The sequence below is a fragment of the Tumebacillus flagellatus genome, from assembly GCF_000714935.1.
In the GTDB taxonomy this organism is placed as follows: domain Bacteria; phylum Bacillota; class Bacilli; order Tumebacillales; family Tumebacillaceae; genus Tumebacillus; species Tumebacillus flagellatus.
Map to the genome: position 1 here is coordinate 227632 of NZ_JMIR01000001.1, position 57671 is coordinate 285302.

Annotated in this window: 53 protein-coding genes, 1 other RNA gene and 1 riboswitch (2 of these 55 only partly in view); of the genes, 12 read left to right on the top strand and 42 right to left on the bottom strand. The window is 58.1% G+C overall.

From position 1 onward, the window contains the following. From ruvX to EL26_RS23250, 5 genes are all read right to left on the bottom strand, one after another. On the bottom strand, window positions 1–337 hold the 5' portion of the coding sequence (gene ruvX / locus EL26_RS01105) for a Holliday junction resolvase RuvX (protein WP_038083469.1). It extends 86 nt beyond the left edge of the window; the window shows 337 of its 423 coding nt (coding positions 1–337); it begins with the start codon at window positions 335–337; its stop codon lies beyond the left edge, outside the window. After that, a complete protein-coding gene (locus tag EL26_RS01110) occupies window positions 334–585 on the bottom strand; it encodes an IreB family regulatory phosphoprotein (protein WP_038083472.1) in 252 nt (83 codons plus the stop codon). Before EL26_RS01110 ends, ruvX begins: the two co-directional genes overlap by 4 nt. A gap of 53 nt (window positions 586–638) precedes the next feature. Beyond that, entirely contained in the window at window positions 639–1703 is a 1065-nt protein-coding gene (locus tag EL26_RS01115; protein WP_038083474.1) for an AI-2E family transporter, read from the bottom strand. A 107-nt stretch (window positions 1704–1810) separates the two neighbouring features. Then, a complete protein-coding gene (locus tag EL26_RS01120; protein WP_038083476.1) occupies window positions 1811–2680 on the bottom strand; it encodes a UbiA-like polyprenyltransferase in 870 nt (289 codons plus the stop codon). Between the two features lie 82 nt (window positions 2681–2762). Further along, window positions 2763–3611, bottom strand: a complete 849-nt coding sequence (locus EL26_RS23250; protein ID WP_052035839.1) for a DUF116 domain-containing protein — start codon at window positions 3609–3611, stop codon at window positions 2763–2765. A gap of 142 nt (window positions 3612–3753) precedes the next feature. Between EL26_RS23250 and EL26_RS01130 the strand changes: the two genes are divergently transcribed. Beyond that, window positions 3754–5028: a LysM peptidoglycan-binding domain-containing protein gene (locus EL26_RS01130; RefSeq protein WP_038083478.1), complete on the top strand. Its 1275-nt coding sequence runs from the start codon at window positions 3754–3756 to the stop codon at window positions 5026–5028. A 72-nt stretch (window positions 5029–5100) separates the two neighbouring features. Here the strand turns inward: EL26_RS01130 and EL26_RS01135 are convergent, their stop codons facing one another. Together EL26_RS01135 and EL26_RS01140 are read right to left on the bottom strand one after the other, a co-directional pair. Further along, window positions 5101–5550 carry a redoxin domain-containing protein gene (locus EL26_RS01135; protein WP_052035840.1) on the bottom strand — a complete coding sequence of 150 codons (450 nt, stop codon included), beginning with the start codon at window positions 5548–5550 and terminating at the stop codon, window positions 5101–5103. Between the two features lie 38 nt (window positions 5551–5588). Then, entirely contained in the window at window positions 5589–6125 is a 537-nt protein-coding gene (locus EL26_RS01140; RefSeq protein ID WP_038083480.1) for a peroxiredoxin, read from the bottom strand. 131 nt (window positions 6126–6256) lie between these two features. Between EL26_RS01140 and EL26_RS01145 the strand changes: the two genes are divergently transcribed. Together EL26_RS01145 and EL26_RS01150 are read left to right on the top strand one after the other, a co-directional pair. Continuing rightward, on the top strand, window positions 6257–6643 hold the full coding sequence (locus EL26_RS01145) for a DUF1540 domain-containing protein (protein ID WP_038083482.1): 387 nt from the start codon (window positions 6257–6259) through the stop codon (window positions 6641–6643). A gap of 3 nt (window positions 6644–6646) precedes the next feature. Beyond that, window positions 6647–6877 (top strand): hypothetical protein, encoded by a 231-nt coding sequence (locus EL26_RS01150; protein ID WP_038083484.1) that lies wholly within the window; start codon window positions 6647–6649, stop codon window positions 6875–6877. 52 nt (window positions 6878–6929) lie between these two features. Here the strand turns inward: EL26_RS01150 and EL26_RS01155 are convergent, their stop codons facing one another. From EL26_RS01155 to EL26_RS25235, 16 genes are all read right to left on the bottom strand, one after another. Then, window positions 6930–7121, bottom strand: coding sequence for a hypothetical protein (locus EL26_RS01155; protein ID WP_038083485.1), 192 nt, complete (start codon window positions 7119–7121; stop codon window positions 6930–6932). A gap of 34 nt (window positions 7122–7155) precedes the next feature. Continuing rightward, window positions 7156–7656 carry a PRC-barrel domain-containing protein gene (locus EL26_RS01160; protein WP_038083487.1) on the bottom strand — a complete coding sequence of 167 codons (501 nt, stop codon included), beginning with the start codon at window positions 7654–7656 and terminating at the stop codon, window positions 7156–7158. A gap of 38 nt (window positions 7657–7694) precedes the next feature. Next, window positions 7695–8837: a cysteine desulfurase family protein gene (locus tag EL26_RS01165; protein ID WP_038083490.1), complete on the bottom strand. Its 1143-nt coding sequence runs from the start codon at window positions 8835–8837 to the stop codon at window positions 7695–7697. Window positions 8838–8907: 70 nt separating this feature from the next. Continuing rightward, a complete protein-coding gene (gene cymR, locus EL26_RS01170) occupies window positions 8908–9315 on the bottom strand; it encodes a cysteine metabolism transcriptional regulator CymR (RefSeq protein WP_038083493.1) in 408 nt (135 codons plus the stop codon). Continuing rightward, window positions 9299–10006 (bottom strand): YczE/YyaS/YitT family protein, encoded by a 708-nt coding sequence (locus EL26_RS01175; protein ID WP_081856889.1) that lies wholly within the window; start codon window positions 10004–10006, stop codon window positions 9299–9301. The genes cymR and EL26_RS01175 overlap by 17 nt, the downstream gene beginning before the upstream one ends. 2 nt (window positions 10007–10008) lie before the next feature. Beyond that, window positions 10009–11340 carry a replication-associated recombination protein A gene (locus EL26_RS01180; protein WP_038083496.1) on the bottom strand — a complete coding sequence of 444 codons (1332 nt, stop codon included), beginning with the start codon at window positions 11338–11340 and terminating at the stop codon, window positions 10009–10011. 1 nt (window position 11341) lies between these two features. Further along, a complete protein-coding gene (gene ltaE / locus EL26_RS01185) occupies window positions 11342–12376 on the bottom strand; it encodes a low-specificity L-threonine aldolase (RefSeq protein ID WP_038083758.1) in 1035 nt (344 codons plus the stop codon). 118 nt (window positions 12377–12494) lie between these two features. After that, on the bottom strand, window positions 12495–13241 hold the full coding sequence (gene map / locus EL26_RS01190) for a type I methionyl aminopeptidase (RefSeq protein WP_038083498.1): 747 nt from the start codon (window positions 13239–13241) through the stop codon (window positions 12495–12497). A 117-nt stretch (window positions 13242–13358) separates the two neighbouring features. Next, complete coding sequence (locus tag EL26_RS23255; RefSeq protein WP_052035841.1) at window positions 13359–20054, bottom strand: 5'-nucleotidase C-terminal domain-containing protein; 6696 nt, start codon at window positions 20052–20054, stop codon at window positions 13359–13361. 204 nt (window positions 20055–20258) lie between these two features. Continuing rightward, window positions 20259–20444: non-coding RNA, 6S RNA (gene ssrS, locus EL26_RS24300), on the bottom strand. A gap of 75 nt (window positions 20445–20519) precedes the next feature. Further along, window positions 20520–22370, bottom strand: coding sequence for an aspartate--tRNA ligase (gene aspS / locus EL26_RS01200; RefSeq protein ID WP_052035842.1), 1851 nt, complete (start codon window positions 22368–22370; stop codon window positions 20520–20522). A 23-nt stretch (window positions 22371–22393) separates the two neighbouring features. After that, window positions 22394–23641 carry a histidine--tRNA ligase gene (hisS, locus tag EL26_RS01205; RefSeq protein WP_038083500.1) on the bottom strand — a complete coding sequence of 416 codons (1248 nt, stop codon included), beginning with the start codon at window positions 23639–23641 and terminating at the stop codon, window positions 22394–22396. 332 nt (window positions 23642–23973) lie between these two features. Next, a complete protein-coding gene (locus tag EL26_RS01210) occupies window positions 23974–25311 on the bottom strand; it encodes an MFS transporter (RefSeq protein WP_038083501.1) in 1338 nt (445 codons plus the stop codon). Between the two features lie 28 nt (window positions 25312–25339). Further along, the gene (locus EL26_RS01215) at window positions 25340–26923 is read right to left on the bottom strand and encodes a putative polysaccharide biosynthesis protein (RefSeq protein ID WP_038083503.1); all 1584 of its coding nucleotides are present in this window, start codon (window positions 26921–26923) and stop codon (window positions 25340–25342) included. 101 nt (window positions 26924–27024) lie between these two features. Next, window positions 27025–28530, bottom strand: a complete 1506-nt coding sequence (gene hemZ, locus EL26_RS01220; protein ID WP_038083506.1) for a coproporphyrinogen dehydrogenase HemZ — start codon at window positions 28528–28530, stop codon at window positions 27025–27027. 49 nt (window positions 28531–28579) lie between these two features. Next, on the bottom strand, window positions 28580–28753 hold the full coding sequence (locus EL26_RS25235; protein ID WP_161780635.1) for a hypothetical protein: 174 nt from the start codon (window positions 28751–28753) through the stop codon (window positions 28580–28582). Between the two features lie 155 nt (window positions 28754–28908). Between EL26_RS25235 and EL26_RS23260 the strand changes: the two genes are divergently transcribed. Next, window positions 28909–30459, top strand: coding sequence for an N-acetylmuramoyl-L-alanine amidase family protein (locus tag EL26_RS23260; protein ID WP_052035843.1), 1551 nt, complete (start codon window positions 28909–28911; stop codon window positions 30457–30459). Between the two features lie 41 nt (window positions 30460–30500). Here the strand turns inward: EL26_RS23260 and codY are convergent, their stop codons facing one another. After that, a complete protein-coding gene (codY, locus tag EL26_RS01230; RefSeq protein WP_038083508.1) occupies window positions 30501–31283 on the bottom strand; it encodes a GTP-sensing pleiotropic transcriptional regulator CodY in 783 nt (260 codons plus the stop codon). Between the two features lie 457 nt (window positions 31284–31740). Here codY and EL26_RS01235 point away from each other — a divergent pair, with 457 nt between their 5' ends. Both EL26_RS01235 and EL26_RS01240 read left to right on the top strand, forming a co-directional pair. Beyond that, window positions 31741–32445: a CPBP family intramembrane glutamic endopeptidase gene (locus EL26_RS01235; RefSeq protein ID WP_038083511.1), complete on the top strand. Its 705-nt coding sequence runs from the start codon at window positions 31741–31743 to the stop codon at window positions 32443–32445. Window positions 32446–32567: 122 nt separating this feature from the next. Beyond that, the gene (locus EL26_RS01240; RefSeq protein ID WP_038083513.1) at window positions 32568–33077 is read left to right on the top strand and encodes a hypothetical protein; all 510 of its coding nucleotides are present in this window, start codon (window positions 32568–32570) and stop codon (window positions 33075–33077) included. 72 nt (window positions 33078–33149) lie between these two features. On the opposite strand, the gene selD is transcribed toward EL26_RS01240, so the two are convergent. The 3 genes from selD to EL26_RS01255 all read right to left on the bottom strand — a co-directional run bounded on the left by selD (window position 33150) and on the right by EL26_RS01255 (window position 36627). Continuing rightward, on the bottom strand, window positions 33150–34202 hold the full coding sequence (selD, locus tag EL26_RS01245; protein WP_420802045.1) for a selenide, water dikinase SelD: 1053 nt from the start codon (window positions 34200–34202) through the stop codon (window positions 33150–33152). 7 nt (window positions 34203–34209) lie between these two features. Beyond that, window positions 34210–35613 carry an L-seryl-tRNA(Sec) selenium transferase gene (selA, locus tag EL26_RS01250; RefSeq protein WP_081856892.1) on the bottom strand — a complete coding sequence of 468 codons (1404 nt, stop codon included), beginning with the start codon at window positions 35611–35613 and terminating at the stop codon, window positions 34210–34212. 192 nt (window positions 35614–35805) lie between these two features. After that, window positions 35806–36627 carry a RodZ family helix-turn-helix domain-containing protein gene (locus EL26_RS01255; RefSeq protein ID WP_038083517.1) on the bottom strand — a complete coding sequence of 274 codons (822 nt, stop codon included), beginning with the start codon at window positions 36625–36627 and terminating at the stop codon, window positions 35806–35808. 130 nt (window positions 36628–36757) lie between these two features. Here EL26_RS01255 and EL26_RS01260 point away from each other — a divergent pair, with 130 nt between their 5' ends. Then, window positions 36758–38044 (top strand): glutamate-1-semialdehyde 2,1-aminomutase, encoded by a 1287-nt coding sequence (locus EL26_RS01260; protein WP_038083519.1) that lies wholly within the window; start codon window positions 36758–36760, stop codon window positions 38042–38044. A gap of 141 nt (window positions 38045–38185) precedes the next feature. Here EL26_RS01260 and trxA read toward each other — a convergent pair whose 3' ends face one another. The 4 genes from trxA to yunB all read right to left on the bottom strand — a co-directional run bounded on the left by trxA (window position 38186) and on the right by yunB (window position 40393). Further along, window positions 38186–38512: a thioredoxin gene (trxA, locus tag EL26_RS01265; RefSeq protein ID WP_038083520.1), complete on the bottom strand. Its 327-nt coding sequence runs from the start codon at window positions 38510–38512 to the stop codon at window positions 38186–38188. A gap of 30 nt (window positions 38513–38542) precedes the next feature. After that, on the bottom strand, window positions 38543–38776 hold the full coding sequence (locus EL26_RS01270) for a NifU family protein (protein WP_038083523.1): 234 nt from the start codon (window positions 38774–38776) through the stop codon (window positions 38543–38545). Between the two features lie 151 nt (window positions 38777–38927). Next, window positions 38928–39575: an HD domain-containing protein gene (locus EL26_RS01275; protein ID WP_038083526.1), complete on the bottom strand. Its 648-nt coding sequence runs from the start codon at window positions 39573–39575 to the stop codon at window positions 38928–38930. A 65-nt stretch (window positions 39576–39640) separates the two neighbouring features. Continuing rightward, complete coding sequence (gene yunB, locus EL26_RS01280) at window positions 39641–40393, bottom strand: sporulation protein YunB (protein WP_038083529.1); 753 nt, start codon at window positions 40391–40393, stop codon at window positions 39641–39643. Between the two features lie 119 nt (window positions 40394–40512). Then, window positions 40513–40616: riboswitch (SAM riboswitch) on the top strand. A gap of 95 nt (window positions 40617–40711) precedes the next feature. Between yunB and metH the strand changes: the two genes are divergently transcribed. Continuing rightward, window positions 40712–44149 (top strand): methionine synthase, encoded by a 3438-nt coding sequence (gene metH / locus EL26_RS01285; protein ID WP_038083531.1) that lies wholly within the window; start codon window positions 40712–40714, stop codon window positions 44147–44149. 74 nt (window positions 44150–44223) lie between these two features. Here the strand turns inward: metH and EL26_RS01290 are convergent, their stop codons facing one another. From EL26_RS01290 to EL26_RS01305, 4 genes are all read right to left on the bottom strand, one after another. Next, window positions 44224–44892 carry a spore coat protein gene (locus tag EL26_RS01290; RefSeq protein ID WP_238546026.1) on the bottom strand — a complete coding sequence of 223 codons (669 nt, stop codon included), beginning with the start codon at window positions 44890–44892 and terminating at the stop codon, window positions 44224–44226. Between the two features lie 151 nt (window positions 44893–45043). Beyond that, window positions 45044–46843 (bottom strand): M3 family oligoendopeptidase, encoded by a 1800-nt coding sequence (locus EL26_RS01295; RefSeq protein WP_038083534.1) that lies wholly within the window; start codon window positions 46841–46843, stop codon window positions 45044–45046. Window positions 46844–47091: 248 nt separating this feature from the next. Then, a complete protein-coding gene (locus tag EL26_RS01300; RefSeq protein ID WP_038083537.1) occupies window positions 47092–47664 on the bottom strand; it encodes a GNAT family N-acetyltransferase in 573 nt (190 codons plus the stop codon). 45 nt (window positions 47665–47709) lie between these two features. After that, window positions 47710–48162, bottom strand: coding sequence for a CBO0543 family protein (locus EL26_RS01305; protein WP_038083539.1), 453 nt, complete (start codon window positions 48160–48162; stop codon window positions 47710–47712). 73 nt (window positions 48163–48235) lie between these two features. Between EL26_RS01305 and EL26_RS01310 the strand changes: the two genes are divergently transcribed. Together EL26_RS01310 and EL26_RS01315 are read left to right on the top strand one after the other, a co-directional pair. After that, on the top strand, window positions 48236–48697 hold the full coding sequence (locus EL26_RS01310; RefSeq protein ID WP_038083541.1) for a hypothetical protein: 462 nt from the start codon (window positions 48236–48238) through the stop codon (window positions 48695–48697). Next, window positions 48694–49257, top strand: coding sequence for a CBO0543 family protein (locus tag EL26_RS01315; protein WP_052035844.1), 564 nt, complete (start codon window positions 48694–48696; stop codon window positions 49255–49257). Before EL26_RS01310 ends, EL26_RS01315 begins: the two co-directional genes overlap by 4 nt. Window positions 49258–49640: 383 nt before the next feature. Here EL26_RS01315 and EL26_RS01320 read toward each other — a convergent pair whose 3' ends face one another. The 3 genes from EL26_RS01320 to EL26_RS01330 all read right to left on the bottom strand — a co-directional run bounded on the left by EL26_RS01320 (window position 49641) and on the right by EL26_RS01330 (window position 52508). Next, window positions 49641–51068 carry an amino acid permease gene (locus EL26_RS01320; RefSeq protein ID WP_038083543.1) on the bottom strand — a complete coding sequence of 476 codons (1428 nt, stop codon included), beginning with the start codon at window positions 51066–51068 and terminating at the stop codon, window positions 49641–49643. Between the two features lie 148 nt (window positions 51069–51216). Then, window positions 51217–51426 carry a hypothetical protein gene (locus tag EL26_RS01325; protein ID WP_038083546.1) on the bottom strand — a complete coding sequence of 70 codons (210 nt, stop codon included), beginning with the start codon at window positions 51424–51426 and terminating at the stop codon, window positions 51217–51219. 98 nt (window positions 51427–51524) lie between these two features. Beyond that, window positions 51525–52508 (bottom strand): Gfo/Idh/MocA family protein, encoded by a 984-nt coding sequence (locus EL26_RS01330; protein ID WP_038083550.1) that lies wholly within the window; start codon window positions 52506–52508, stop codon window positions 51525–51527. 120 nt (window positions 52509–52628) lie between these two features. On the opposite strand from EL26_RS01330, the gene dat reads away from it, so the two are divergent. Beyond that, window positions 52629–53462: a D-amino-acid transaminase gene (gene dat / locus EL26_RS01335; RefSeq protein WP_038083552.1), complete on the top strand. Its 834-nt coding sequence runs from the start codon at window positions 52629–52631 to the stop codon at window positions 53460–53462. A gap of 207 nt (window positions 53463–53669) precedes the next feature. Here dat and EL26_RS01340 read toward each other — a convergent pair whose 3' ends face one another. The 4 genes from EL26_RS01340 to EL26_RS01355 form a co-directional block, all read right to left on the bottom strand. After that, entirely contained in the window at window positions 53670–53993 is a 324-nt protein-coding gene (locus EL26_RS01340; protein WP_038083554.1) for a rhodanese-like domain-containing protein, read from the bottom strand. 95 nt (window positions 53994–54088) lie between these two features. Continuing rightward, entirely contained in the window at window positions 54089–54433 is a 345-nt protein-coding gene (locus EL26_RS01345) for a cupin domain-containing protein (RefSeq protein WP_038083556.1), read from the bottom strand. A gap of 37 nt (window positions 54434–54470) precedes the next feature. After that, window positions 54471–55124: a hypothetical protein gene (locus tag EL26_RS01350; RefSeq protein WP_038083559.1), complete on the bottom strand. Its 654-nt coding sequence runs from the start codon at window positions 55122–55124 to the stop codon at window positions 54471–54473. Further along, window positions 55103–55630 carry an RNA polymerase sigma factor gene (locus tag EL26_RS01355; RefSeq protein WP_052035845.1) on the bottom strand — a complete coding sequence of 176 codons (528 nt, stop codon included), beginning with the start codon at window positions 55628–55630 and terminating at the stop codon, window positions 55103–55105. Before EL26_RS01355 ends, EL26_RS01350 begins: the two co-directional genes overlap by 22 nt. Before the next feature lie 262 nt (window positions 55631–55892). Between EL26_RS01355 and glgB the strand changes: the two genes are divergently transcribed. Beyond that, window positions 55893–57671: the 5' portion of a 1,4-alpha-glucan branching protein GlgB gene (gene glgB, locus EL26_RS01360; RefSeq protein ID WP_038083570.1), read on the top strand. 144 nt of this gene lie beyond the right edge of the window; the window shows 1779 of its 1923 coding nt (coding positions 1–1779); its start codon is at window positions 55893–55895; its stop codon lies beyond the right edge, outside the window.

A 57671-nucleotide genomic window follows, 5' to 3' on the forward strand; every position in this document is an offset into this window, starting at 1 on the left:
CATCTGCTGATACAAGCATACGCTCCGCCGCCATCGTCGATAACCGCTCGTCCCAAAGAAGGACCGGCAAACCGAACTTCTCCTTCAACGTCTCGGCAAACTGTTGACTGAGTTCGCCGCGCGGACCGATGGTGTTGTTCATGTTCTTGGGGAAGCCGAGCACGATCTTATCCACATCGTACTGCGCAATCAGTTCCCCGATGCGGCCGAGGTCGTGCTCAATGCCCTTGCGGTGAATGGTTTCCAAGCCTTGCGCCGTCCAGCCCATCAGGTCGGAAACGGCAATTCCGATGCGCACATCGCCGTAGTCGATGCCCATCACGCGGTGTGTATTCATGGTTGATCCCTCAGATAAAAGCGCACCAGTTCCTGTAAGAGTTCCTCGCGTTCGAGGCTCTTGAGCACATTGCGCGCGGAGTTGTGGTTGGTAATGTAAGCCGGGTCGCCGGTCATCAGGTAGCCGGAAAGCTGGGAGATCGGGTTGTAGCCCTTCTGCCGCATCGCGTCTGCCGCCAGCCGTAGCGCACGGGACGCTTCGTTTTCTTCATGACGCGATCCCCAGTGGATCGTGCGATCGTTGGCCATCGTACACCTCACATGGCAAGTTTTACCGTTACCCAATCAGGAGTAATTATACTTTACCGTTTCATGTAGTGCAAGACCAGATGCTGCAAGATCACTTTGCCGACCGCGACGACCGGGATGCAGAGGATCAACCCCATCATCCCGAACATCTCGCCGCCAAACAAAAGCGCAAAGATGATCAGCATCGGGTGCAACTTCAAGCTTCTCCCGATCAAGAGCGGCGAAATCACGTTGCCTTCGAGCTGCTGGATGACCAGATTGACGACCAGCACTTTCACCGCCATCATAGGCGAAACGGTAAATCCGAGCAAGACGGCGGGCGCGGCCCCGATGAACGGCCCGACATACGGGATGATGTTCGTGACGGCGACGATCAACGCCAGCAAGAACCCGTACGGCATCCGCACGATCAGAAGCCCGATGTACGCCAACACCCCGACGAGAAACGCCACCAGCAACTGCCCGCGGATGTAGTTGCCAAGCGCCTCGTCGATGTTGCGCAGCAAGCGGATGATCTCTTGGCGATTGTCTTTTGGAAAAAACGCAATCACCGTGCGCTCGATGCCTTTGACGTCTTTGAGCATGTAGAACACGAGGAACGGCACCACAAACGCCCCCGCCATCCCTTCGACCGCCACGCCCGCTCGTGTGAGGATGTGCGAGATGTAGGTTGTGGTTTTGACCTCCAAAGCGCCTAAGTTCGAGTCGACGGCGTTGCGCACCGCCAACGGCAAATACCGCTTGTTCTCATGGAAGTCGTTCATCCATCCCTCCACCTGTTTGATCAACGCCGGCAATTTCTCGCCGAGTTCGCGCAGTTGGTCGATGAACAGGGGGATCATGTTGATCAGCGCGGCGGTGGCGAACAGGAAAAACACGATGTAGATCACCAAGATGCTCATCCCGCGCGGCATGCCCCGGCGCTGCAAGAGGTGCACGAGAGGGTTGAGCAGATACGCGATGACCACCGAGATGAGAAACGGCGCCAACACGCTGCCGATGATCGCCCCGATCAGTTTCAAGACCTCGCGCATCTCCCACAGCAACCAGACACAGGCGAGAACAACCAGAGTGACCAGCGCCAGATAGAGCGTGCGTCCGCGCTTGAGATCGAACATGTCGTCAGGGCTCCCTCCTTCCGAAGTACCGCCGAAGTGATGCCGAAGTGAAGTTAGTATGCCCCGGAAATAGCAAAAAGCCCCGCTGTTGGCAGGGCTTTTTGGTGTTACCACAGTTTGATCGCGATGTCGCCGAGCGTAAACACAAACGCCACCGACGCGACGTACGAGTTCACTTTGAAAAACGCGATGTGAATTTTGCTCATGTCTTGCGGCGAGATGATCCGGTGCTCGAAGTACAAAAGCCCCGCGACCGCCCCGACGCCGATCCAATACAAACTTCCCAAGTTCACGTACAACGGCACCAGCGCGAACAGCACGATGGTCGCGATGTGCATGATGCGGGAAATCCACAGCCCGTTGCGAATGCCAAAGCGCGCCGGGATCGAGTGGATCTTGTTGGCGCGGTCAAATTCGACGTCTTGGCACGCATAGATGATGTCAAACGCGGCGATCCACACGGCGACCGCAGCGCCGAGCAGCAGCGCCGGAGCGTCGAAACGGCCCGTGACGGCAATCCAGCCGCCCAACGGTGCCAGCGCGTCGGCGATGCCGAGCACGAGGTGGCACGCCCACGTGAATCGCTTGCAGTACGGGTAGAGCACGAGGAAGAACACGGCGATCGGCATCAATTTCAAGCACAGCGGGTTGAGCATCCACGCCGAGACGCCCAGCAGGACGAACGACAAGAGAATGAACACCCACGCTTCGGTGAGCTTAACCGCTCCGCGCGGAATTTCGCGGTTGGCGGTGCGCGGGTTCTTGGCGTCAATCGCCGCGTCGATGACGCGGTTCAAACCCATCGCGGCGCTGCGCGCGCCGACCATCGCCAGCGTCACCCAGAACACTTTGCCCCAGCCGGGCCACGAGTGCGTGACGTAGTACGACGCCATCACCATTCCGATGTAGGCGTACGGCAAAGCAAAGATCGTATGTTCAAACATGATCAGCTTCATGAACAGACGAATTTTGGACATAAAAAAACCCCCAAACGATCACAATTGCGCACTTCTCTATTACAGCGATGTTCGCAGGGGTTTGTCAACCCGGTGGCAAGAATTAGTTTTGTTCCACCAATTCGCGATCCACCGGAAGCAACTCTTTGCCAAGGTACATGCGGATGGCGTTTTCCATCTCCGTCATGTTGATGTTGGTGTTGCGGCAGGGGCCTTCCGGGCGCTTGTTGGCGATTGCGATCACCGGCACCGCCGCTTTGACGTCTTGGACGCCCGCCATCAAGTCGCGCTCGCACGCGACGGCGATGACACCCTTGGGTTTTTTCTCAGTGAGCAGTTGGCGCGCCATCTGGCCGCCGGCGCAGATATGGAAGTCGACGTCGTACTTGCTGGTCATCAGCTTGATGTCGTCGCGGGTCTGCTTGTCGAGGCAGCGCGGCAGCAAGATCAGCAGTTCGTCGCGCTCGATCGAGCCTTGGTTGGCGACGGTCAAGCGGTTGCCGACTTGCAAGATGGAGTTGGAGATGCGGTCTTTGGAGAGACCGAAAAGCTTGCCGAACTTGACGGAGTACGGGATGATCGTCGACAGCGCGATGTGACGTCCTTTCATAAACGGCACGAAGTTCACACCGGTCGCCACCGTCGCCACGATCAACGCAAACATGAAGTTGACTGCCGCCAACACGCCCCAGACGCTCATCGTGATCGTGCGGGAAAGCCAGACCGGAAGTTCAGCGAGGCGCGGTTCGATCAGGAACAACGCCGTCCAGATGATCGCCGTCAGCGTGAGCAACACGGCGGTTGCGAAGCTCAGGAAGTACCACGGGCTGGTCTCGAGGTCGCCGTTGTTCTCTTCAACTTCCCCCGCCCACCCGTCCCACGTATCCCCGAGTTTGCGTGCGGGAATCGAGACTTCTTGATGAGCTTCAACAGACGTTTCTACGTTCGACATGTGTAGTTCCCTCCTACTTGCGGATCAATCCTATCCCCCGTAGTCTTCCCGTTCCGAATGCCGGATATTACATCCCTTTCCAATTCCGCGATTCACCCGCGGCGGGTCTGGACGCATATCCTGTAGCGAAGGAGGGAGCCTCATGCATGTCTACATCGTCCAGCCGGGCGATACGCTCTCCGAGGTGGCGGCGCGCTTTCACGTGACCCCGGAGGAGCTCGCCTCACGCAACGACCTCCCGCCGGTCTCGGTTTTGCTCCCTGGGTCTTGCTTGAGCATCCCGTCCGAGCTGCCTGTTGCGGACACGGACGGTTTTTGGACAATCGAAGCGCAGCCGGGCGACACGCTGCGCCGTGTAAGCGAACGCGTACAAATTCCGATGACGTGGCTTGCTTGTTGCAACCAACTGTATGACGGTCGTGTCTTGGAGGGCGATCTCCTGCTGATCCCCCGCCTCGCTTCCCGCTCGTCCGCCGATCCGAGCGTCCTCGCCGCGCCCGCCGGTTCGAGTAAAAAACCCCTGTCACTGGCGGCCCGCGAGCCGAGCCCCGGCCTGTCGACGCTCACGTACTCCCTGCGCGACGGACTGCGTGTGGACGCCGCCGGGCATCTGCTGTTTCCCCCGCCTGTCGCAGCGAGCGGACGCGTGCTGTTTGTCTGCACGCTGGACGGCGCGCCGGCGATTTTGCAAGATGTGGCGAAAGCGATCTTGCGCAGCGAGTTGGCGCAAGGGCAGATGGTCGAGGAGATGGCGACGCGGCTGCGGCAGCACGGCGGCGACGGCGTGGTGTTTCAGTGGCCGCACGTGCACACGGATCTGGAGCGCGCGTATCTGCGTCTGGCAGGCGAAGCGGGACGCCGTCTGCGCCCGATGGGACTGGTCGTCGGGTTGAGCTTGACGAGCGACTCCCCGCTCTTGCGCCGAACGCATCCACTGACGGAGGCGCTGGCCCATTTGGATCATCTGTTTTTGGAACCGGTGCGAGGAAAAACCCGCGACACAGAGGATTTTTTTCAAAAAGCGCCCGCACCTCTGCTCGGGGTGGACGACATTCGAGCGGCGTTGGAGCGCGTGGACGGGAAGGTGCCGTTTGCCAAGACCTGGTTGGCGCTGCGCCCCGCCGCCGCTGTCGTCACGCGGCGGCGCGTGCTGCAAACTCTCTCTCCTCATCAAGCCTTGCGTTTGGCGTACCAACACAGTCTGCCGATTTCACACGTGCGCGGCAGTGAACTGGCTTGGTATGTCCTGCGCGGAGAGGAGGGAACGGCTGTGTGGCACGAAGACCTCTGGAGCATGCTCCGCAAACTGGAGTTGGTGGAAGCGCTCAAGATGCAAGGTCTCGCCCTCTGGGAGTCCGGCGCGTACCTGCCCGAACTCTGGGAATACATTCGCGGCGAGTATGAGACGGAATGCTGATTGTCCCCCCGCAAGCAAGAAAGGCTCCGCCCTGCGTGTGCAGGACGGAGCCTTTCTTGGTGATCGAGGCTTCTAGGCGAGGCCCAGAGCTTGCTCGATTTTCGGCTGGAGCTTCTCGAAGCCCTTGTCGCCGGCGGTGCGGAAGAACAGCTTGCCGTCCTTGCCGAACAAGTAAAACGCCGGAACGTACTCGTTTTGGTACGCTTCTGCGACTTTCTGCTCGTTGTCCACCGCCAGCGGGTGGTCGATGCCGTACTTCGTCACGTCTTCCTGGATCTTGTTCAGATCGGAATCCGCTTCGTAGCGCGGCTGGTGTACCCCGATCAGCTGCAGCCCGTGTTCCTTGTATTGGTCGCGGTACTTGATCAAGTCCGGCATCGTTTCGTGACAGATGTGGCACGAAACCGCCCAGAAGTGAACCAGCACGACTTTGCCCGTCAAATCAGCCGGCAGTTTGTCTTCGGCAAACCAGTCGGTCGCGCCGACAATTTCCGGCCGCTCGGTACCTAAACGCATCGGCATGAGCGTTCCTCCTTAGGGGGAGATGGCGAAAACTCGACTTACAGAGTGGATTCGCCCTTTTTCCAGTTCGCCGGGCAGAGGCCGCCGGTTTGGATCGCTTCCAGAACGCGCAGAACTTCGTCCACGTTGCGGCCGACGTTCAGGGAGTTGATGGTTGCGTGTTGCACGATGCCTTCCGGGTCGATAATGAACAGGCCGCGCAGTGCGATGCCTTCTTCTTCGATCAGGACGCCGAAGTCGCGGGAAACTTGTTGGGTGTTGTCAGCCGCGAGCGGGTAGTTGAGTTGGCCGAGGCCGTTTTGGTCGCGCGGGGTGTTGATCCATGCTTTGTGGGAATGAACGGAGTCGGTGGAAACGCCGAGGATTTCCGCGCCGAGTTGTTCGAATTCAGCCGCAGCATCGGAGAGCGCGATGATTTCGGTCGGGCAAACGAAAGTGAAGTCGAGCGGGTAGAAGAAGAGCACGAGGTACTTGCCTTTGTAAGAGTCCAGGGTGACACGCTCAGCGAGGGTGTCGAGGTTTTTGGTGGTGAGCATGTTGAAATCGGGAGCTTTTTTGCCAACGAGACGAGACATGGTATTACCTCCTCAGATATGTATCTTACATTGTAATTGTAGCCACCCCTGCCAAATTACGCAAGTTTCTCCTTGGTGAAAGTTTCCTGTCGTCTGGGAATACTAGTCGAAGAGAGAGGAGCTGAGATCTGATGCCGAAAGTGATTTGTTATGTGAACACGTGCACGCACTTCGTCGCCGGCAACCTCTGCGGAGCCCGCAACATCGACATCATGCACGAAGACGAAACCCGCATGTCGGAGCTCGTGGAGCAGACGATGTGCAAATCGTTTCACGAAGCAAGCGGGGTCACGTCGTACCTCGGGTCGATGGACAACACAAACTGGGTGGGCGCGGCGCTGGAGATGACGCTGCCGGGGCATCACCTCGACCCGTCGGTCTCCTGCACCGTCGCGTCGTGCGAGTATTGGAAAGAAGGCCGTCTGTGCACCGCGAACGCCATCGAAGTGACCGGCGTGAGCGCCGACGAATGCCAAGACACGAATTGCAAAACGTTTGAGCTGCGCAAGGGGGTGTAAGCGGTGGAGTTCGATTTCAAACATCTGGGGTATGAGTTGACGGTGAAGGAAATTGACCGCGAAACCCGCTACGGCAAGTTGGAACTGGCGGGCCTGTCCGGGCTTGGCATCGAGAAAGTCGAGCACCTGATGAACGCCGGCGACCTGCCGACCGACGGCGACCAGCGCGTCAAGGGCGAAGACTTTCTGAACTGGGTGAGCCGCAGCGGTGCCCCCGTCGCCAAGCAATCTTAAAGCTCCTCAGAAAAAAACGCCGTCCCCGCGGGCTTGCGGGAAACGGCGTTTTTTACATTCCGATCGACAGGTCGCCGGCGTCGGCCAAACGGTCGAGCGAGATCAGCGAACCGTCCTCTTCGACTTGGAACATTTTAACACTCTCTCCGGTCACAGAAAATTCGACGAAACACCCCCAGCAGTAAAATTGCTGGGTACCGATCTTGCCGATGTCGCGGCAGTTGCAATGGGGACAACGCGTCATGTCGTGGGCTTCCTCCTTCGTCTGGGCGGCAGGGTCACAAGGCCTCGGTGAGCTCGGTGTCGTCGGGGACGATCAGGTTGTCTGCCCCCATCATGATGCCGGGAGAAGCGTGCAACACTTTCCGTCCTTGTCTCAGGTCCATGAGAAATCCTTCCGAGATCTCGTACCCTACAATTCTGTGCAAATTATCGTCTACGTAAACGTCTTCCACCGATCCCAGCAACGTTCCGCTTTGTGTGAGAACGTCCTTGCCCACGAAATGAATATCCCCTTCGATCAGGCTGCGAATCAAGCCTACTTCGTCACGATACTCCTCCATCGAGGATCGGCTCGGCGCGATGACGGCGTTCTCGCCGACGGCATGAACCGCCGTCCGGCCGAGGATGCGGGGAGCTGAGAGCAACCCGCCGCGTTCAATCAGGAAACTGTGAAAGGTGCCTTCCGGGGTGAACAGGACGTCGCGAACTTCGCCGATGTTCTCCCCGAATTCCAACTCCACCACCGGCAATCCCACCAAGTCTCTGGCTTTTCTCATCGCGTTCGTCCCTCCCCTGTCTGTGCGCCTCTCTCCGCCTAGCGGTGCTGCAGGCGCTTGACCACGTCTGCCGTCTTCTGTGCGGCTTCGCGCACTTCATCGACGGTATTGTGCCCCGAAAAACTGAACCGTATCGCCGAGAGCACGCGGTCTTCCGATAGGCCCATCGCCGTCAGCACATGCGAAGGCTGCAAGGCGCCTGCCGTGCAAGCCGACCCGCTGGACGCGGCGATGCCCTGTATGTCCAAATTCATCAACAGCCGCTCCGCTTTCACGCCGGGGAACGAGACGTTCAAGATGGAGGGCAAGCTGTGCGCGGGGGAGTTGACCGCGTACTGCGCCTCGTCCAACTCTTGCGCGAAGATGTCGAGCATGAGTTGACGCAGCTCGCGGATGTGTGCCAACTTGGTTTCGCGCTGTGCTTGAGCGATCCGCACCGCTTCCCCGAACCCCGCGATGCCGGGGAGGTTCTCAGTGCCGCCGCGGCGTTTGCGCTCTTGGTTGCCGCCGTGCAAAAACGGCGTCCACTTCAAGTTGTGGTGCACATAGAGTGCGCCGATGCCCTTGGGCGCGTGGATTTTATGCCCGGAGACCGAGAGCAAGTCCACGTGAAGCTGCTCCACGTCCAAGTCCATCAACCCAAACGCTTGCACGGCGTCGGTGTGCATGACGATGCCTCTCTCCCGCGCCAACGCCCCGATGGCTTCCACCGGCTGAATCGCGCCGGTTTCGTTGTTGACCGTCATGATCGAGATCACCGTCGTGTCGGGACGCAGGACTTTTTCCACCGCTTCCCGTGTGACGATGCCGTCAGACTCCGGGTTCACATAGGTCACTTCAAATCCCAATTGTTCCAAGAACTCGCACGTGTTCAACACCGCATGGTGCTCGATGCTCGTCGTGACGATGTGCTTGCCCTGTTCTTGGCGGGACAGGGCCGCTCCGATGATCGCAGCGTTGTCCGCTTCCGTGCCGCCGCTGGTGAACACCAGCTCGTACGGCGTCGCGTGCAGAGCTTTGGCGACCTGCTCCCGCGCCCCTTCGACGGCCGCTTTCGCAACGCGTCCCGCTTCATGCACGCTCGACGGGTTGCCGTAAATCTCACCGAGGAACGGCTCCATCGCGGCGCGCACTTCGGGAGCCACTGCGGTGGTCGCCGCGTTGTCGAGGTAGATTCTCATGTCGTGACCACTCCTTTTATGTACAAAAAGGTATGTGGAACACACCACATACCCAGCTTGTTGTTGGTTCTTAGATGTAGAACATGTAGTTTTCGCCGCTGTTGCGTTTTTTCTCGATCAGGTCTTGCAACGTCGTGCCGTCCAGCACGGAGTTGATCGAGTCGCGAACTTTCTCCCAGAGTTCCGCCAACTCTTCTTCCGGGTCGTCCACGATGGTGATCGGGCCTTCCAACACGCGGATGATGTCGCCGACGGTGATCTCTTGCGGCGCTTTGGCGAGCACATACCCGCCGTACGCGCCGCGAATGCTGCGCACCAAACCGGCGTTGCGAAGCGGCGCAATCAATTGCTCCAAATAGTGTTCCGAGAGCGATTGGCGCTCGGCTACCGATTTCAAGGACACAGGGCCCTCTCCGAAGAACATGCCCAGGTCGATCATCAGCGTGACCCCGTAGCGTCCTTTAGTGGATAATTTCATGTTCCCATTCTCTCCTCTGTACATACGGTTGAAAAACGCGGGTTGCCCATTTCAATCCCCACTCCGTCGGATGCCCGATGGTCAGGGAGAACAGGATCGTGCCGATCGAGAACGGTCCGCTCAACAGAATCCCGACGATGACCGCCGAGACTTCGATCAGGGTCCGCACCCAGCGGATGCTCCACCCCGTTTTCTGGTGAATCGACAGCATGAGCCAATCTCGCGGACCTGCGCCCAATTGCGACGCGATGTAGATGCCCACGCCAAGACCCATGACCACGACTCCCACTGCAAATTGCGGCACCATCCCGTACCAATGCGTCTGAAGGGGGATCAACGGTTTGATCCAGTCGCAGTACGGTCCCAGCATCAGGATGTTGATCAAGGTGCCGATCTTCGGCCAGCTTTTCGCCATCCAGCAGGCGACCGCCAGCATCGGCAACCCGACGAGCTGGTTGGCCTCTCCAAACGTCAGCGGCGTGTGCAACGTCAAACCGATGTGCAACACGTCCCACGGAGAAGCTCCCATGTTCGCCCCGATGACGGCGCGGATGCCGATTGCCATGACGAGCAAGCCGACATTCATTATGATCAGTCTGCGCAGAAACATCTGCCAGTACGGTTCTTGCTTTTTTTTGACGGTGCTTGCGTTCAAGACTTGCTGTTCCCTAGTATGGGCCTCGGTTTGCACGACTATCCTCCGTTCCGCTCTGTGCGCCAATGTCGCAGGCGCTCTCCTAATACTTGCTCATACCCGTTACGGGTTGGATGATAGAACGTGGTGTCTCGCAATTCGTCGGGCAAGTACTGTTGTTCGACATAATTCCCCGGGAAATCGTGCGGGTAGAGATACCCTTGACCGTGACCGAGCTTCGCCGCTCCCTTGTAGTGCGCGTCTCTGAGGTGCGGCGGTACGTCGACGGAACTGCCCTCGCGAATCATCTGCAGAGCGCGGTTGATGCCCATGTACGACGCGTTCGATTTCGGCGCGGTGGCGAGGTAGGTCGCCGCTTGGGCGAGGATGATCCGCCCCTCCGGCATTCCGATCACCTCCACCGCTTGAAACGCGGAGAGCGCGATTTGCAGCGCGCGCGGGTCGGCGTTGCCGATGTCCTCCGACGCGGAGATGATCAAGCGTCGTCCGATAAACTTCGGGTCTTCGCCGGCGTCGATCATCTTCGCCAGCCAGTAGAGGGCGGCGTCGGGGTCGGAGCCGCGAATCGACTTGATCAAGGCAGACGTCGTGTCGTAGTGTTGATCGGAGCTCTTGTCATAGCGCACGACGCGGCGTTGAATCGATTCGGCTGCGACGTCGAGCGTGACATGGATGACGCCGTCCGTATCCGGCGGCGTGGACAACACCGCCAGTTCCAGCGCGTTGTAGAGGCGGCGGGCGTCGCCGTCCGCGTAGCGCGCCAGATGTTGCAGCGCCTCATCGTCCGCGGAGACGTTATAATCGCCAAGGCCGCGTCCGGGCAGGGACAGGGCTTTTTTCGCCATGACGATCAGGTCTTGTTCGGTGTGTTTTTGCAGTTGGAAGATCTGCGAGCGCGAGAGCAGCGCGGCGTTGACTTCGAAGAAAGGATTCTCCGTCGTCGCGCCGATCAGCACGATCAAACCTTCCTCGACGTGCGGCAAGAGCGCGTCCTGTTGGGACTTGTTGAAGCGGTGAATTTCGTCGACGAACAGGACGGTGCGCTGTTGGTACATCGCCAGCGCGTCTTTGGCGTCGTCGACCACTTTGCGGATGTCGGCCACACCGGCCGTGACGGCGTTGAGCGTGCGAAACGTCCGTTTGGTGGAGCGGGCGATAACGCGGGCGATCGTGGTCTTGCCCGTGCCGGGCGGCCCGTACAGAATCAGCGACGTGAGCGAGTCGGTCTCGATGGCGCGGCGGAGCAGCTTGCCCCGGCCGACGATGCTCTCTTGCCCGATCAGTTCGTCCAGCGACTGCGGGCGCATCCGGGCGGCCAGCGGGGCGTTGTTCTGTTGCTCGGCTTCCGCTTGGAATCCAAACAAATCCATGTTACGCGAGCCCTCGAACGACGCGTTGGATCGTCTCAAGAGCGGAGACGATGTCCGCTTTCGAGATATTCAAATGAGTGACGAAGCGAACCAGCTGCGGGCCGAAACCGCCGCAGAGGATGCCGGATTTTTTTAATTCGTCGATCAGTACCGTTTCGCTCACGCCAAGGCCCGCGATGTTCACGATGACGATGTTGGTGTCCACCGTCGCCGGATCGATGGCAAGGCCCGGAATTTGGGCGAGACCCTCGGCGAGGAACTTCGCGTTGGCGTGGTCTTCGGCGAGGCGTTCGACGTTTTGAGTGAGGGCGAGCAGAGCGGGTGCCGCCAAGACGCCGACTTGACGCAGGCCGCCGCCGAAGCGCTTGCGCCAGACGCGGGCTTGCTCGATGGTGGCGCGGTCGCCGACGAGCATCGAGCCGACCGGGGCGCCGAGGCCCTTGGAAAAGCAGAATTGGACGGTGTCCACGTATTGGGCAAAGTCGGACGGTTTCTGACCGCTGGCGACGACGGCGTTGAACAAACGGGCGCCGTCGAGGTGGACGCGGATGTTGTTCTCGCGGGCGATCTCGTGGATGGCGCGCATGTTCTCCGTCGGGACGACGGCACCGCCGGCTTTGTTATGGGTGTTTTCCAAGCAGATCAGCGTGGTGACCGGCTGGTGGATGTCGGACGGACGGATCGCGCCGCGCACGTCCTCCGGGTTCATCGCGCCGCGCACGCCCTTGATCGTGCGGGTCTGCACGCCGCCGAACGCCGAGGCGGTCGCGCCTTCATAGAGGAAGATGTGAGAGGTTTCTTCGAGGATGATCTCTTCCCCGCTGCGGGCTTGGGTGAGCACGGCGATCTGGTTGCCCATCGTGCCGGAGGTGACAAACAACCCCGCTTCTTTGCCGAGCATCCGGGCAGCGGTGTCTTCCAATTTCTGCACAGTCGGATCTTCGCCGTAGACATCGTCGCCTACTTCGGCGTTGTACATGGCTTTGCGCATCTCTTCCGAGGGTTTGGTGACAGTATCGCTTCGCAGGTCGATGATCATAGCTGAGTTCCTCATTTCCGATAAATTCACTCGTCATTACGAATAAGTATAGTCGAATGCAAGCAAAAAGGCGATGAAAAAGTTCATCGCCTTCATGTTTTGCTTCTATACTGTGTTACAGAACAGTCAGCAGTTGCGGGCCGTCCGCCGTGATGGCGAGGGTGTGTTCGTATTGGCAAGACAGCGAGCCGTCCACCGTGCGGGCGGTCCACCCGTCTTCGTCCACTTTGCAGTGGTACTTGCCGATGTTGATCATCGGCTCGATGGTGAAGACCATGCCTTCGCGAATGCGCGGGCCGCGGCCGGCCGGGCCGTAGTGCGGCACTTCCGGGCCTTCGTGCATCGAGCGGCCGATGCCGTGCCCGATGAAGTCGCGCACGACGGAAAAGCCTTCGCCCTCGGCGTAGACTTGGATGGCGTTGGAGACATCGCCGATGCGGTTGCCGACGACTGCTTTCTCGATGCCTTTGAACATGGATTCGTGGGTGACTTCCATCAGGCGTTTTGCTTCCGGCGAGATTTCGCCGACCGCATAGCTCCACGCGGAGTCGGCGTTCATGCCGTCAAGGGTTACGACCATGTCGATGGTGACAATATCGCCTTCCTTGAGCGCGTACTTACTCGGCATGCCGTGGCAGACCACGTCGTTGACAGACGCGCACGTCGCGTACGGGTAGCCGTGGTAGCCGATCTGCGCCGGGATGGCGTTGCGCTCGCGCATATAGGTCTCAGCGAATTCGTTGATCTCCATCGTGGTCAAGCCCGGTCGCATCATCTTGGCAATTTCGCGGTGAATCTCCGCGATGATGCGCCCCGCTTCCCGCATGACGGCGATTTCGGAGGGAGTTTTGATTTCGATCAATGCAGTACACTTCCTTCTAGGGTCAGATGTCTATTATGTACTATACCATAGTGCGCAAAAGAGTGACAAAAAATGAAGCCGTCCGGGGTTGTTCCGGACAGCTTCAAATGTTGTTCCTTACGGGGTAACGGTCGGAGTCGGAGTTGCAGTAACGAAATCCACTGCGTTATCGTTCGTATCCACACCCTCGTTGCGTTGAATGCTGTGGGTGTAATCCGAAGCCGTTTGGTTAGCCGGTCCGGACCCGTCAAAGAGGTTCGCGGTGGAACCAAACCCGACGAAGTCTACGAGCGCCAGATCGTTCATGGACGCCAAGTACGCGCTATTGTGGCTCAGCAAGGCTAACTTGCCCGCCGTTCCGCTCAGATTGGTCGTCGAGGAAGCGAGGAAACCTGCCGGAAGATCGGCCAGCCCGGTGTTCGAACCGCTGTTGTACTTGATCAACGCATAGCCGTGCGCTTTGATCACGCCGTTCAACGTCACGGAGCCGGAGGATGCCCACGGCCACGTCGAAGTGGTCGCCGCTTGGTATTGCAACATCCAGTTGCTCAGAGTAATGTCCACATCAGACGGGTTATACAGCTCAACGAAGTCGTACTTGTACGTCGAAGCTGCGTTGCCGCCGTTGCCGTAAATTTCGCTGATCAAGATGTGGTTGTCCTTTGCGATGACAGAAGCAACGTCCGAGGTGGTGTCTTGGTTGCCGTTGACCGCTTTGACGAAGTAATAGTACGTCGTGTTGACAGTGCCGGCATCGCGGACGGTGTCCGTGTACGTTTGCTCGCCTTCATTCGCCGTGCCCACAACCGTCGCCGTCGAGACGTCGTTGGTTTTGGAACGGAGGATTTGGTAAGTCGTGCCGACCGGGCCGGTTGCATCGGTCCACGTCACGACGTTGTTCACACCCACCGTTGCGTTGTCGAGGTCGGTGGAAGTGACCGCGACGTTGGTCGCCTGCGTCAACGGAACGACGTTCTCGTAGTCTTGGGAAGCCGTGACTTGAACACTGACCGGGTCAGCGCTGCCCGTGGAGTTTTGCGCCACGATGAAGTAGGTGTACGTCGTCCCCGCTTCCACATCGCTGTCCGTGAACGTTTGACGGCCGGACGGGACGAAGCCGAGCGAGACGGCATCCCCGATCACACCGGTGGTGCTGCGGAGCACTTCTACCTGGGTCGTATTCTTGGAATCCACCCAGGTGATTTTGTTTTCAACGCCGCCCGTCGTTTGCAGGTCGGTGTCTTGAGAAACACCTTTCACGCTGGTGACGACCGTCGGAGCCGGAATGGCATCGGTGGTCACAGTGTACGTTTTCTTCGTCACGCCGTCCGCGGCGGTGACGACGATCAAATTGCCGGTCGCAAGCGTGCCCGAAGTGATCTCGGTTTGCCCGTCCGCTTGGTAATACTTCACCGTTGCTCCGACGAGCGGTTTGACGACCGCATTGACGGTGTCGAGCGTGACGCCGTACGGGAAACCGCTGACGGTGCTGTTCGCGGTGTCCACTTGGTAGACGTCGGAGAACAGCTCGGTGTTGTCGGCAGTAAACGAAACTTTCGAGTAGCCGGCGGTTGCCGCGTCCGTGTCGTTCCAGAAGAACACGCGGTTCTCAGCCGGAATCGTGTACCACAGGTTCGGGTCGACCAATTTCTTCGTGTAGTAGTCGCCGACCGGCTTGGAGAGCGGGGTGTTGTTGTCCATGCGCGCACGGAAGACAAACGGCTGTTCCAAGAGCGGGTCCGCCGGGTTCCAGATGCCTTTCTTCTCCGCTTTCGCTGCTTTCAGCGCGTCTGCGTAAGTTTCGAAGCCCTCGAGGTTCGGGTAGATCTGATAGGTCGTTGCCATGCCTTCACGAACTTGCTTGAGATTGATGTCTTCGCCGTTCTTGAAGACGTGAGCCAGCAGGCGGCCGTACTTGTCCAACGGCTCGGAGCCGAAGTGCAGTTCGACCGGCGTGTTCGCCGGAAGCAGCGCGTCCAGCGCGTTGTGCGCCGCATCGCCGTGCGCGCCTTGCGACAGGCCGTTGTAGACGGTCTCCGGCGTGTCGATCGAGAGGAAGCGAACGTTGGTAGCGCCGAAGATCGGAGTGGACAACTTCACCGTGTCTCCGTCAACACCGCGCGCGACCGTCGCTTGCTTCACGACGCCGTCGGTGCTCGGAGCCGGAGCTTGCGTCGCTTGCTCGACCACGTCGCCCGCTTTGCGCGGCAACAGTTGGTAATCGGTGTTGTATTGGCTCATGATCCCGGTCAAGTCATACCATTTGCCAACTTGCAAAGAGTTGATGGCACCGGTGGTTGCGTAGACGCGCACCAACAACGAGTTGAAGTTTGCGTCGATCAGCGACAGGTTGTAACCGCCTGCGGAGTCCGGGGTGTCCGGTTTGCTGGAGAGGTAGCCGGACACTTGGACAAGCTTGCCTTCCGCGGCTTCCGCAACAGAGGTGTTGGAAAGCTCTTCGAGCGTCATCGCTTGCGGAGTCGGCAGGGTGCGGCCCTTGCCGATCAGGGTGATGGCGTTCGCATCCGGCACAAACTCGGTCAAGTTGTTGTACGTCGAGATCGTACCGGTCATGCGCAGTTCGTCGCCCTCTTGGAAGTCGAAGCCCGCCGGAGCGGTGTAGCCGAACAAATTGATACCGCCCGAACTGTCTTGGATGTACGTGGACAGTTTCGCAGACGAGTTAAATGCCGAGTTGTTCGCAGTCACGATGCCTTGGATGGTGACTTTTTGCGTCTTATTGGTCACGCTGCGGGCATTGGCGATCGACATCGTCTGTGCAGCCGGGTCCAAGAAGGTGATCGCAAACGGGCTCGAAGTGACGTTTGCGTTCGCACCGATGATTTTCGCCTGCGGGATCGTCACCGTCACGTTGGCGTTGTTCGCCGACGTGTGCGCGGTCGCTTGTCCGGAAAGCGTGATCGTCAACTGTGTGTCGCTGTTACGGGTGACGGTGTAGTCAAGACCTGCGGGCAAGTTGTTCAGGGTGACATCTGCCTTGGTCAAGTCTTGTGCGAATGTGCCGTTGGCAAGCGTCAGCACTTCGCTGCCTGTGACGGTGCCGTCATTGGCAGCAGCTTCTTGGAACGAAGACGTTGCCGGGGTCAGCGTGACAGTGCCCGGCTCCGGAGCCGGTTCAGCCGTATAGGAAACCGGGAAGCGAACGCCTTCGGTGTAGCCCGGTGCGGTTTTGTGGAACAAGTCCCACGCGGTGATCGAGACGTACACAGTGCCGCCGTTTGCAGCCAGTGCGTTCACCGGAATGGAGACCGAAGTTTGACCGGACGCTACGGTTGCCGAACCGAGCAACGTGCCCGCTGATGCTTGGGAGTACACTTTCACGGTGTCGCCCGCCGTCAGATTGTTGACGGTGACGGTGTCGGCAGCGCCGGAGTTGTTGGTTACGGTCATCTGGTTGGAAATCTTGATGCGGCCGAGTTCCGGTGCGGTGACAACGCCGTTCGGGAAGGACTTCACGTAGTCGATCAGCGCCGGGAGGTCTTCCGGGCCGGTTTCCGAAGCGAGGGTCGCTGCCGGAATCGGCGCGTACTTGCCGGTGCCGGTCGCCATGAAGTTGTTCACGACGATGGTGTACGTTGCGTTCGGGTCGATCAGCGTGCCGTCCATCTTCGTGATGCTGTCCACTTTTTGCGTCGAGTAGTTGTATGTGTACTTCATGCCCGCGATGCTGTAGTCGGAACCGAAGGAAACGGACAACTGCGCTTCCAGAATCTTCGGAATGTCCGAGCCCTTGACGGTAACCTTGGTCAACACGTTGTTGAACGGTTGGATGTTGAACAGGTCTTCCCACTTGATCGGGCCGGCGTTCAAGTTCGTGCGGATGCCGCCGCCGTTCATCATCGCGAAGTCTGCGTCCATCTTGACGCGCATGCCGTCGGCGATCAAGTTGCCAAGCGGGTTGTCGCCGGTGCCGGTGTAGCCGCCCGGCATATCGACGGACGACGTGCCGACGACCGACTTGAGGGTCGGGCCTGCTTTTTCCGTGTACTTGTCGATGATTGCGGTGATCGCCGGGTCCGGAGCTACTTTGGACTGGTCGTTGATGACGACTTCGGCTTTTTTGGAGACGATGTCGTGCGTGGTCGTATCGATCTCCAAATCGACGTCCGCGAACGCTTTGCCGTACTCGTACGCTTGAACGAGCAGTTTGTTGTTCACATAGCCTTTGGCAATTTCATGGTTGTGCGCTGCGAAAATCACGTCGACGTCCGGGTCGACGTTCGCCGCCAAGTTTGCAGCCGGACCGGTCACGTTCTCGCCGTTTTGCGTCAAGTCCATATGAGCCAGCACGACGATCGAGTGCACGCCTTGCGCTTTCAACTCCGCCGCCGCTTTGTTGACCGCTGCCGTTTCGTCGGTGAACTGGATGTCTTGGATCATCGACTGCATGATCATCGAAGCCGCGCCCTTGGTGACGACGCCGATGAAGCCGATCTTCTCGCCTGCCACTTCCTTGATTTCATACGGCTTGAGGACGAGGTCGCCGGTGTTTTTGTACACGACGTTTGCGGCGATCAGCGGGAAGTTCATGCCTTTGTAGTCCGGGTTGGACGGGCGCGCCGGACCGTTCATCAACCGCTTAAGCTCGGCGGTACCGCGGTCAAACTCATGGTTGCCGACGGTGCCGATCGAGAAGTTCATCGCGTTGAGCGCTTCAACGGTCGGTTCGTCGTTCTCCAGTGCCGAAACCGGAGAGGAACCGCCGGTTGCGTCGCCGGTGTGCACGACGAGCGTGTTCGGGTTCTCTGCTTCGCGCTGTTTCAGGTAGGTCGAGAGGTAGTCGAGACGGCCTGCCGCGTTGACGGTGTCCGGCGTGCCGTCAAAATTCAAGTCTTTGCCGGTCAGTTTGTAGGTTTGGTCGAGTTTGCCGTGCAAGTCGTTCAACGCCAACAACTGAACTTTCACGATCTTGTAGCCGACCGTCACTTCAAACGACTTGGTGGATACCGCGTTGCCTTTGCGAATCGTCGCGGTCAGCGTGACTTTGTTCGGAGCCGGTTCGCGTTCCGGACGAGTGACGACGCCGGTGTTGGAGACCAGGTCGGTGTTGCTCGAAGACCAAGTGATGTCCGAGCCGTACTTCTCGCCTTTCTGCGGAAGCACGAGGTCGGTCGTCACTTCCGAGAGCGATTTGTTTTGGCTCAGCAAGTCTGCGTCTGTCAGCAGATTCTTGTCAACCGTTACCTTCCCCGCGTTGGTCATCACATGATCCGGAATCGCGTTGCCTCCGGAATTCGGGTTGGAGTTGTCGTTCGGGGTTTGCCCGTTGACGGTGCCGACTTGGTCGCTGTGCGCGTCGTAGTTCTTGACCACGTCCTTCGCATCCTTGCCCTCCGGCAAGACGAGGTCGCCTACCTGCACGTTGTCGCCGAGCGACAACTGCGCGTTGGTGTTGGTGACTTGGACTTTGTCGATCTTGCCCTTGGTCGACAGGGTGAGCACGCCGGAACCTGCTGCCGTGACCGTCGAGATGTTCGCGCTGCCGGTGATCGTGGTGTCCTGCGATCCGTTGACTTCCACCGTGCCGATATTGCCTGCGAGATCGACTTGCTGGGCGCCTTCTTGCAGGGTCAATTTCGGAATCGTCACCGAGGAGTCGGACTGAATCGACGCGTTGGTGTTGACGGTGACTTCTCCGACTTGCGTTTGGCCCTTCGGCTCCACGCGCACGTCTTTCTTGTTCACGTCGACGCCCTTCAACGTCGCATCTTCAAACACGACGGTGTTGCTGTCACCGCCGTTGACGAGGGTTTTCCCGGAAACTTGCAGATTCTGGCTGTAGAAGTCGTTTTGCAGCTCGCGTCCGACTTCAAAGTTGCCTGCGACCTTGAGGTTTTTCACCGAGATGAAGTTGGCAGACACTTTCACGTCGCCGTCTACAGTGGTGTTTTGACCGTCGAGAACGAGGTTGTTGCTGAACTCTGCCGCACCGGTTTGCGCTGCAAAGCCGGATTGAGTCAGTTCAAGATAAGTCAACTTGTCAATCGTGCCGTTCGTCGCTTGGAAACGCACGGTTGCGCCTTGGAGGACAGTTGCGTTCACTGCGTTGAAGAGCCCCTTCAAGTTGTTCGCAACCGCGTAGTTCTTGCCGTTGATCGTGACGTTCGCATCGGTGACAGCCGCCACTACTTGAGGTTTGTTCACGGTGTTGGCAAAGTTGACGGCAACGGCCGCCACTTCTTGGCGCTGTGCGTGTTGCAACGGGTTGAAGTTCACACCGTCGCCTTGCATCAGACCTGCGTCGATCGCCGCTTGCACGTAGTCTTTCGCCCACTCGCTCACTTGACCGTGATCGGCGACGGAAAGCTTGGCACCTTTGCCCGCAACATCGAGCTTCGCGGCGCGCGCCAACACGACCGCGAGCTCTTCGCGGGTGATCTGATCATCCGGACGGAAGGTTTGGTCGCCGTCTCCCGTCATCAGACCGGCTTTGGCAACCGTTTCGATATATTTGACACCCCATTGTGCAGAGGGTACGTCTTTATAAGAAGAAACAGACCCAGTATCGAGTGTGAGGTTCATGAGACGGGTCAGAATGACCGCCAACTCTTGGCGAGTAATCGTGTCCAGCGGACGGAAGTTGCCCGACGGGTCACCGCTGATCAAGCCCAGAGTTTTCGCTTGCAGGATCGCATCTTGTGCCCACGCATCAGCCAATGCCAGGTCCAGATACCCATTGACAGATTCAGTTGCAGTGGCGGTGGTTCCCGCAGCATAGGTGGCAGTCACCGGACTGAGTGCCGTCGTCAGCACCAACGCCGATACCAGTAGTTTTTTCGTGCTGTTCTTCACTGAATTTCCCCCGTTTTCGATGAGATGAACAATCCCAGTTCCCCTGTAAATCATCGTGTTGTAAATGCTTTTCTCACAACACAGAATCTATCTTATCACAAAAATCTTGCTAGTTTGTAATTATTTTGTCAATATTGATCGAAAAAGACACGAAAAAGCCCGACGCTCGTTACCGAGAGTCGGGCTTGTGGATGTCAGCAGTTCAAGAACCCCGCACCGCCGTGTTACCAAAGTTTTGAACCTGCTCGCGCAGGTGGGTGGTCTGCTTTGGCCTCTGTGGTTCCGCCACGAGCGCTGCTCAGCGGCCTCCACTCTTCCGTTCGACTGGGACCTCCCAAAGTCTAACTGTTGGATCAAAACATAAGACAATCACCAACATAGAAGGGTTCTTTGAAGTTGCTTACGAAGATTTGCCTTGACCTAATCGTACTTGAATTGAAGGAAAATTCAAATAGTGCAAGAGCCCTATTTTGCGACTGGGTCGTTAGTCTCCCCCTCGGCGGTTGTGTCGGCTTCCAGCACCGCTTTGCCGTGGCGGGCGATGTGCAGAACCTCCATCTGTTGCGTCGTGACCGGAGACGGAGCGTCGGTCATCAAGTCGGACGCCGAGGATGTTTTCGGGAACGCGATGGTGTCGCGCAAGGACGGGCGTTGCGCCATGATCATGATGATCCGGTCGAGACCGAACGCGATGCCGCCGTGCGGCGGGGTGCCGTACTCGAACGCTTCCAGCAGGAAGCCGAATTGCTCCCACGCTTCTTCGAGCGTGAAGCCCAGCGCCTTGAACATGCGCTCTTGGATTTCACGACGGAAGATCCGCATCGAGCCGCCGCCGATTTCAAAGCCGTTCAGCGCGAGGTCGTACGCTTGGGCACGAACGTTCGCCGGGTCGGTTTCCAAGAGGTGCAGGTCTTCCACCATCGGCATCGTGAACGGATGGTGAGCTGCCACGTAGCGGCCGGATTCCTCGTCATGCTCCAAGAGCGGGAATTCCGTGATCCAGATGAACTTGAACTGCGATTCGTCGATCAGCTGCAGGTCGCGCGCCAACTTCTGGCGGAGGTTGCCCAGCGCGTCGGCGACGACTTTTTTGCTGTCGGCGGCAAACAGGATCAGGTCGCCGACGGAAGCGCCTGCGGTCTTGATCAGCGCTTGCATTTCTTCCTCAGAGAAGAACTTCGCAATCGGGGACTTCACGCCTTCTTCTTGCACCGCGATCCACGCCATGCCTTTGGCGCCGTAGCGCTTGACGAACGCTTCAAGCTCGTCGATTTGCTTGCGGGAGTAGCCCGCGCAGCCCGGTGCGACGACCGCTTTCACTTGGCCGCCCGCTTCCACCGCCGCGTTGAACACTTTGAAGCCGCAACCGCGCACTTGCTCGGTCAGGTCTTGCAGCTCTACGCCGTAGCGGATGTCCGGTTTGTCGGAGCCGTAGCGCGCCATCGCTTCCGCATAGGTCATGCGCGGGAACGGACGCGGAATTTCGATGCCGAGGGTGGTTTGGAACAGACCGACCATCATCTCTTCGACCATCTCGTGGAACTTTTCCAGCGGAATGAACGATTGCTCGATGTCGAGCTGGGTGAATTCCGGTTGGCGGTCAGCGCGCAGGTCTTCGTCGCGGAAGCAGCGGGCGACTTGATAGTAGCGCTCAAAGCCGGACACCATCAGCAACTGCTTGAACAGCTGCGGAGATTGCGGCAGCGCGTAGAATTCACCCGGATGCACGCGGGACGGCACGAGGTAGTCGCGCGCGCCCTCCGGCGTGGACTTGGTCAGCATCGGCGTCTCAACTTCGAGGAAGCCGTTGTTGTCGAGGAAGTCGCGGAAGTATTTCACCGCTTTGGAGCGGAGGATGAAGATCTTCTGCATTTCCGGACGGCGCAGATCGAGGTAGCGGTACTTCAGCTTCAAGTTCTCATCGACATCGACGTTGTCTTGGATGAAGAACGGCGTGGTTTTCGCCGCGTTCAAGATTTCGACCGCTTGGACATGCACTTCGATCTCGCCGGTCGGGATCTTCGCGTTGACCGCGCTCTCGGAGCGGGAAGACACGGTGCCGCGCACCGCCACGACGTACTCGTTGCGCAGTTTGTCGCCCATCTCCATCAGTTCCGGCCCGCACGTCTCGGACGGTTCAAACACCACTTGCACATAGCCGGAACGGTCGCGCAGATCGATGAAGATCAGCCCGCCGAGGTCGCGGCGGCGTTGCACCCAGCCGGTCAGCGTCACTTGCTCTCCTACGTGTGCCTTGCGAAGCTCGCCCGCGTTGTGCGTGCGGTGGAGCGTTTGTCCTTGGAATTGCTCGCTCATGATTGGTTCCTCCCCACGGATCTCTACAGTTTCTGTTGAACTTTCTGCACCAGCTCGGAGAGCGGGACGGACACTTGCTCGCCGCTTTCCATGTCTTTGATGTTGGCGACGCCCTGCGCCAGTTCGTCGTCGCCGAGGATGACGACTTGCTTTGCGTTCAAGCGGTCCGCCGCTTTCATCTGCGCTTTCATGCTCTTGCCCAGATAGTCCTTGTCAGCGACGAGGCCGGCGGTGCGCAGTTCTTGCAACAGGGTGACGGTGCGCTTCGATGCTTCTTCGCCCAGCGCCACCAAGAACACGTCGACGCCCTTTTCAATCGGCAGTTGCACGTCTTGGTTTTGCAGAGCGATCAGCGCGCGCTCGATTCCGACGGCAAACCCGATGCCCGGTTGATCCGGCCCGCCGAGCTGCTCGACCATGCCGTTGTAGCGGCCGCCGCCGGAGAGCGTCGAGCCGGATTCCATAAACTCAAACGCCGTCTGCGTGTAGTAATCGAGACCGCGCACCATGCGCGGGTTGACGACGTACCGGATGCCGAACGAGTCGAGGTACGACTTCACTTGCTCGAAGTGGGTTTTGTCTTCGTCCGTCAAGTAATCGAGCATGTACGGCGAGTTTGCCACGATCTCGTTGTCGCGGTCGACTTTGCAGTCGAGGATGCGCATCGGGTTGCGGTCGAAGCGGCTCTGGCAGTCTTTGCAAAGCGTATCTTTGACCGGGGCGAGGTGTTCACGCAGCACGTGGCGGTACGCTTCCCGAGATGCCGGGGACCCGACAGAGTTGATTTCCAGCGTAATGTCCTTCAAACCGAGTTCCGTAAAAAACGTCATCGCCAGCGCAATCACTTCCGCATCCACGCTCGGGTCGTTGACGCCCAGCACTTCGACGCCGAACTGGTGGAATTGGCGGTAGCGGCCGGCTTGCGGACGCTCGTAGCGGAACATCGGGCCGATGTAGTACATCTTGGTCGGCTGCGGTTGCGCGTAGAGTTTGTTCTCGACGAACGCGCGCACCACCGACGCGGTTCCTTCCGGACGCAGGGTCAGCGAGCGCTCGCCGCGGTCTTGGAAGGTGTACATTTCCTTCTCGACGATGTCGGTCGTCTCGCCGACGCCGCGCTTGAAGAGCTCGGTGTGTTCAAAAATCGGAGTGCGGATCTCCGCAACGTTGAAACGGCGGCACACGTCTCTTGCCGTACGCTCGATAAACTGCCATCTCTCCACATCGCCGGGGAGCAAATCGTTCACTCCGCGGGGTCGATTGGTTAACATGTTGAATTCCTCCTTCGGTGTACGAAAAAAAGCTCCCGTCACTAGCGCATATCACATGCACTAGGGACGAGAGCTTTGTAGTTCCCGTGGTACCACCCTGATTGAAACGGCAGAAAAAACACCGCTTCCGCTTAGCCGGTTAACGCCCGGACACGCCCAACGCTACTGCCCCCGGAAAACAAGAGGGTTCGCGGTGAGTCCTCTGGGATGTCTTTCTCGAAGGCGCGTAGGGAGACACTTGCAGCCGAGGGTGTCTCTTCTCTGGCAACGCGGAGAGCTTCGGTACTTTTTCCCGTCATGGGATCTCGATCAAGTTGAAATTAAGTGTAATCTTACTCAGACAATGTTTTTCTGTCAAGTACATTCTGCCCATTTTCGCGAAGTTTACTCGCCGCCACCACGCCCAAAATCAACAGCAGAGTACCGGCAGCGGCAAATGTCACGCCCACCGCCGCGACGCCGAGCACCGCGCCGCCGACGATCACCCCGAGCGATTCCGAGCCGAACGAGGCGGTCGCCCAGACGCTTTGGCAAGCGGACATGCGGTGCATCGGCATGGTTTGCTGAATCATCGTCGTCACCGGAATGTCGGTCAAAAAGTGCGCGAACCCCGTCGCGCCCACCAACGCGCAAGCCAGCGCGAGCGGCGGCGCAAACGAAAGCGCGAGGAACATCACGGCGTACAGCAGCCAGCCGACGGCGACGAGTTGCACGACGGAAAGGCGGGCGGCGAGTTTTTTCATGGAAGCGGTGGAGAGGAACATGCCGATCGAGAAGCACGCCATCAGCAACCCGTAGACATCGCCCTCGCCGTGCAGGACGTTGCCCGCCAAGAGCGGCAGCCCGACTTTGATCAACCCCGCCGACACCACCAAGCCGAACGACGAGGCCGCGACGGCAAACAGCACCTGCTTGCGCCGTTTCAGTTCCCCGAATGCAGAACCGATCTCCCGCAAAAGGGTCCAAGCCCGGCGGGCTGCAGAACGGTTTGACGAGATTTCCGCGCTGCCGGACGATTCGTGTATCGATGCGGCTTTCAAAGCGCCGGACGCAGCGCGATCCGCGAGAGCCTCCCCGCCGCCGGACAGGTTCGTTTTTTTCAAGGCCAGCAAGGTCGCAAACGACAGCAGGAACGACAGAGCGTTGCCCCAGAGCACGACGTCCGCCTGCGCCCGCGCCATCAGCACGCCGCCGAGCAACATGCCGAGCACTTTGCAGATCCGTTTCGCCCCTTCGCTGAGCGAATTGGCGAGCAACAACTGCTCACGCCCGAGCATCTCCGGGTACAGCGCCCGCATCGCCGGGTGAAAAAACGCCCTCGCCGTCGTCAGCAACGCCGCGACGGCACACACTTCCACAACCGTCAAACTCCCCAGCGCATAACGCACCGCCAACCACGCGACGGCCGCGGCCCGCACGAGGTCGGAAACCAGCATCGTCGTCCGCCGGTTCCAGCGGTCGGCCAACACGCCGGCGAGCAACCCGCACACGAGAAACGGCACGCTCTGACAAAACGCCAACCAGCCGAGCGCCGCCGCGCTGCTCTCTGTCAAACGGTACACCAACCACACGATGCCGACTTCATAGACGGCGTCTCCCAACTGCGACAACACCTGTCCCGAAAACAAAAGGGAGTAGCCGCGATGGCGTAGCAGCTCCCGATACGTCATGACGACCTCTCCCCTCTCCCCTCTCCGATCAGCGAATCAACCGGTTCAACACCGGCATGCGTTTGATCTCTTCGCGGGTGATCCCCTTGATCGCGACCATCACCGCAAAAAACACCGCCGCGCCGATCGCGCCGCAGAAGATCACCAAAATCAAGTTGGCGATCCGCTCGCTCGGGATGATCAGATCGAACGGAATCTTCGCCACAATCCACACCACGACGCCCATGATCAGCGAAGCCGCAATCGGCTTGCCGAAGATGTCGTTAAACGAGAGCGGGACTTGGGCAATTTTTTGCACAGAACGGAAATTGAGAATCGACGAGAGCAAGTAGCCGAGGACGCTGGCGATCGCCGCGCCGAAGATTCCGTAAAACGGCACCAGCGCGATGTTGAGCACCGTTTTTAAAATCAAGCCGGCAAACATATAGCGAATCGGCAGGTACATATGCCCGAGCGCCTGCAAGATGTACGCCGTGACCAGCTCAAACGACGAGAAGATCGCCATCAGCGACACCATCGCAATCGTATCCGAACCTGCCGTGTCTTTGAACAGCGTGATGTCGATCGGACCTGCAAGCAACAGAATCCCCGCCGCCGTCGGGAACGAGAAAAACGACGTCAAGCGGTACGACATCAACACGCGCTCGTTGCGCAGCGGGGTGTTTTTTTCCGTGATCGCTTGGGTGATGGCGGGCATCAGCGAGAGCCCGATCGCGGTGGCCAGCGACAGCGGCATCGCGATCAGGCGCAGCGCCCGCGCGGTGAAGATCCCGAACTGCGAGTCGGCTGCGTGCTGCGACAACCCCATCCCCCAGACGAGCAAGTTGGTGATCGTGAAGTTGTCCACGTTCTGCGACAGCGGCAAGACCAGCGAAGACAGCGAGATCGGCAGCGCAACCACCGCGATCTTGCGGAAGATCTGCTTGTTGGTCATGTCGGACGGTTTCGTGATCCGGCTCTTGTTCGCCCGGCGAATCCGCACGACATGGCGGCCCAGGTAGAAGACGGAGAACGCCGCTCCCAGAACCCCCGAGAACGTCGCGACCGCCGCCGTCCAATTGTCCGGTGCGCCGAGCTGCTTGCACGCGTACACCCCGCCCAAGATGGCCAGTGTCCGCACCAGCTGTTCCCACACTTGCGAAGAGCCGGAGATGCCCATCTCTTGATGCCCTTGCAGATACCCGCGCATCGCGGCGAGCAACGGCACGACGAGCAGGGCGAACGAGAGCGAGCGGATCGCCGTGGATGCCGGGTAACTGTGTGCGATAAGCGCGATGACGCCGCCCAGCGCAAACATCAACGCCCACATGATCACGCCCGCCAGCGTCATATACCGCGCCCCCACGCGGTAAATCTGGTCGGCCGTCGCGTAATCGCGCATCGTGTTGCGCTCGGCGATCAGTTTGGAGATCGCCAACGGGATGCCCGCCGTGGTCACCGTGAGGATGACGACGTAAATCGCATACGCATGCTGATACAGCGCCATGACGTAGTCGTGCGCCATGTTCTGCAGCGGCACGATGTAGACGATGCCCAACACTTTGGACAACATCCCGGCCAGAGCCAAGGAAAAAGCTCCGGCGACCAATCCTTTTTTTGCAGTTGAAGACATGTATGGTTTTCCCCAGTCTATGTAGCGATTTGATTGCCTAAATTCCAGTCTATCACAGAGAGCCCCCCTTAGTCCCGCTGTTCACAAAAAAGCCCCACTCCTTAGACGGAATGGGGAACGAACACTTCGCGCAGAGCTTTGAGTTTTTTCTCTGTCACGGCATCGACGGTGTCGACGTAGGCTTTCGGTTCTTTGGCGTTGTAGATGTGACGTAAGAACTCGCCCTTGCGGTAGAGTTTCGAAGACGCGCCGCCGCCAAGCCCGATGATCGTCTGCCGCTCTTCCATGATCGCGATGTTGTAGATCGAGTCCATGCCCGGTTTTGCGTAGCCGACGTTCTCCAAGTTGCCGAGGATGTCCTTCTGCCGGTAGACGTAATAAGGGTGGTAGCCCAATCCCCGCGCCCACTCCGCCGTCTCCGCCATCATTTGCCGGACGATGCGCGTGTGCGGAATTTCGTACTGGTCGCGCTCTTTGTTGACGACGGCGGTGCGCTTGAACGACATCGTGTGCACCGTGACCGAGTCCGGGTTCAGCGCTTCGATGCGGGCGCGCGTATGGCGCACATCGTCGAGGTCTTCGCCGGGGAGACCGAGGATCATGTCCATGTTGATGTTCTCAAAGCCCGCTTCCTTGACGAGGTGGAAGCGCTTGTCGACGATGTCCGGCGTGTGACCGCGTCCGATCGTCTTCAGCGTCTCTGCTTTAAACGTCTGCGGGTTGACGGAGATCCGGTTCACGCCGTAGCGGCGCATCACTTCGACGCGCTCCGGCGTGATCGTGTCCGGTCTGCCCGCTTCCACGGTGAACTCGCGCCACGGTTTGGCGTTCGGGATGTGAGCGTAGATCGCTTTCATCACGCGCTCCAACTCCGGCGCTTTCAGCGATGTCGGCGTGCCGCCGCCCAAATACACCGAAGTCACAGGGATGTTCTGTTCGTGCAAAAATCCGCCGATCGCCGCAAACTCGCGCTCCAGCGCCTCAAGGAACGACGGCGCATACGTCGCTTTGTCCTCCATCGAGTACGCCGGGAACGTGCAGTACGCGCAGTGCGTCGGGCAAAACGGGATGCCGACATAGATCGAGACTTCGCGGTCGATTTCGTAGAGATCGGGCATCGTCTCCAGTTGTGTGTCGGCGATCTCCAGCAACAAATCGATGCGCGCTTCGGAAATCGCGTGCTCCGTGCGGAGCTTCTCGCGGATATACGCGTTGTCACGGCCCTGTTCGCGCAGGTTGTGCACGAGCTTCAGCGGGCGCACGCCAAACAAGATGCCCCACGGATGGTGCTCGCCGGTCAGTTGCTCCAGCACGTCGTGCAGCGCGCGCAGAGTCGCGGACTTGCCGCGTTTGACCCTGATGTTCGGCGCGGCTCCGGGCTCAATTCCCTTGGTGAAAAAACTCGTGCGGCTGCGTCCGTCGCGACGGTCATGCAGCTCGGCACGAGCGGTGACGGCAGCGGGTTCCTCTTCTGTCCACGTTCTTATAAAAAGCGCCGCGTCCGCCTGCTCTTCAAACACCACTTCGTCTTCCTCGAAGAACAGGTGAACCAGGCGTTCCGTTTCACTTTGGTATTTCGGGTTGCCAAGGTCGATGGCGATCCGCATGGGCTTCACCTCCAGACACCAGTGTAACGTTCTGCGCCCCAGCCGTCCACTACCTTTGCAGTTTTGCGCGCAGGTGTTGCAGTTCCTGAGAGGTCAGGGCAAATTCGGTGGCGAGTTCCACGTCTTCGAGGTAGGTCTGTTTTTGCAAAAAGTCGTGGAAGTCCACGTTGAGGAGACGTTTGTTGGTGAAGGACGAGACTTGTTGGTGGATGGTTTTACGCATGGGGGGAGACCTCCTTGGAAGCTGATGAGTCTGCGAGTTTTGTCTGCTTCTAGCCTTCCCTGTCGGAAAGGAAACAATCGGTGTCGAAGGGCAGGAATCCCGTTTTGACGGGACGAATAGGGGGTTTCAAAACCTGTGTCAGGAGGTACGACTTCGTGAATCGCAAGTCTTGGGTCTTGGTGTTCGTGGTCTGTTTTTCTCTGCTGTTCTCCATGATCGCGGCGGCTGCCGACGGCGGCCGTTTCGTCAAAGTGATCGCGTACGACGTGAACATCCGCGCCGGAGCGTCGACCGAGGAGAAAGTGATCGGGCATGCCGATTACGGTGACCAGTTCGAAGTGATCACGTCGGAAAACGGGTGGTACCAAGTGCAGCTCGACAACGGCGAGAGCGGTTGGATTCACGCCTCGCTGGTTCATGAAGGCGGTCGCTTCGCCACGTCCAACCCCGTGATCGATGTCGCCGAAGCGAACGTCGAGAGTTTGAACGTGCGCGGCGGCGCTTCCACGTCGTTTGAGATCGTCACGACGATCCAGCCCGGCACGACGTATCCGGTGCTGCAACAGAGCGCCGACTGGGTGCAAATCCGCCTGCCCGACGACCGGACAGGCTGGGTCTCCAAATCCTACGTCACCGTGACGCAAGGCAAAGCGAAGCCCAACGCCCAAGCGGAGCAGGAACGGGCCAGCGTCCTGAGCGACACCTTGAACGTCCGATCCAACCCTTCCCAGTCTGCCCCGATTCTTGGCACGCTCAAACTCGGCGACCTCGTGCAAGTCCTCGAATCCGGTGCCGGCTGGACGAAGATCGACTGGAGGGGCCAAAGCGCTTACGTCAGCTCCGACTATCTGAAACTCCCCGGCAAACCCGCTCCCGTTCAAGACAATGTTCCAGGACCGGCACCGACGCCTGGAGCAAACGCCGATTCCGCCGTCACCCTGACGCTCCAAGAAGCGACCAACCTGCGCAGCGGTCCGGGCACGAACTTTGCGCTGCTGGAGACCGGAGCGGCGGGTACCGCGTACTCTGTGACCGGCAAATCGGGCAAGTGGCTCCAGGTCACGATGCAAAACGGACGGCCCGCTTGGGTGGCAGGCTGGCTGCCCAAAGTGGACGGCGACCTCGCAAAACTGCCGGAGGTCGGACAGTCGCTCGACGGCGTCCTGCACGGCAAGACGATCGTGCTCGACGCCGGGCACGGCGGAACTGACGTCGGTGCGATCGGACGGAACACCGGCGTCTATGAAAAAGACCTCACGCTTCCCCTCACCCGCCTGCTCGCCAACAAGCTGACGTCCACCGGCGCGCGCGTGGTGCTGACACGCTCCGACGATTCGTTCGTGTCGCTCGACGACCGCGTGCAAATCTCCAAAAAAGAAAACTGCGACGCGTTTGTCTCGCTGCATTTCAACACCAACGCCGACCCCGACTTGTCCGGGACGATGACGTTTTACTACAGTGATAACGGCCAAGACCGCGACCTCGCCGACCGCGTCCAAAAGCAGCTGGTCTCCCGCCTGGGACTGCCGGACCTCGGCACGAGGTTTGGCGACTACTACGTCCTGCGCGAAAACCCGCAAACCGCCGTGTTGATCGAAACCGACTTTCTCACCAACTCCGGCGACGAGCAAAAAGCCAAGGACCCCGAAGTCCAAGATGCTGCCGCCGAAGCGATCTTCCAAGCGCTGGTGGACTACCTGAAATAAAAAGAACCCGGCCTCCGAGGAGGACGGGTTCTCTTTGTGCTTTATTTGTCGATTGCTTCGAGTTGATCGAGGAACAGCGGGTTGAGGACTTTGATGTACGTGCCCTTCATCCCGAGCGAGCGGGATTCGATGACGCCCGCCGATTCCAGTTTGCGGATTGCGTTGACGATGACCGAACGGGTGATGCCGACGCGGTCTGCAATTTTGGAAGCGACGAGGAGGCCTTCGGAGCCTTCGAGCTCTTTGAAGATGTGCTGGATCGCTTCTTGCTCGGAGAACGAGAGGGATTCGAGCGCCATCAAGACCATCGCGCGTTGACGCGCTTTTTCATGAATTTCTTCTTGCTCGGAGCGGATGATCTCCATGCCGACAACGGTTGCGCCGTACTCGGAGAGGATCAGGTCATCGTCGCTGAACTCCTTGTTCAGACGCGCCAGAACGAGGGTGCCGAGGCGGGTGCCGCCGCCGACGATCGGAACGATGGTGATGTTTTTCTTCTTGAAGACTTCGTTTTCTTCCGGAGAGGAGAAGACGTAGAACGGTTCTTTGTTCTCCACGTTCTTCACGGTTTCCGTGAATTTCAAGAGATTTTCGTTGAATTGGCCCGGGAACTTCTGATCGACCGTCATGATCTGGTTCCATTCGAGGGTCAGTTCGTACTCAGCGAGGCCGTACCCGAGAATCTTGCCGGTCTTGGAGACTACGTAGACGTTCGAATCTACCATATCGCTGAGGAGCTTCGCCAACTCCATGAAATCCACGCCGTTTGCGGCAGATTTTTGCAAGAGTCGGTTAAATCGCTGTATTTTTTCCAACAAAGCCATGGTGGTCACCTGCTATCTATGATTTTTGTTTTTGGATTTATTCTAACTGAAGCAATCACATATACATTATGCCAACTGAGATCGGTTTTCAAGCGTTGGAGGGCCAAATCTAGCAAATAACATAAAACTGTAACATAACCTTTGAAACTAGGTTCGATCGCTCCTCAACAATATAGACACAGTCAGCCCTATTCTATACATGTCTACCCAGAAAAGACGGAAAATTCACTTGGAACAATTCTGATAATTCAAGGACTGTCTTACTATAGCAAGATTTCTAGGGAATTGCAACCATGAAAAAAGCGATGATCCCGTAGGTCATCGCCCTTTTGAATGAATGGAGTGTTCATCCCCATTGTACTATGTCGTTCATAGCAAGTACTAGTATAGGAACATACTACTGGCTTGTCAACCGTTTTTTCACAGCTGTGGTAAAATGGCGTGAGGAGGGATCTGAATGCCAAACTGGGTGGAGTTGTTGAATCTGCATGCCGCGTTGCTTCCGCTGTTGGGAGCCTTCTATATAATACAGCTTCCTTCGCATCCCGAACGAAAAGTCGCAAAGCCGATCTTGCTGGGGCTCTTGGTGACGTTGGGAAGTTGGGTGCAAACCGGGACATTGTCCGGATTGTTGCAAGGGGTGCTGTACGGATTGTCAACGTTCGGTGCTGCCATGGCCGCTCCCGGCAGGTGGTGGAACGAGAGGCGGCGCGGCGGGAAGTCCGTATGGAAGGTGATCGGATGGGGCGTTGTGTTTGGATTGGTGCAGGTGGGAATGGAGCTGCTGTTCGGGTTGATGGTTCGCGGCACGGTCGAGGAAAGTTCGATGCGCGCGTTGCTTGCGGGCAGTCCGTGGCCGTGGTTGTTTCCAGCCGGAGCTGCAGTTGCGGCAGGGATTTATGAAGAGCTGGTCTATCGGAGATTGGCAGACGTGTGGTTGTCGCGATGGTTTCCGGGTTGGGTTGTCGCGCTGCTCTCTTCGTTGCTGTGGGCGTGCACGCACACGGCGGCAGGCGTGTCTCCTTGGTATGTGCAGGTGCTGGAGCTCGGGTTGGTCGTGGGGCCGTTGTCGTACGCGTTTTATCGGCGCTTCGGGCTGCTGGCGGTGATGGTGGCGCACGGGGCATACAATCTGGGGGCTGCTCTGATGGCTCTGCTGTAGTCCGGGTTGGAATTGTACGTCAATTCTAAAAAGCAAAGCCCTCGTTTATCAATGAAATTATTCTTGCTTGAATGAAGATTCCCCCTTACACTGACCACATACCCCGAAAGGAGGTCTCCCTCATGACCCCGAGCAAAGAAGATCAAATCTTGTCGTATGTTCAACAGCTCACAGAAGGAATGCAACAGCTTACAGAAGGAATGCAGTATCTCTCAGGATGTGTGCAACAACTCTTCGAAGGTCAACAACAACTCTTCGAAGGTCAACAACAACTCTTCGATGGCCAGCAAGAACTCTTCGTTGGCCAGAAACAACTCTTCGAAGGCATGAAACAACTCACCGAACGCGTCGATCGACTGGAAGCAAACCAACTCAAATTCGAAATCAAACTTGACGCTCTCACAGAGCGAGTAGACAAGCTGGATGAAAAAACGGACATCCTCTTGGTCCGCACCGAAACGATCGAACAAGCCTTGGTGGAAGTCAGCGAAGACGTGGAAGAGTTGAAACACCAGACGGATTTCGTCCTCCTGAAATTCAACCAAACCCGCGAACATCTCACCAACTGGGTTCGTGACATGAGAACTCCCCGCAAACCCGCCGCCCTGAAACGCAAATTCCACACCAAGTAATTCCAAACCGTACCTCCAAATCAAAAGGGACCCACTCCCAATCGAGTGAGTCCCTTTGTCATACGCAACAGCTTACGGACGAACCGCCAACTTGCCCGGGTGGTCGTGCGTCACTTCGCCTACAACTGACGCCGCCGCAATGCCGCGCTCGTGCATCCGCGCAACCAGCGCGTCCGCTTCTTCCGCCGGGACGGAAAGCAGAAGACCTCCGGAGGTGACGGCATCGCAGAGGATGATCTTCGACGCGTCGTCCACACCTTCGAACAACACATCTCCTTGCACCCACTCCATATTCCGCACTGTTCCGCCCGGATAGATCTTCTGTTCCACGTACGCCCGTGTCTCCGGGAGCGTCGGTACTTGAGACACGTAGAGCACGATCCCGACATCCGCGCCGCGCGCCATTTCCAGCGCATGACCCGCCAAGCCGAATCCCGTCACGTCTGTGCACGCATGAACGGTAAATTCATGCGCCACTTCCGCCGGGATTTTGTTCAATTCCGCCATCGTCTGCGTCACGAGGTCTATCGCTTCTTCCGAAGCTTTGCCCCGCTTGATCGCCGTCGTAATGATCCCAACCCCGATCGGCTTGGTCAGCACCAACTTGTCCCCCGGCTTCGCACCGGCGTTCGTCCACACTTTCTGCGGATGCACCGTGCCGGTGACCGCCATGCCGAACTTCGGATCGACATCGTCGATGGAATGCCCGCCGAGAATCACCGCGCCCGCCTCGCGAACTTTGTCCGCGCCGCCGCGCAGGATATCGGCGAGAATTTTCTTATCCAGCTTGGAGATCGGGAAGCCGACGATGTTCAACACGGTCAGCGGCACTCCGCCCATCGCATAGACGTCCGACAGCGCGTTCGCCGCCGCAATCGCGCCGAACATGTACGGGTCGTCCACGACCGGCGTGAAGTAGTCCACCGTCTGTACCATCGCCGTCTCTTCGTTGAGTTTATAGACGCCGGCGTCATCAGACGTGTCGATGCCGACGATCAGATTTGCGTTCGGTACTTCGTCTTTGGGTAGATGGCGCAAAACTTGCGCCAGGTCGGCCGGGCCGATTTTGCATCCTCAGCCGGCTTTTTCGGTCAGCAGAGTGAGTCGCACCGACTCGCTCGGCAACACCGCGTCACCCGATGCGCCCGCAGGCGTCACGGACGCTCGCGGCAACAACTTCGATTTCTCTTGGGAAGATCGTTCGGACATCGAAGTGCAGAGCCTCCTTTTGCATCGTGGTCATGACAGGCATGTCCACATGTCTCAGATGATGTTCCAATTCGTTCAAGGAAAAATGACGGGTGCGCACCGTCACATGCCACGTCGGCAACTCCTCCGTCGGCAACGACCCGCCGCCGACCTGTGACATCGCTTCCTCCACCCGCACGTCCGCCCGCCCGCCGAACACCTCGGCCAGCAACGACCGCAAGCGTTCCGCCTCCGCGGCCATCGACTCTTGGGTGCGCAACAGCATCCAGATCGTCGGCACACGGCTTTTGGCTTTCTCCTCGTCGCGATAGAGCAGCAGCGTCGCTTCCAGCGCCGCCAACGTGAACTTGTCGACGCGCAGAGCGCGGGTCAGTTGGTTTTTCTTGATTCGTTGGATGTATTCCTGCTTGCCGACGATAAATCCGGCTTGAGCCGCTCCGAGCAATTTGTCTCCGCTAAACGACACGATGTCCACGCCCGCGCGCACGCTCTCGCCGATCGTCGGCTCGTCTCCGATCCCGTACGCCCGCAGGTCGATCAACGACCCGCTGCCAAGGTCTTCGTAGACCGGCACACCGCGCTGATGAGAGAGCGCCACAAGGTCGGCGAGCTCCGGCTGGTGGGTAAACCCGACCACGCGGAAGTTGCTCGTGTGCACGCGCAGAATCAAGCCGGTCTCGTCGTCGATGGCGCGCTCGTAGTCATAGAGATGCGTTTTGTTGGTGGTGCCGACCTCGACGAGGGCTGCACCGCTTGCCCGCATCACTTCCGAGACGCGAAACGATCCGCCGATCTCCACCAACTGCCCGCGCGAGATCACGACGCTCTTGCCCTTCGCCATCTCGGTGAGCACCAAGAGCACGGCGGCGGCGTTGTTGTTGACAACCAGCGCCGCTTCCGCACCGGTCAGTTCGCAGATCAGGCGTTCCACATGGTCGTAGCGGGACCCCCGCTCCCCCGTCGAGAGGTTGAGTTCGAGGTTCGTATAGCCGCTCGCCGTGCGCACGATGGCGTCCACCGCCTCGTCCGCCAAGGGAGCACGGCCCAGATTGGTATGTAAGACGACGCCGGTCGCGTTGATCACCGGACGGAAATGCGGTTGGAATTGCGCCTGCACGCGTTGGGCGACCTCATGCGCGAGCGCGTCAGGCAGCAGGGCGGATTCGTGCTCCGCGCCCGCCAGAATCTCCCGGCGCAGATCTCCGATCACGTTCCCTGCGAGGCGGGAAACCAGCGCATGCGAGTGAAGTTCGATCAACTCCCGGCACACCGGGTGATCGAGCAACTTATGCACCGCCGGCAATTTCCGCAGTTGTTCCATTCCCATAGACAGTAACACTCCTTACCCACTACGCTCCCTCCCTCTATTCTAGCAAAAAAACTGCCACCGCAATCGGTGGCAGTTCAAAAAGGGGGAACGTGCAGCAAAAAAGCGGTTCCAACATCTATGATCAACGCAACCTGAAGATTTGGTTGCGGGGTCCATGCCAATCAGAACCGGCGGCGGAACGGGGCGTTTTTAGTCGTCGTGCTTCTTGCCTTTGCCCTTGTCTTCTTGCTTCTGCTCGCCTTTGTGTTTTCCGTTGTCGTGCTTGCCTTCTTCCTTCGGCGGAGTGCCCGGCTTTGCGCCCTTGGATTCGATCTTGCGCCCGTCGTTCATCTCAATGTCGAGCGTCCGGATCGACGACAGCACGCGCGGGTCGAGTTGGACTTGCTTGCCTAGCAGCGCGGAGGTCAGCGCCCCTTGCAGTTGGAAGCCGTTCAGAAGCTGCGTCATGATTTGCAGCGCTTGATCGCCCTGCACCGACATCTTGCGCCCGCCGAGTTCGCCGTCGAGCTTGTAGGTGCCTTTCTCTTGCTTGAATTCGACTTTCAAGTTGCCTTGCGTGGTGTTCGTCTCAAAGTGCAGGTCATGCACCGAATTCAACTGGAAGTTGCTCGCCACAGCCGTTCCCGCGCCGGAAGCCCCTTGGGAATCAGCGGAGCCTGTAGAAGCCGTCGCCGTCGACCCTGTTGCAGACGTCGCGGCGGGCTGCTGCACAACAAACGGGTTGTTGGCGTCGAGCGTCGCTTGATCAACCGGGTTGGCAACCGCCGTGCTTGCGCCATTCGTTGTGCTCGCATCTGCCACCTGTACCGGCTTGGCGTTGCCGAGCTGCGCCGCTTCTTCCGCCGTCAGCGGTACGGAGCTGACGACTTGCGCGGAGACGTTGCTGGCGTTTGCCGCTTGGTCGGCGTTCTCGGTTGTTTTCGTTGTCCCGGTCACCGCGTACCCGGCCCCGCCTGCCGCCAGCACCAACGGGGCTGCGATCAGGACGACTTTTTTCCAAGAAACTTTCATGCTTGTTCCTCCGTTTCCCTGTACCTCTTGTTGCTTATAGATTCGAGGGCCTCAATTGAGGAATGACGGTCGAAGCACATTTTGGTACGATAGGACATGGCATCCTGACTGACGAAAGGTGGTACACCCCTTGAATCGAGAAACTTCCAAACACCTCTATGAAAAAGCCCAAGACGTCATCGTCGGCGGCGTCAACTCCCCGTCCCGCTCGTTTAAAGCGGTCGGCGGCGGCGCTCCGGTGTTCATGGAGCAAGGCGTTGGCGCACACTTCTACGACGTGGACGGCAACCGATACATCGACTATCTCGCCGCCTACGGTCCGCTGATTCACGGCCACGGCAACGCGCACATCGCCGAAGCAATCGCGAGCGCCGCCAAGAACGGCGTCCTCTACGGCACGCCGACCAAGTTGGAAATCGACTTCGCGACGATGTTGCGCGACGCAATTCCTTCCTTAGAAAAAGTCCGCTTCGTCAACTCCGGCACCGAAGCGGTCATGACGACGATCCGCGTCGCCCGCGCGTACACCGGCCGCAACAAAATCATGAAGTTCGCCGGCTGCTACCACGGCCACTCCGACCTCGTGCTGGTCGCGGCAGGCTCCGGTCCGTCGACGCTCGGCATCCCGGACTCCGCTGGCATCCCGCAAGCGATCGCCAACGACATGATCACGATCCCCTTCAACGACCTCGCCGCGTTTGAAGACGCGCTGCAAAAATGGGGCGATGAAACGGCCGCCATTCTCGTCGAACCGATTGTCGGCAACTTCGGCATCGTCCGACCGGAACCGGGCTTCCTCGAAGGCGTCAACGAACTGGCACACCGCCACGGCGCGCTGGTCATCTACGACGAAGTGATCACGGCGTTCCGCTTCCACTACGGCGGCGCGCAAGACCTGCTCGGCGTCAAACCGGACATGACCGCGCTTGGCAAGATCATCGGCGGCGGTCTTCCGATCGGCGCGTACGGCGGTCGCATTGACATCATGGAGAAAGTCGCTCCGCTCGGCCCGGCGTACCAAGCAGGCACGATGGCGGGCAACCCGGCGTCGATCGCGGCAGGGATCGCCTGCCTCGAAGAACTGCAGCACCCCGGCACCTACGAGCGCCTCGACAACTACGGCGCACAACTGGAAGCGGCGCTCTTGGAAGCGGCGAAACGCCACGGCCATACCGTCACCCTCAACCGCGTCGGCGGCGCGTTTGCGCTGTACTTCCTCGACCGCGAAGTTCGCAACTACGACGATGCACAAGCGGCGGACGGCGAGAAATTCGCCCGGTTCTTCCACCTTTTGCTCAACGAGGGCGTTCTGCTCGCACCGTCGAAGTACGAAGCGTGGTTCGTCTCCACCGCCCACACGCAAGCGGACATCGACTTCACCATCGATGCGATCCGCAAAGTGTTCGCCGAACTCTAATCCTCTCATCCCGAAAAAGACCTTCTCCGCCCTCTTGGCGCGAGAAGGTTTTTTCGTGACGTACACTTCTGTTTCACAAAAAAAAAGACCTGCACACAGGAGTCTGCGGCAGGTCTTTCTGTTTCTGCTTGGCAACAGGGCTTACAGAACGTCAGCCAGTTTGTCGAGCAGTTGGTTTTTGTTTTGGTAGCCAACGAGAGTCTTCACGACTTCGCCGTTTTTGAAAACGAGCAGAGTCGGGATGGACATCACGCCGAACTTTTGCGCGGTTGCCGGGTTTTCATCGACGTTGAGCTTGCCGATGGTCAGCTTGTCGGAAACTTCGCCCGCGAGGTCGTCGAGGACCGGTGCGAGCATTTTGCACGGACCGCACCAAGCAGCCCAGAAGTCCACGAGGACCGGCTTGTCGCCTTGAACCGCTTCGTTGAAGTTCGCGTCGGTTACGGTTTGAATGAGATCGGATGCCATGAGTGATTCCCTCCAGTTCTGCGTCGAAGCTTAGACAGCTACGACTTCTTTGATTTCCGGTACTGCTGCGCGAACGGTGCGCTCGATGCCCATCTTCAGGGTCATGGTGCTCATCGGGCAACCGCCGCAAGCGCCGGTCATGCGGATCGAAGCGATGCCGGTTTCAGCATCCACGTCCACCAATTCAGCGTCGCCGCCGTCGGACTGCAGGCCCGGGCGAATTTTGTCCAGTGCTTCTTGAACGCGTGCGCGAAGATCTTCCATCTTGTATTCCTCCAATCATGGTCTGGTTGCAAAGTCAGAGACCCATACGTACCTAGTATAGGCGGTTCCTGCGAAGGCCATTCTGCTTGACGCCTTCATCATATTGTATTTGTATTGTAGAAAAAACGAGCCTCAAAGTCTGTGAGTTCGGTTACATCTGCCCTTCCCACTCCGCCAAGAAGCGCTCCAGGAAGCCCTCCATATAGCGGTGCCGCTCTTCGGCGATGCGCTTGGCGGCGTCGGTGTTCATCAGGTCTTTGAGCAAGAGCAGTTTTTCGTAAAAATGGTTGATCGCCGTGCTTTTCCCTTGGCGGTACTCCTCGGCGGTCATCTGCTCGCGCGGCGGCAGCGTCGGGTCGTGGCTCAGTTGCCCCTTGGCGCCCGAGTACGCAAACGTGCGGGCAATCCCCAGCGCCCCGATGGCGTCCAAGCGGTCGGCGTCCTGCACGATACGCCCTTCCAAAGTTCTGACCGGCGGCCGGTTGCCGCCCTTAAACGACATCGTCGCGATGATCTCCAAGAGATGCGAGCGGGTGTCCCCCTCCACGTCGTGCGCGTCCAGCCAGTCGGTCAATTTCTTCATCCCCGCCTCGGGGCTGGCGTTTAACTTCTCGTCGGGGATGTCATGAAGCAAAGCGGCCAACGCGCAGAGGAACACGTCTGCCCCCTCAACGCGTGCGATGCGCTCCGCCATGCGCCGCACGCGTTCGATGTGCCACACATCGTGCCCGGAGCTGTCACCGCCGAGCTCTTGGCGGACGAACTCTTCGGCTTGCTGCAAAATCCGTTCACGTTCCATTCTGTTCGCTCGCCTCCCGAACCTCATCTTACCAAGAGATGGAACGGGGGGCAAGGCGGGCTTTTTTAGTTCGCTTGATTTTGCGAAGGTGCGGCAGAAGATGTGGAAGAAGGCTCGCCGAGGTTTGGTAATTCGATCGGCGGAATCGCTGTCGACGACTGCCCCACGGCGTTGCCTTGCGAGTTGAACACCATCTGCGGCACGTCTCCCGCCAGCACGACGTACGCGATCGGCACCCGCGTCGAGTATTGGCTCGGATGCGAGGAGAACGGCACGATGATCGTCTCTTCCACGGTGATGTCCAAGTACAGCACATGCACCGTCTGGTTGATGCCGGCGCTTTGCGTGTCATACCCGACTTGGGATTTGACGATGGAGACGGGACGGATCTTGATCGGAATGTTCGGCCCGATGCCGGCAAGAATCGAACTTTCGTACACCACCCCGAGCGGCAGGGAAATTTCTTCTTCCTTGGCATGGGTGAGTTCGCTTTGGACGTAATCGGTCACTTTGGCTTGCAGGCGCGTGGCTTCCTGCATGTTGAAATACCCGGCGCTGATCCTGCCGTTGGCTCCCTCGCGGAAGTTCATCAGCAAATTGTAGTTGGCTTCGTCGGCGATTTTTTTGGAAATCGAATCGTTGATGGTTTTCACCGCATACTGCTTGGCGTACTTCTCGGCGGCGACTTCCAGATGCGGGCGCATCGACGTTTCATAATAATAAATCGTCTGCACGGTGGAGAACACGATCATGACCAAGACAAGAAACAGGACGAGCCGCCAGTTCAGCTTCTTGCGCCGGCCAATCTTCATCGCCATCGGACGTCCCTCCTCTTCTCCCTCCATGTGTATGTCCGAGCGGGCGGCGCTAGAAGATTGACACAAACGCCGACGAGGTGGTAAGGTGGATGAGAATTGTGAATTGAATAACGTTTTTTCTCTTATCCAGAGAGGTGGAGGGACTGGCCCTATGATACCTCGGCAACCGATTGATCAGGTGCTAATTCCAGCAAAGCAGATAGTGGGCTTTGGAAGATAAGAGAGGCGGTGCTGACTCCAACCCTTCTGCCCTCTTCTTGTCTCCCTGACGAAGAGGGCTTTTTCTATGCCCGCAGACTCCGAGGAGGAATTCATACGATGAGCAAACCCCCGATTCAACAGCAATTGCAAACCAAGATCCTCATCCTCGACGGTGCGATGGGCACGATGCTTCAAAGGGAAAACTTAACCCCTGACGATTTCGGCGGCGAAGAGCTCGACGGTTGCAACGAGAACCTCGTCCTCACCCGCCCGGACGTCATCCGCTCCATCCACGAAGCGTACCTCGAAGCGGGAGCGGACATCATCGAAACCAACACGTTCGGCGCTACGTCCGTCGTTCTGGCGGAATACAACCTGCAACACCTCGCGCACGAGATCAACCTCGAAGCGGTGCGCCTCGCCAAGGAAGCGGCCGACAAGTACTCAACACCGGAGTGGCCGCGCTACGTCGCGGGCGCGATGGGGCCGACCACCAAGACGCTTTCTGTCACGGGCGGCATCACGTTCGAGGAACTGACCGACTCGTACTTCGAGCAAGCCCGCGCCCTGATTCTCGCCGGAGCCGACGTGCTGCTGCTCGAAACGGTGCAGGACACCCTGAACGTCAAAGCGGGCGCGATCGCCGTCCATCGCGCCTTCCAAGAGACCGGGATCGAACTTCCGGTGATGCTCTCCGGCACGATCGAGCCGATGGGCACGACGCTGGCGGGCCAGAACATCGAATCGTTCTACATCTCGCTGGAGCACTTGAAGCCGATCTCCGTCGGCTTGAACTGCGCGACCGGTCCGGAGTTCATGCGCGACCACTTGCGCACGCTCTCCGAACTCGCCACCTGCTCCGTATCCGTCTACCCGAATGCCGGACTCCCGGACGAAAACGGTCATTATCATGAAACGCCGCAAAGCCTCGCCAAGAAACTGGCAGGGTTCGCGGAAAAAGGCTGGCTGAACATCGCCGGCGGCTGTTGCGGCACGACGCCGGATCACATTCGGGCGATTCACGCAGCGCTGCAAGATTTCAAACCGCGCACCGCGCCCGAGCCGCACCGCCCGGCGGTCTCCGGGATCGAAACGGTGTTCGTGGAGCCGGACAACCGCCCGCTGATCGTCGGCGAGCGCACCAACGTGCTCGGCTCCCGCAAGTTCCGCAACTTGATCGTGGACGGCAAGTACGAGGAAGCGTCCGAAATCGCCCGCGCCCAAGTCAAAAAAGGCGCGCACGTCATCGACATCTGCCTCGCCGACCCCGACCGCGACGAAGCCAAGGACGTGGAAGAATTCCTGAAGTTCGTCACCAAAAAAGTCAAAGTGCCGCTGATGATCGACTCGACCAACCTCGACGTGTTCGAGATGGCGCTGAAATATTCGCAAGGCAAAGCGCTGCTGAACTCCGTCAACCTCGAAGACGGTCCGGAGAAAATTGACAAAATCGTCCCGATCATCAAAAAATACGGTGCCGCCGTCGTCGTCGGCACGATCGACGAAACCGGCATGGGGGTCACCCGCGAGCGCAAACTGGAAGTGGCAAAGCGCTCCTACGATCTGCTCGTCAACCGGCACGGCCTCGATCCGCGCGACTTGATCTTCGACCCGCTGGTCTTCCCGTGCGGCACCGGCGACGAGCAATACATCGGCTCGGCGCGCGAAACGATCGAAGGCATCCGCTTGATCAAGGAACACTTCCCGCTCTCCCAAACCATCCTCGGCGTCTCCAACATCTCGTTCGGTCTGCCGGGCTCCGGCCGCGAAGTGCTCAACGCCGTGTTTCTCTACCACTGCACGAAAGCAGGTCTCGACTACGCGATCGTCAACTCCGAGAAACTGGAGCGCTATGCGTCGATCCCGGAAGAAGAGCGCCGCTTGGCAGAAGACCTGCTGTTCAACACGAACGACGAAACGCTCGCCGTGTTCACCGACTTCTACCGCGAGAAGAAAGTCAAAGTGGAGATCAACGCTTCGACCTTGACGCTGGAAGAACGCCTCGCGTCCTACATCGTCGAAGGCACCAAGGAAGGACTCTACGCCGACCTCGACGAAGCGTTGACAACCTGCAAGCCGCTCGACATCATCAACGGCCCGCTGATGACCGGGATGGAAGAAGTCGGCCGTCTCTTCAACAACAACGAACTGATCGTCGCCGAAGTTCTGCAATCCGCCGAAGCGATGAAAGCGGCGGTCGCCCACTTGGAACCATACATGGAAAAAACCGACTCGGCGATGAAGGGCAAGATCTTGCTCGCCACGGTCAAGGGGGACGTGCACGACATCGGCAAAAACCTCGTCGAGATCATCCTCTCGAACAACGGGTTTGACGTGATCAACCTCGGGATCAAAGTCGGTCCGGAACAGCTGATTCTCGCCGCCCGCGAGCACAAGCCGGACGCGATCGGTCTCTCCGGCCTGCTCGTCAAATCGGCGCTTCAGATGGTCACGACCGCGCAAGACTTGAAAGCGGCGGGCATCGACGCCCCGCTGCTCGTCGGCGGCGCGGCGCTGACCCGCAAATTCACCTACACCCGCATCCAGCCGGAGTACGACGGCCTCGTGCTCTACGCCAAGGACGCGATGGGCGGTCTCGACCTCGCCAACAAACTGACCAACTCGAACGAACGTCAGGCACTCGTCGACTGGCAGCGCCGCGAGCGCGAGAGCTTTGACAACAAAACCACCGTTACAGAAGTCGCCGTCGCGGTCGAAGTGCCCGACCGCTCGCCGCACATTCAACACCAAGGTCCCGTCCTGCTCCCGCCCGACACCGAGCGCCACGTGTTGCGCGACTACCCGGTGGATCACTTGCAGCCGTACCTCAACTTGCGGATGCTGCTTGGCAAACACTTGGGCCTCAAGGGCAACGTCGAGCAACTCTTGGCGGACGGCGACGAGAAAGCGACCGAACTGTACGGCATCGTCGAAGAGCTCCTGACCCAAGCCAAGCGTGACGGCCTGATCCGCCCGCAAGGCATCTACCGCTACTTCCCGGCGCAATCGGAAGGGAACAAGATCCACATCTACGACCCGGCGGACACGTCCCGCGTCTTGGAGACGTTCGACTTCCCGCGCCAGCAAAAAGACCTGCACCTCTGCCTGAGCGACTTCGTGCGCCCGGTCGAGAGCGGCGAGATGGACTACGTCGGCTTCTTCGTCGTCACGGCGGGCCGCGGCATCCATGAACTCGCCTCGCAGTGGAAAGACGCGGGCCACTACTTGAATTCGCACGTCTTGCAATCCTTGGCGTTGGAACTCGCCGAAGCGTTTGCCGAGCGCGTCCACCACATCATGCGCGACGCGTGGGGCATCCCCGACCCGGCGGAGATGACGATGCAAGAGCGCTTCGGGGCGCGCTACCAAGGCGTGCGCGTGTCGTTCGGGTATCCGGCATGCCCGAACCTCGAAGACCAAGCGCAACTGTTCCGCCTCTTGGAGCCGAACAACATCGGCGTCGAACTGACGGAAGGATTCATGATGTTCCCGGAAGCCTCCGTCTCCGCGATGGTCTTCTCGCACCCGCAAGGCCGCTACTTCAACGTGGAATAAACCCGGTGTAAAAAGAAACCCTGCCCGCAACTTGTGACAGTTGCGGGCAGGGTCTTTTTTTTTCCCAAAAGGGTTTAGAAGTTTGCGTTTTGGGTGTAGGTCATCATGGTGTTGCCTTGTCCTTGGAACGCTTGCAGCATCGTGTTCATGGTGTGGTCCGCCAGTTGCGGAACTTGGTAAACGCCGGTGTAGTTCATGTACTGGAACAGCTCGTACGCCATCTCTTGGCAGACGTTTGCGCAGGTCGCGTGGAAGGAGCGCAGTTGCGGCTGGGTGCACTCCAACGCCATCTGCATCGAGCAAACCGCGCCGGATTTGTGCAGTTTCAACGCCGTGGTGGCGATGGTGACGTCCGACATCGTCTTCGCGTTCGGGTTCGGCGGTTGCATCATCGGGTTGTGCAGGCCGATTTGGACGTTTTCGTAGACGTTGGTTTGCGGGGTGTGCGGCATCGTCGCCACGCCGGACGCGTAGTTTTGCGGGTTCGCAACCGACAGGCACTGTTGGTAGGCTTGCACCATGCGGTTTTGTTGATTATGCAGGATGTCGCGCAGGTGCGGATCTTGCGCTTGCGAGATCAGAACGCCGTACAGTTCGATATCAGCAGCCTTGGAGCGGAGGGCTTCCTGCGTTTCGAGAAACTCGTGAGCTCCGAAGCGCATGCCTTGTTGACCGCCGGTTTGGCCTTGTACTTGGTAACGGGTTTGCTGGTTGTTCATCGATTGGTTTGCGTAACGGTACATCGTGGATAAGCAACTCCTCTGTTCCTTGATTTGGTTCCCCGTAAGGAACCCCTCCCTAGAATTGCCCCTCGCCCGCAGAATATACGATACGAAAAAAACCACCCGACCCCGGAGGGCCAAGCGGTTTTTGGGAAAGTATCGCAAAGCAGACTTACGCGTGAACGCGGTTCTCGGTCAGACGCAGGAACTCTTCTGCGTCTTTCACCGCCAACTCCACCGCGCCGCGCCAGAAATCCGGCTGAGTCAAGTCGACGCCGAGGTGCTTTTGCGCCAGATCTTCGACTTGCATGCTGCCGGTGTCGCGCAGGAGCGCCACATACTTGTCGGCAAACGTCGGGCCTTCCGCCAGCGCGCGCGCATAAACGCCGTACGAGAACAGGTAGCCGAACGTGTACGGGAAGTTGTAGAACGGCACGCCCGTCGAGTAGAAGTGCAGCTTCGACGCCCAGAAGTGCGGGTGGTATTCGGAGAGCGCATCGGCGTAGGCTTCCTTCTGCGCGTTGGTCATCAGTTCGTTGAGGCGGGCCGTGGAGACGAGACCCTTGCGGCGCTCGGCGTAGAAGTTCGTCTCGAAGATAAAGCGCGCCTGAATGTTCATGAAGAAGGAAATCGCGTTGCCCAACTTGTTGTCCAAGAGCGCGATGCGCTCTTCCTCAGACTTGGCGTTTTTCAGCGCAGCATCGGCGACGATCATCTCGGCGAACGTAGACGCGGTTTCCGCGACGTTCATGGAGTACGATTGCACGAACAGCGGCATGTCGCGCATGACCCACGAATGGTACGCATGGCCCAGTTCGTGCGCGAGGGTCGCCACGCCGCCCGTCGAGCCGTCATACGTCATGAAGATGCGGGATTGGCCGTTTTTCGGGAAGCCGGTGCAGAAACCGCCCGGACGCTTGCCGGGGCGGTCTTCCGCCTCGATCCAACGCTGTTCAAACGCCATCTCGGCAAACTCCGCCATCTGCGGCGAGAATTTACGGAACTGCTCGACGATGAACTGCGCGCCTTCGTCGTAGCTGAGCGTCGTGTCCGATTCCCCCAGCGGCGCGTGCACGTCATACCAAGCCAGACGTTCCAGACCCAGCAGACTTGCTTTGCGGTTCAAGTATTTAACGAACGGTTCGCGGTACTCGTTGATCGTGTTCCACATCACGTCGAGCGTCGCTTGCGACATGCGGTTGATGTCGAGCGGCTCGCGATGCACCGATTCCCATCCGCGATGCTTGTAAACTTGCAGGCGGAAACCGCCGAGGTGGTTGAGCGCCGAACCGATCAACTCTTCTTGCTCGGTGAACGCTTCTTCCCACTTGGCGAACGTGTCTTGGCGAACGGATCGCTCACCGTGGCCTTCATAGCGGTTTTGCGCTTGGCCGATCGACAGCTGCGTCGGCTGGCCGTCCTTCTCCACGGTCAGCGACATGCGGCCGACGATCGCGTTGTACAGCAGCGACCAGGCATGGTAGCCGTCGACGGAGAGGTCGTTGACGAGCGACTCCGATTCCGGCGAGAGCTTCTCGACTGCGCGGCGGCGGCGTTCTTCCAGCGTATACGAGATCGGCGCCAGGCGTTCGTCTTGGAGCAGCGCGTTCCACTCCTCCTCCGAAACTTCCAAAATCTTCGCGTCCAACTGCGTCATGACGGAAAGATACGCGGCGTTCATCTGCGCGAACGAGCCTTGGAGCACTTTCGCCTGCATGTCTTTGACGTCTTGCGCGGTCAAGCAAGAGATGAAGGCGGACGCGGTGCGCAAACGGCCGTAGAGCGCTTGAATCGCGTCAAACAGCGCCGCCCATTGGTCTGCGCCGGACGCCGCTTGCAGGTTGCTCACAAGCTCCTGAACTCCTTGCATATCTTCAGTAATGGAACGGAGGTGTGCGCTGAATTCCTCAGACGCACTGCCGCCCGCAAATACGACTTCTAAATCCCAAGACGGGTTCAACGGTGCTTTCATCGATTTCATAACCCCTTTGCCAATATGTACTCGCCAGCGTTAGTTGGTTTTTACTCCTACCACAATATTCGGTACCTTCTCCAGATATCCTTTTGCCTCCCGAATCGAATCCTCAATATATTTAATAACTTCACCTAAATTGAAAATCCCCCGATGGCGCGTTCATCCGTTGGTGAGCGTCGGTCACGCCGATTTCGATTGCTGTGATGTGCGCGATGATCGCGTGCATCATTCTCGAACCCATCCGCCTACGCCCCTTCCCGGGCGTCCCACTCTTCGCGGAGGATGCCCATCTTGATCGAATCGTAATAGTCGCCCCGCACGATTCGCGCTCTGCGGATGCGCCCTTCCTCGATCATGCCCCACTTCGCGGCGAGCCGCATCATCCGCTCGTTGCCCGACCAAGTGGAAATGCCAAGGCGTACGATGTCGAGGTTCGCAAACAAATACGTCATCCAAAGCCCGAACGCTTCCGTTCCGTAACCGCCGGACCAATACCGCGAATCGAAAATCACGATCCCGATCTCCAGCCACTTCGTCCGCTCGTCTACCCAATAGGCGTTGACGGTGCCGATCAACTTGCCGTCCGCCTCGATCACCAATTGACTGCGGAACTTTCCCTCCGCCGTCTCGGAAAAAAGCCCCTGTTCCATGCGGACTGTCAGATCATCCAAACTCTCAAACGGCACCGGACCGTAGGGCCCGTTCCATTTTTCATGCTCCCGGTCTTCCGCTTCAAACCGCCAATGCCAAATCACCGGCACATCGTCAGGTGTCAGGTCGCGCAGGATGACTTTTTCCCCCGGCAAGTAGACGTTCATTCGCTTGAATCCCCCTCTCAGTTGGAGCCATTCTATCACATCCCCCTAGTTATTTCCAACATAGGCGGGACGATAGAATCGATACACGGCGGCGATCGACAAGTAGATCACGATATCCGAACACAGCGAGAGCCAGAGGCTCCACCACTGGTGATGAAACATATTGCCGGTACGCAACGTCACAAACTCAAACAGAACCGAGAACAACGTCCAGAACAGGGTTTTGCGCACAATCCGTCCCCACGACTGCGGCAACGTCTGCGCGAACAGATACGCCACCACCGGATAGATGCCGAAATCAAGCGTCAAAGGGATGGTATACATCGGACACGGCAGACCTTTGTACGACCAAAGTTGGTAGTGCACCATAATCAAATCGGTTAAGAGCCCCAAAAAACTCGTGTAAATCACCACGCCGTACAGTTCTCGCGCCCGATTCTTATCCGCTTTCCAAATGAACACCAGCCAACATAGGAAGAACAGCCCCACAAAGTACATACGCTTACCTCCTTAACTCGTACTAATGGCGCGAGTTGTTGTCGGGCATAGTATGTGCAGGAGGTCATGCAACATGGCACTGATTTTGATGGAAGCTGTCGCAATCCTGCTCTTCTGGCTCTTGATCGAGAAAGATCGTGTGCGCGAATGGTTACCGTTGGTGCTGACAGGCATGTTTCTGCGGTTTTTATATCAGTTTTTCCTGATGGATTGGTGTAAGGTTTGGGTGGTCTCCGGCCCGCAATGGGCAAAACTTTGGGCGCCCATCTCCGCCGACGTCACGATCTGGCCTGTCGTCGTGCTGATATTCATTCAATATATGCCGGCTTCCAAGTGGCGTTTTGGCTATGCTTCGCTCTTCGTGGCAGGTACCGTCCTCTATATCAAGGCGCTCAGTTGGCTGCACATCGTCGACACCCGCCCGCCGTGGAACATCGGCTTCGGGGTGTTTGTGCAAGGGCTTTTCTATTCGATCCTGTACGGCCTCTGGCATTGGTTGTCGCCGCAAATGCAGAGAGGAGGAAGCAGAACGTGAGCAACACCTATGCGACTTCCAACGAGATTCTCGACTTACGGCGACAATTACACGATCAGATCTTCTACAAATGGTTGCATGTCGACCTGTTCTCGTTTAACTGGTGGTTATCCTTGGTGCTGACCCTGTTGTTCTGGATGGTCTGGTTTCAACAGGTCGACCGCCGACGACTTTTGGAAATCTCCTTCTACGGCGCGATGATCACCATCATCTCCATCATCTTGGACATCATCGGGGTCAATCTCGTGCTCTGGAGCTACGGTTCCCTGTTTGAACCTCTGACTCCTGCATTGATTCCCGGAGATCTAGTGATGATGCCGGTGATGTACTCCCTTTTGTACCAACGCTACGGGAAAAATTGGAGGGCTTTTCTGAGTGCCTCGATTGTGCTGTCCGCCTGCGTGGCTTTTCTGGTCGAACCACTGTTGGTCTGGATGGGCATCTACAAACTTATCAATTGGCGGTTTGTGTATTCCTTTCCCATCTATATCTTGGTGTCGATGTTTACGAGAAGTTTCGTCCATAAAGTTCTGTGCCACCAACATTCCCCTCCTGACTAAATAGTCCTGTATCCCCAGAAACCATACCCTCCATCCCGAACTCTATACCAAAGTTACCAGAGTTCTCCTAGTGCAAGAGCCTTAGGTATTATGTAAACTAATAAGCGTAGACCTTGGCTAGCTGGACAATCGTCTGGATTCGGCAAAGTACTCTGCAATGCAGTGCAGACACTTCAAGCGGACCGTGTGGCGCGCGTTTGCTTTCTTTTCATAGAAAAAGCCGAAAGACAGATCCCGGCCTGCCGCAACGCTCTTCTCAAGAGCTACGGAATCATGTGCGTTGCGGCTCTCTTGTCTTCCTTTGGTATACGGATTCACGAAGTACAAAAAGAAGCACGCCCTGTCGGAGGGGCGTGCTTCTTTCTGTTTTGATCGATCGGTCATCAGATGCGGTTGGACATGTCCACCGGTTCGCGGTTTTTCACACCGCGCAAGAACGGGTAGAACACCAGCCCGATCACCAACATCCCGATGCCAAGCAGAAACGTTTTCATATCGCCGCTGCCCGCTTTGATCACCCACAGCGAGTACAGCGTGGAGAGCGCGGCGATGAGGCCGTCGACGAAGCGCTGTTTGCTTTCGAGGTTGGTGTAGCCTTCGCCTGTGAACACCAGTTTCAATTGGTAGACCGAAGCGACGACATACGGCACGAGGTAAGCGAGCGTTGCGACGAGGATGACGAAATCAAACGCTTTGGAAACGGATTGCGAAATCGTGGAGAAGATAAACAGCTGCGACATGCAGTTCGTGATCGTAAGCGACCGAACCGGAGCGCCCTTGGCGTTGTCTTTCAAGAACAGCTTCGGGAACAGTCCGATCTTTGCCGCTTGGTACGGAACTTCAGACGACATCATGATCCAACCGATCGTTGAGCCGAGCAGCGAAATCAAGCCGAGACCCGCCATCAAGTACGAGCCGGAGTTGCCGATCACGGCGGAGAGCGAGTCGACGAGCGGCTTTTCCGATTGGACCAGCACCGACTGCGAGAGCGTGCCCATGACGAGCACGGAGATGCCCATGTAGATGACGACAGCGGTTAAGAGACCGACGATCGTCGCTTTTTTCACATCGGATTGCTTGCGGGCGCGCGACGAGAGCACGACGGCCGATTCCACGCCGACAAACGCCCACAGCGTCGTGACGGCCGCATGCGAAATCTGCGTGAGCAAGCCGAACGTTTCGCCCGCGTCGCCGGTTTTGTCGGCGACCAGCGGGAGCATGTTGCTTTTTTGGAACGCAAACAGTGCGGCGATGATGAAGAACGCAAAGCCCAGCACTTTGGTCGTGGTGGCGACCAAGTTGATTTTGCCGGCCCCTTCAATGCCGCGCAAGATCAACGCGTGCATGCCCCAAAGCATTGCGGAACAGACAACGAACGTCAAGAAGTGACCGACCGATACGTCAAGCGAAGCGATCGAGAACAGATGCGCTTCGGACGTGAGGATCGGAAAGAACGTCGAGAGGTACGACGCAAACGTGGTGATGATCGCCACGTTCCCGGCAAAGTTCGCGACCCAGTAGCCCCAAGCTACGATGTAGCCGGAGAGCGTGGACGCTTCCGTGCCTTCCTGAAACAGCGCTTTGGCATACATCTGCGGGCCGCCGGTGAGATTCGGTTTGCGCACGGCGAGGTTGCCGAACACCAACGCGGTCATCAACACCCCGGCTCCCGTGAACAGCCACGCCAGCAACACACCGCCGGGACTTGCCACTTCCGCCAGCGACCGCGGCAGCATGAAGATGCCGGAGCCGACCATATTGCCGACGACCAACGCCGTCAGCACCCAAAAACCTAAGTTTCGATTGTTCATCTGGTAGTTACTTCCCCCTGCATGTGGATAATCAACAAGTGCAACGTTTCACAGTATACTGCTAAAGCACTAAAGGATTCAACTCCCTCCCACAAAAAAAGGAATGGAAGTTCTTGACTCCCATTCCTGTGCGAAACTGATTCAGTTTTTATGGATTTTGCATGATGCGTTCCTTGTTCATGCGCTCACCGTGTCGTGAATTGGGAAGCTTGGCATAAAAGTGCTTCTTCCCGCAAACTTGCATCAGCATATCGTACGCCCGGCATCCGCTGAACACGTCCCACAGCGCAGCCGCTTTAAAATCAAGGTACAAAAACAGCGCCAACCCGCCAAAGAAAATCAGATAGACGACCCACATTTCCTCCATCCCCTTTTTCAGATGATTCTGTATATCTACTAAGACAACAAAAAAAGCCATCGGTTACAGCCAATGGCATTTTTTGTACGGCAAATCGATTACAGGTCGTGCGTGCCGCCGCTCAAGACTGCTTCCAGCACGCGTTGCACTTCGTATCCGGCTGCAAAGTCGACCAGTTCGGCCGCTTCGCCGCGCAGGGCTTTGACCAACTCTTCGATCAAGCCGAGGTGACGGTTGTTCTCCGGAACGACCACGTCCGTTAACGGTTCGTCAAAACCGCCCGCCCGCAGTTGCGACCAATCGGCCAATTGCAGCGTGCCTGCCGTGCCGTATGCGGTAAACGCGATACGCTCTTTTTGCGCGATGTTGCTTTGGCCGTCGACGACGACGCGCACGCCGCTCTCCAACTCAAACGTCGCCAGCACGTCCGTCTCGCAAAGTGCCGGGTTGTCCGGGTAGGTGATCTCGCTGTGGACGCGGACGATGCGGCCGAAGCGGTGCTGAATCAATTGGATGTAGTGCGGCAACACTTCACGCACGTATCCGCCCTGCTCGCGTCCGGCAATCCACGGGTTTTGCTGCCATTTGCGCGGCCAGACGTGGAAGTGCAGCGTCACGTCGAGGCGGCGCAGATCGCCGAGGTGTCCGGCGTCGACCAAGCGGCTGTATTCCGACCAGACGGAACGGTACGGCGTCGGGAAGTTGATCGCGTTCAACACACCCGCATCAGTCGCGGCTTTCCACATGTCGTGCGCTTCGTCCAGCGAGTTTGCCAGCGGTTTTTCACAGAACAGATGCAAGCCTTTCGCCACCACATCCAACGCCATCCGGTGGTGCAGTTTCGGCGGCACGGCGATGTAGACGAGGTCGAGAGCGGTACTGTCGAGCATCGCGCGGTAGTCGGTATACCACGCCGCGCCGCCATGCTGATTCGCGACCTCTTGCGCCAGTTCGGCGTTGACGTCGCACACGGCCGCCACGACCGTTTCCGGGTGCATCGCAAACCCTTCCAACACGCGTCCGCCCACGCCGCCAAGGCCGATGACGCCGACTTTTATTTGATTGGTTTTGTCTAGATTCATGGTGTCAGTCCTCCAAACATTGGAAACTATTCCTAGTCTATCATGATCTAGCAGGAATACAAGAGCCCTTCGCGAACCCTACTATATATTGACTTTACTCTCTGCGGGAGGTTAAACCCCATGTCGCTTGCATTTTTCAACGGTGAATTTCTGCCCACCGAATCTGTTGTGATTCCGATCGACGAGCGCGGCCACCAGTTTGGCGACGGCGTGTATGAAGTGATCAAGGTCTATGACGGCAAGCCGTTCCTCATGCGCGAACACTTGGTGCGCTTGGAGAACTCCGCCAAAGCGATCCGACTGGAGATGCCGTACAGCGTCGAGCAACTGGAGGACTTGATTCACGAAGGGCTCACCCGTGCCGAGCTTCGCGATGCGCAAGTCTACTTGCAGATTACCCGCGGCATCGCTGTGCGTCTGCACGCGTTCCCGGATGCGCCGCCGTCTGTCTCGATGACGTTCCGCCCGTCGAAGAGTTTGACGGAGGAAGTCTTCAATGCCGGCGTGAAAGTCGCTCTGCTCGACGACGAGCGCTGGCTGAACTGCTACATCAAGTCTTTGAATCTGCTCCCGAACGTCCTCGCCAAGCAAACGGCGGCAGATCGCGGTTGCTTTGAAGCGGTGCTCGTGCGCGACGGCTACGTCACCGAGGGCTCCAGCACCAATGCGTACGCGGTCAAGGACGGCGTCGTCTACACCCATCCGGCGAACAAGCGCATCCTCCACGGGATCACCCGCGCGGCGGTGCTGCAAGTGGCGGCGGAACTGGGCATCGAAGTGCGCGAAGAACTGTACACGCCGGAGTTTCTGCTGAACGCCGACGAAGCGTTCCTCACGTCCACGACGGCGGAAGTGCTGGCGATCACCCAAGTGGACGACACCGTGATCGGCACGGGCAAACCGGGTCCTATCGTCCGGAAACTGCACGCCAAGTTCCGCGAATTGATCGGCTAAGACGAAGGAGATCAAAAAAGAGTGGAAGCCACAGGGCTGTCCACTCTTTTTTTGCCAGTCATTTTGTCTGGTCTCCCTTTTTATCTGAAACAAATCACACAAACTCAAAAAACACAAATACACACATGACACAGTAAAATGTATTATACATTCGTCGTAATTTTCTAGCAACATCTAACAATTAGGAGTTCTCCTATCAGTTCCCAATTAAGGATACAGTTCCTCGCGCTCCCCTTGCCACGCCAACATTCCGTCGACCATGTTCCGCAAACTTCCAAATCCTTGCTTTTGCAGAAAGTTGCAAACCGCTTTGCTGCGGCGGCCGCTGCGGCAGACAACCACCGTTTCGCGGGCCGGGTCGAGTTCGGTCCAGCGCGTTTCGATGTCGCCAAGCCGGATGTGTTTCGCGCCGGGGATGATCCCGTGTTCCGCCACTTCTTCGTTTTCGCGCACGTCCACAACTTGCAAGTTCTCGCCGTTCTCCAAGCGCTCCTGCACTTCCTGGGCCGTGATGATGCCGGGCTTTGCCATTTCCTGTTTCCTCCCTTGACGTCAATCTCCTCATTATATAGAAAAAAACGCCTCTCACGTAGCGGAGGCGTTTTTTGGCAACGTTTTGCCGATTCCTACTCGTTCAAGTCGATGCGGTCGCCGCGCGTCGTCGGCTGTGAAATCACGAGAAACTCCACATCCTCCAGACTGTCATTGCGAGCTTGATGCGGTCGATGAGGCGCCACTTCCAGACCTTCCTGCACGCCCAGTACCGCGACCTCCCCTTCGACCTCCAGCGTCAGACGTCCCTGCAACACGTAAAAAAATTGGCGGGACACTTCGTGATAGTGCCGAATCTCGGCAGCGCCCGCGGGCATGCGCTCTTGAATCACGCTCAGCCCTTGCGTTTTCACCAAGTGCCACCCGTCACAGACGCCGCCCCACATGTAGTGCTCGGCCTCTTGCTTGCTGATTTTCATGGAACCCTGCTCCTCCTGCACTTTCGATCCCCTGCGCTTACTTGCGCGGGATGATGACCGTCTCCGTCTGTGTCGATTCCCCGTCCGCAGACCAACTAATTATAAAGGATAGGTACGGTGCTTGATCAAGGATCGTAAAGTTCTGGTAGATGGGCCAGCGGTCTTGGAACAGATTCCCGACCTTCATCGTATCCCGCGCAATGACGGTGCCGTCCTTTCTCCACATGCCGATGCCTTCCTCTTCCACCGTCACGTTTTGCGCTTTCGAACCTTGACCTTTGTACACCAAGATCACGTCATAGCGCGGACGGTTCGGCTCCGATTTCGGATCGGACTCTTGGCTTGCTTGCAACTCCACGTCCCAGTGCGCGGAAGACCCGACAGCCGGAACGGTGTAGATCGCCGCTTTGGGTGCAGCAGGCCCGAGTCCGGCTCCCTGAACCAACGAAGCGACGGCACTGCTCGGATGAGCATTGGCGTACAGACCGACAGCCAGCACGGCGACCGCTGCCACGCTTGCGGTGCTCAAGCCGATTTTGAGGAGGCGGCTGCGGCGCTTTTGCCGGGGAAGAGTCATCGCGGCCGCTTGCAGGTTCTGATAGATCTCTTGATGCTTTTCTTTCGAAAGAGCGGCAGTCGGAAGTGCGCGCACTTGTGCTTCTACATCTTTCAGATCGCTTTCCCATTCCATTTGGAATCCTCCCCCTGTTGCTTCAATTTTTTGTGCAGCGATTTCATCGCGCGGTGGTAGACGAGGTTGACTTTGTTTTGGTTCCAGCCCAACACCTCGGCCGTCTGTGCCGGGGTCAGCTCTTGGATGCCGCGCAAGATCACGACGATCCGGTACTCTTCCTTCAGTGTCTGAATCGCGGCGTGCAAAGTTCGGCTTTGTTCGCTCTGGTACAGCAAGTCCTCGGGCAACCGGACCGCTTCCGCCGGTTGCCGTCCCAGCCATTGCGCCAGTTTCGCCATGCGGTTTCGTTTGCGCAAATGATCCAAGGCGAGGTTGCGCGCGATGGCGATGATCCAGGTCTTCAGTTGGGAGCGCTCCTCAAATCCCGGCAACTTCGCGAGCACTTTCAAAAAAACATCTTGCGTCAGATCTTCCGCTTCCTCCCGACTCCCCGCGTAATACAGCAAAAACCGATACACGTCGTTTGCGTACAGCGAATAGATCAATTTCCAGTCCCGCTCCACAGTTCCCCACCTCCTCTTTCTGCTCATGTAGACGATTGGAAGCTCCACCAATTGCACCCGATTTCATAAAAAAGGAAGTTTAATTTTCTGTGGATGTCAAAACTCGACAAAGGGTTTTCGATTCACCGTCTTGTAATAAAAAAACAGAGCGACTGCCTGCTATGGAACGCTCTTAAAATGTGGTAAACTACGGAAGAAAGCTCATTTATTAATAACTTCATATGTAAATAATTATTCTCGTTAAAAGCAGGTGGAGAGCAGCATGTCGGTTGTTACACCAAGCGAGTATGATCTGTATCTGTTTCACCAAGGCAACTTGACGCAGAGTTACCGAATGATGGGCGCGCACCCTGCTGTTGTCGACGGCGTCTCCGGGGTTCGCTTCACCGTCTGGGCTCCCGAAGCCCGCTCCGTGCGCGTTGCGGGAGATTTCAACTCGTGGCGGGGAGACGGGCACGAATTGGCGCGGGTCACCGAACAGGGCGTCTGGTCCGGCTTCTTCCCGAACTTGGCGCACGGCGACCTTTACAAGTATGAAGTGCTCACGCCGACCGGAGAGACGCTCTTGAAAGCCGACCCCTACGCCTTCTATGCGGAAGTTCGGCCGAACACCGCCTCGCGCGTGTACGACCTCGGCGGCTACGCGTGGAACGACGGAGCTTGGCAACGCCGGCAAAAACACCAACGCATGAAACCGGTCTACAACCGTCCTGTCAACATCTACGAAGTCCACCTCGGCTCTTGGAAGAAAAAGCCCGACGGTTCCTTCTATACCTACCGCGAATTGGCGGATGAGTTGCTCGACTACGTATGCGAACTCGGCTTCACGCACCTCGAGCTGATGCCGCTCGCCGAACATCCCTACGACCGCTCGTGGGGCTATCAGATCACCGGCTACTTCGCGGTGACGTCGCGCTTTGGCACCCCGCACGATTTCATGTATTTCGTCGACCAAGCGCACCGGCGCGGGCTCGGCGTCATCCTCGACTGGGTGCCGGGGCACTTTGCCAAGGACGCGCACGGGTTGCGCCGCTTCGACGGCACGCCTTGTTACGAGTACAAGGATTGGCGCAAAGCGGAGAAGCCGCAGTGGGGCACGCTGTCGTTTGATTTCGGACGACCGGAAGTGATTTCCTTCTTGATCTCCAACGCCCTGTTCTGGATGGAGATGTACCATCTGGACGGGCTGCGCATCGACGCCGTCGCTTCCATGCTGTTTTTGAACTTCTGCAAACCGGACGGCGAATGGACGCCGAACAAGCACGGCGGCGCCGAGAATCTCGAAGCGGTCGCCTTCCTGCGCAAACTGAACGAAGTGGTGTTCGAACACTTCCCGCACGCGTTGATGATGGCGGAAGACTCGACCGAGTGGCCGCTGGTCTCGCGCCCGACCTATCTCGGCGGACTGGGCTTCAACTTCAAGTGGAACATGGGCTGGATGAACGACACGCTGAAGTATCTGGAGACGGAGCCCGTTCACCGCAAACACCATCACGACCTGCTGACATTTGCCATCCTCTACGCCTACTCGGAGAACTTCCTGTTGCCGCTTTCACATGACGAGGCGGTGCACGGCAAGAAATCGCTCCTTAACAAAATGCCGGGCGACTATTGGCAGAAGTTTGCCAATCTTCGGTTACTATACGGATACATGTACACGCATCCCGGCAAAAAACTGCTCTTCATGGGCGGCGAGTTCGGACAATATGATGAATGGAAGGACGAGAGTGAACTGGACTGGAGCGTGCTGCTCTACGAAAAACACGGCCAGATGCGCGAATTCGTCAAAGACCTGAACTTCCTCTACCGCGAAGAACCCGCGCTGTGGGAACTCGACCATGAACCGGGAGGCTTCCGCTGGATCGATGCCGACAACAAGCACCAGAGCATCGCCCTCTACCGCCGCATCGGACGAAAACCGTCCGACAGCGTCATCGTGCTGTGCAACTTCCACACGATGGTGCATCAGAACTTCCGATTGGGTGTGCCAAAGCCCGGCAAGTACGAGGAGATCCTCAACAGCGATCATCCGCGCTACGGC

Coding starts and splice junctions, on each gene's coding strand:
- EL26_RS01110 (WP_038083472.1), bottom strand. CDS start 585: ATGGCCAACGATCGCACGATCCACTGGGGATCGCGTCATGAAGAAAAC.
- EL26_RS01115 (WP_038083474.1), bottom strand. CDS start 1,703: ATGTTCGATCTCAAGCGCGGACGCACGCTCTATCTGGCGCTGGTCACT.
- EL26_RS01120 (WP_038083476.1), bottom strand. CDS start 2,680: ATGTCCAAAATTCGTCTGTTCATGAAGCTGATCATGTTTGAACATACG.
- EL26_RS23250 (WP_052035839.1), bottom strand. CDS start 3,611: ATGTCGAACGTAGAAACGTCTGTTGAAGCTCATCAAGAAGTCTCGATT.
- EL26_RS01130 (WP_038083478.1), top strand. CDS start 3,754: ATGCATGTCTACATCGTCCAGCCGGGCGATACGCTCTCCGAGGTGGCG.
- EL26_RS01135 (WP_052035840.1), bottom strand. CDS start 5,550: ATGCCGATGCGTTTAGGTACCGAGCGGCCGGAAATTGTCGGCGCGACC.
- EL26_RS01140 (WP_038083480.1), bottom strand. CDS start 6,125: ATGTCTCGTCTCGTTGGCAAAAAAGCTCCCGATTTCAACATGCTCACC.
- EL26_RS01145 (WP_038083482.1), top strand. CDS start 6,257: ATGCCGAAAGTGATTTGTTATGTGAACACGTGCACGCACTTCGTCGCC.
- EL26_RS01155 (WP_038083485.1), bottom strand. CDS start 7,121: ATGACGCGTTGTCCCCATTGCAACTGCCGCGACATCGGCAAGATCGGT.
- EL26_RS01160 (WP_038083487.1), bottom strand. CDS start 7,656: ATGAGAAAAGCCAGAGACTTGGTGGGATTGCCGGTGGTGGAGTTGGAA.
- EL26_RS01165 (WP_038083490.1), bottom strand. CDS start 8,837: ATGAGAATCTACCTCGACAACGCGGCGACCACCGCAGTGGCTCCCGAA.
- cymR (WP_038083493.1), bottom strand. CDS start 9,315: ATGAAATTATCCACTAAAGGACGCTACGGGGTCACGCTGATGATCGAC.
- EL26_RS01180 (WP_038083496.1), bottom strand. CDS start 11,340: ATGGATTTGTTTGGATTCCAAGCGGAAGCCGAGCAACAGAACAACGCC.
- aspS (WP_052035842.1), bottom strand. CDS start 22,370: ATGAGCGAGCAATTCCAAGGACAAACGCTCCACCGCACGCACAACGCG.
- hisS (WP_038083500.1), bottom strand. CDS start 23,641: ATGTTAACCAATCGACCCCGCGGAGTGAACGATTTGCTCCCCGGCGAT.
- EL26_RS01210 (WP_038083501.1), bottom strand. CDS start 25,311: ATGACGTATCGGGAGCTGCTACGCCATCGCGGCTACTCCCTTTTGTTT.
- EL26_RS01215 (WP_038083503.1), bottom strand. CDS start 26,923: ATGTCTTCAACTGCAAAAAAAGGATTGGTCGCCGGAGCTTTTTCCTTG.
- hemZ (WP_038083506.1), bottom strand. CDS start 28,530: ATGCGGATCGCCATCGACCTTGGCAACCCGAAATACCAAAGTGAAACG.
- EL26_RS25235 (WP_161780635.1), bottom strand. CDS start 28,753: ATGCGTAAAACCATCCACCAACAAGTCTCGTCCTTCACCAACAAACGT.
- codY (WP_038083508.1), bottom strand. CDS start 31,283: ATGGCTTTGTTGGAAAAAATACAGCGATTTAACCGACTCTTGCAAAAA.
- EL26_RS01235 (WP_038083511.1), top strand. CDS start 31,741: ATGCCAAACTGGGTGGAGTTGTTGAATCTGCATGCCGCGTTGCTTCCG.
- EL26_RS01240 (WP_038083513.1), top strand. CDS start 32,568: ATGACCCCGAGCAAAGAAGATCAAATCTTGTCGTATGTTCAACAGCTC.
- selA (WP_081856892.1), bottom strand. CDS start 35,613: ATGGGAATGGAACAACTGCGGAAATTGCCGGCGGTGCATAAGTTGCTC.
- EL26_RS01255 (WP_038083517.1), bottom strand. CDS start 36,627: ATGAAAGTTTCTTGGAAAAAAGTCGTCCTGATCGCAGCCCCGTTGGTG.
- trxA (WP_038083520.1), bottom strand. CDS start 38,512: ATGGCATCCGATCTCATTCAAACCGTAACCGACGCGAACTTCAACGAA.
- EL26_RS01270 (WP_038083523.1), bottom strand. CDS start 38,776: ATGGAAGATCTTCGCGCACGCGTTCAAGAAGCACTGGACAAAATTCGC.
- EL26_RS01275 (WP_038083526.1), bottom strand. CDS start 39,575: ATGGAACGTGAACGGATTTTGCAGCAAGCCGAAGAGTTCGTCCGCCAA.
- yunB (WP_038083529.1), bottom strand. CDS start 40,393: ATGGCGATGAAGATTGGCCGGCGCAAGAAGCTGAACTGGCGGCTCGTC.
- metH (WP_038083531.1), top strand. CDS start 40,712: ATGAGCAAACCCCCGATTCAACAGCAATTGCAAACCAAGATCCTCATC.
- EL26_RS01290 (WP_238546026.1), bottom strand. CDS start 44,892: ATGTACCGTTACGCAAACCAATCGATGAACAACCAGCAAACCCGTTAC.
- EL26_RS01295 (WP_038083534.1), bottom strand. CDS start 46,843: ATGAAAGCACCGTTGAACCCGTCTTGGGATTTAGAAGTCGTATTTGCG.
- EL26_RS01300 (WP_038083537.1), bottom strand. CDS start 47,664: ATGAACGTCTACTTGCCGGGGGAAAAAGTCATCCTGCGCGACCTGACA.
- EL26_RS01305 (WP_038083539.1), bottom strand. CDS start 48,162: ATGTACTTTGTGGGGCTGTTCTTCCTATGTTGGCTGGTGTTCATTTGG.
- EL26_RS01310 (WP_038083541.1), top strand. CDS start 48,236: ATGGCACTGATTTTGATGGAAGCTGTCGCAATCCTGCTCTTCTGGCTC.
- EL26_RS01320 (WP_038083543.1), bottom strand. CDS start 51,068: ATGAACAATCGAAACTTAGGTTTTTGGGTGCTGACGGCGTTGGTCGTC.
- EL26_RS01325 (WP_038083546.1), bottom strand. CDS start 51,426: ATGTGGGTCGTCTATCTGATTTTCTTTGGCGGGTTGGCGCTGTTTTTG.
- EL26_RS01330 (WP_038083550.1), bottom strand. CDS start 52,508: ATGAATCTAGACAAAACCAATCAAATAAAAGTCGGCGTCATCGGCCTT.
- dat (WP_038083552.1), top strand. CDS start 52,629: ATGTCGCTTGCATTTTTCAACGGTGAATTTCTGCCCACCGAATCTGTT.
- EL26_RS01340 (WP_038083554.1), bottom strand. CDS start 53,993: ATGGCAAAGCCCGGCATCATCACGGCCCAGGAAGTGCAGGAGCGCTTG.
- EL26_RS01345 (WP_038083556.1), bottom strand. CDS start 54,433: ATGAAAATCAGCAAGCAAGAGGCCGAGCACTACATGTGGGGCGGCGTC.
- EL26_RS01350 (WP_038083559.1), bottom strand. CDS start 55,124: ATGGAATGGGAAAGCGATCTGAAAGATGTAGAAGCACAAGTGCGCGCA.